A 55,046-nucleotide genomic window follows, 5' to 3' on the forward strand; every position below is an offset into this window, starting at 1 on the left:
GCCCGCCCGCATCAGCGCCTGCGGGACGACTCTCTGCCCGGTGAGCACGATGGAGCCCATCTCGCCCATGGCCAGGCGAATGGCGAAGCCGGGCGCGGGCAAGAAGGCTGGCCTGTGCAACACCCGCCCCAAGCTGGCGGCCAGCTCGCGGTTTTGCACCGGCTGGGGCGCGGTGCAGTTGGCCGGGCCGCTCATCTCCTTTTCCAGGCAGAACAAGAGCGCCTCGACCAAGTCGGCCTGGTGAATCCAGGAGAACCACTGCTTGCCGCTGCCCAGGGGGCCGCCCAGGCCCAGCCGGAACAGGGGCAGCATCTGGCCCAGGGCCCCGCCCCCCGGCCCCAGTACGATGCCGAAGCGGGTGGTCACCACCCGCGCCCCGTGCTGGCGGGCCTGGGCGGCCTCGTCCTCCCAGGCCTTGCACACCTCGGCCAGGAAGTCGCTGCCCGGCGGGGCCTCCTCGCTCAGCTCTTGGTCGCCCCGGGGGCCGTAATAGCCCACCGCCGAGGCGGAGACCAGCACCGCCGGGGCGGCGTCCCCGGGCCGCCGGCCCATGGCCTCCACCAGGTTGCGCGTGCAGAGCACCCGGCTGGAGCGGATCAGGGCCTTGTACTCCATGCTCCAGCGGTTGAAGATGCTGGCCCCGGCCAGGTTCACGAAGGCGTCGTGCTCTGCGGCGGTCTCTTGCCAGGGCCCCTGCGCGGTGGGGTCGCCCAGGCAGGCGGCCACCCCCTTGGGCAGGCGCTCGGCCCCTTTTTCGCTGCGGGTCAGCACGGTCACCACGTGCCCCGCCTCGGCCAGGCGGGCGCACAGGGTGGTGCCCACGAATCCGCTGCCCCCGGTGACGAACACCTTCATGGCATGTTCCTTTCTCCTATAGGCCGGCCCCCGCCTTGTAGCCGCTGCGGATGGCGTTCAGGGCGTCGGCCCCGCCGCCGCAGTCGCCCACGGCCACCACCTTCAGGCCCTTGCCCTCCAGCGCGGCGGCCAGGCCGTCCTGGGGCTTGGCGCCGGTGGCCAGGATCACCGTGTCGGCCTGGAGCTCCTGCTCTTGGCCGTCGATCACCGCGCTCACCGTGCCCTCGCCGATGGCGGTCACCTTCACCTTGGTGTGCACCGTGAGCCCGAAGCGCTTGATCAGCCCGAAGGTGATCCAGCGGGTGGAGCGCCCGATGCCCGCCCCGATCTTGGGCAGCGCCTCCAACACCGTCACCGGGTGGCTGCCCTGGGCCACCAGGCGGCCGGTCACCTCCGGGGTCTCGGCCCCGAACAGCTCGATGAAGTAGGTCTGCTCCGGGGTGAGCGCCCCTTGCCGGGCCACATACAGGGCCGTCTCCAGGCCCACCGCCCCGCCGCCGATCACCACCACCCGGCCCCGGCACAGGGCCTCGCCCCGGATCACCTGCCAGGCGGTGAAGACGTTGTCCCCGTCCGCGCCGGGAATGGGCGGCGTGGCGGGCGCGCTGCCCGTGGCCAGCACCACCGCGTCGGGATTAAGCGCGGCCACCGAGTCCGCCGTGGCCTCGGTCCCCAGCAGCACCTCCACCCCCAGGTCCTCCAGGGTGGCCGCCTGCCAGGCCGGGATGGAGCCGAAGTCGTTTTTCATCAAGGGCTGGTTCCACCAGGCCAGTTGCCCGCCCAGGCGCGTGGCCTTTTCGATGAGCGTCACCCTGTGCCCCCGACCGGCGGCGGTGAGAGCCGCCTGACAGCCCGCCGGGCCGCCGCCGATCACCACCACCTTCTTTGGCGCGGCCACGGGCTCGGGCCCGGGGTCCTTGGCCTCGCGCCCGGCCCGGGGGTTGACCATGCAGCCCACCGGCTTCATCTGGGGGATGGCGTCGAAGCAGCCCTGGTTGCAGGCCACGCAGCGCCGGATCAGCTCCGAGGTGCCCGCCTGGGCCTTGAGGGGCAGCTCGGGGTCGGCCAGCAGGGGGCGGCCCATGCAGATCAGGTCCGCGTCGCCCCGGGCCAGGATGGCCTCGGCCAGCTCCGGGCTGTGGATGCGGTTGCTCGCGGCCACGGGCACCCGGTCCACCGCCCACTTGACGCCCCGCGCCAGGTAACTGAAGCCGCCGGGAGGCAGCTCCTGGGTGATCTGGGGCACCCGGGTCTCGTGCCACCCGCCGGTGACGTTGATCAGGTCCACGCCGGCTTTCTCACAGGCCTGGGCGAACAACGCCGCTTCCTCGTTGGTGTGGCTGCCGGGCACGAAGTCGTTGCCCGCGATGCGGATGCCCACGCAGAAGTCGTCGCCCACCGCGGCCCGCACCTTGGCGATGGTCTCCAGGCCGAAGCGCATGCGGTTGTCCAGGGAGCCGCCGTACTCGTCCTCGCGTTGGTTGATGAAAGGCGAGAGGAACTGGCAGATGAGGTAGCCCGCCGAGCCCAGGATCTCCACCATGTCCAGGCCCGCTTCCTTGGCCCGCCGGGCGGCGGCCGCGAAGTCGTCCTGCACCGAGGCGATCTCCTCCGGGCTCATGGCCCGGCAGTCTTCCTTGGTGTAGCGCGAGGTGTGGGCGCTGGCGCTGATCGCCTCGCCGCCGATGAGCATGGAGTGGGAGTAGGCCCCGGCCATGTAGAGCTGGGCCCCGATCTTGGCCCCGTGCTGGTGGGCCGCCTTCGCCAGGCGCTCAAATCCCGGGATGTCCTCGTCCTTCATGATGCTCACGAAGATGGGGCCGCCCGCCTTCTGGTTGATCACGCAGCCGCCCACGATCATCAGCCCGGCCCCTCCGGCCGCCCGCTCGCGGTAAAAGGCCACCAGTTGGTCGCTCACCGCCCCGCCGGGGGTGCAGTTCAGATGCATGGCCGGAACCACGATGCGGTTCCTTAGCTCAAGCTGGTTCAGGGTGATGGGCTCGAACAAGAGGGGATAGCTGTCCATGTCTGACTCCCGGTGAGATGGGCGTGCGGCGCCTGTATCCAGTCTACCCTAGGTATCGCGGGAGGAGGGGCGGAGGCAAGGGGAAAGACATAGGAGAGAGGACAGGGCTCTGGTATTAAAGGCGATGCCCAGGCTGCTATAAAGTAGCCAACAATGGGTAAAAATTAATTTAACGCCACATTAGCTCGATAATTTCGAAGAGTTTGTTTTCATAAATCTGAGGATAGTGTAACAACATGCCAGCAAAATTTGCCTCCCAATGGCGCTTAACTTCCTTATACTGATCATCACTATTTTGTTGTTGTTTAAAATAATTTGTTGCCCAAGAGTAAAAATCATTTTCTCTTGTCAATCTAGCGCAAAACATTTCAATGCACGCCCTCCCAATTGTTCTAGGTAAGATCCTTTTCCTGTCGACTGGCCCGGGCTCAAGAGGGAAAGCGCTTTTGATTGCATCTGCCTTTCCTGCCTTGATGAAACAATAAATATCAGGCCTAATTACTTTAAAGAACGTAAAAATTACTGGCATAAAAGCCGAGGCCATTACGGATTCTATGTCTAACTGTCCGACTTTTCCATGCTTATAATCAACCGCACGTAGCACCATATTCAAAACCGTCATCATTCGGTTTTGCTGGCGCAAACTAACATTGTGAATTCCACACAATTCACCGACAATCATCCCTATATATTTACCGAAATCATTCTTTGTTGGGTCATGCCAACGCGACAATGCCTCTTCCAGGTGAAACTGCGTCAAAAGATATGATGTATATTCAAAACGATCAGGAGGAGGCAATTCAATTTTGAAATCAAAAAAGCGCAACAAATAACCTTCTTCTTTCATTTTCAGGCCATAAATCCTCGCAACTGCGGACGATAACGCCTCCATATCCATAGCAAGGACGAACATAACATTTGGGGCATCAAAAATGTGCTTGATTCTCTCGAGCAGTTTGATTGCAAAATCAGGACGACATCTGTCCAATTCGTCAACAAAAATGATCAGAGGATATTTATCGCCGTACTGTTTGCGGATTTGCCTTGCAAATTTTTCCAAACTATTTTTAAAATATATTACGGATTCTTTATTCTTTCTATAGTTTACAATAATGTCTTCTGAGACTCCCTTGACTAAATTTTCAAAGTTTTCGTTCTGTAAATTTAGTTTGTCTAATTCTATTCCAGATGATGCTATAGCTCCTCTAGTCACGATTGAAAGGAGGATTGGTATGGCATTTTTTATAAGGCCCTTCCCGTGTGATTTAATATCTTCCAAATATTTTTCGATTAATTTTGTGCCTTTCCCCTGCTTTTTTATTTGTTCCACAAGCCCTTCGATTTCACCAAAAAAGGCAGAAAGCGGGTCTTCAACAAAATCATTTTCCCAAGCATTGAAATAAATTACGGAGCAGCCATCCTTTTGCAGCATTTCCTGCCACATTTTTAGAAAAGTCGTCTTCCCCGTACCCCAAGGGGAGTCAATTGCCAAAACAAAGGGTTGGGTCACGGTTCGCGCCAACTGGCTCAGCGTCGAAGCAAGCGGTTCCCGACCTAAGTGATCCTCTTCAAAGGAAACCAAATTTTTCTCGGCTTTTGTAAGTAGGCTTTTCACGGAAGAGTCTGTGCTAGCCATGTAAGCCCCCCTTCGCTTCTCGACCTGTCAGGTTTCGCTCAGTTCCACCAAATTACACTATTTCTCTAAAAAATTTAAAGCGGCGCGTTCTGGCGAGTCGCGGCCGCCTGCCGGTTATTCTTCCCTTCCTCCCCGGACCCTTCTAAGATGAGTACATGGAAGGCGTGCTGCTCAAAGACATCGTGATCATCTACGCCCTGGCCGCCGGGGTGGTCTACCTGTTCCATAAGGTCAAGCTGCCCCCGGTGGTGGGGTTCCTGCTCACCGGCGTGCTGGCCGGTCCCCACGGCTTCGGGCTCATCTCCTCGGTGCACGAGGTGGAGACCCTGGCCGAGATCGGCATCATCCTCCTGCTGTTCACCATCGGCCTGGAGTTCTCCGCCACCCAGCTAAAACAAATGCGGCGGCCCGCCTTACTCGGCGGCGCGCTCCAGGTGGGGCTCACCGTGGCGGCCAGCGCGGGCGCGGCCCTGGCCCTGGGCGAGACCCCGGGCCAGGCGGTGTTCATCGGCTTCGTGGTGGCCCTGTCCAGCACGGCCATCGTGCTAAAGCTCCTGCAAGACCGCGCCGCCCTGGACGGCCCCAGCGGGCGCACCTCCCTGGGCATCCTCATCTTCCAGGACGTGGCCGTGGTGGGCATGTTGTTGGCCATGCCCTTTTTGGCCACCGTCCCGGCCGGGGCCCAGCCCATGGGCGAAGTGGGCTGGGAGCTTCTGCTCAAGGGCCTGGCGGCCATGGCCATCATCCTGGTGGGGGCCCGCTGGGTCTTCCCGGGGCTCATGGACCGCATGGCCGCCACCCGCAACCGCGAGCTGTTCATCATCGCGGTGGTGGTGGTGCTCTTCGGGGTGGCCTGGCTCACCTCCTGGGCAGGGCTGTCGCTCGCCCTGGGCGCGTTTTTGGCCGGGCTCATCCTGGCCGGCTCGCGCTATTCCCACCAGGCCATCGGCAGCGTCATCCCCATGCGGGACCTGTTCACCAGCCTGTTCTTCGTCTCCATCGGCATGCTCTTGGACCTGGGCTTCCTCTTGGCCCATCCCGGCTGGGTGGCCCTGGGCACCGGGCTGGTTATCCTGGGCAAGGGCGTCCTGGCCGGGGGCGCGGCCCTGGCGCTCCGCCTGCCGCTCCGGGTGGCCTTGGGGGTGGGGCTCACCCTGGCCCAGGTGGGCGAGTTCTCCTTTGTCCTGGCCCGGGGGGGCATCAAGCTGGGACTCTTATCGGCCAACGCCTACCAGCTCATGCTGGACGTGGCGGTCCTCACCATGGCCCTGACCCCGGCCATGGTCTGGCTGGGCCAGCGCCTGGCCCGGCGCACCCCTCTGCTCACCCGCCTACACCACGGCGGCCGGGCCGAGGCTCAGGCCCAGGAGCACGGGGTGCCCGAGATGGTGGGCCACGTCATCGTGGTGGGCTACGGCATCAATGGCCAGAACGTGACCCGCGCGGCCCGCTCGGCGGGCATCCCCTACGTGGTGGTGGAGATGAACTCCTCCACGGTGAACCGCGAGGAGGCCAAGGGCGAACCCATCATCTTCGGCGACGCCATGAACCACGCGGTGCTGGAGCACGCGGGGCTCTCCAAGGCGCGGGTGCTGGTGGTGGCCATCGCCGACCCGGTGGCCGCCCGCCACATCGTGGCCACGGCCAAGGACCTGAACCCGGCCCTGTACGTCATCGCGCGCACCCGCTTCTTGCAGGAGATGGAGGCGCTCTACGAGCTGGGGGCCGACGAGGTGGTGCCCGAGGAATACGAAACCGCGGTGGAGATCTTCGCGCGGGTGCTCAGACGCTTTCTGGTGCCCCAGGACGAGATCGAGCGCCAGGTGGCCGCGCTACGGGCCGAGGGCTACGAGATGCTGCGCACCCTGGCCACCCCCGGCGGGGCCCAGCAGGAGATCTGCCGCATGATCCCGGACGTGAACATCGCCACCTTGCAGGTGAACCCCGGCGCGGTCAGCGTGGGCCGCTCCATCGCCGAGCTGGCCATGAGGCAGCGCCACGGGGTCACCGTCCTGGCGGTGCGCCACGGCGACGAGACCGTGGCCAACCCCCCGGCCGCCACGGTTCTGAACGAGGGCGACTACCTGGTGCTCCTGGCCGATCCCGAAGCCTTGGAAGGGGTGCGGGCGCTGTTTAGATAGGAGTTGGTCGGGCCTAGCCGCCGGCCGAGCTGCCCGAACCCCGCAGGGGCTTGACGCTGTCCCAGTCGCTACGGGAGCGTTGGGCCAGCCACAGGTCGTGATTCTTCTGCAAATTCAGCCAAAAGTCCGGGGTGGTATCCAGGGCGATGGAGAGCAGCATGGCCATCTCCGGGCTGACCCCCGCCCGTTGGTTGACGATCATGGAGATGGTCTTGCGCGATACCCCCACCGCCTCGGCCAGCTCGGTGTTGGAGATGCCCAGCGGTTCCAGATAGCGGCGCTTGAGGATGCCCCCGGGGTGGCTGGGCTGGCGCTTACGTATACGCATGGGCTCGTCTCCTTTAGTGGGGTTGCTGGTAGTCGACATCATAGGCGTTGCCGTTTTCAAACCGGAAAATCACCCGCCAGGGCCCGTTGACGTCCACCGACCAGAATCCCGCCTCCTTGGGGTGCCAGGGGTGCAGGCGCAAACCCGGCGCGTCCATGTCCTCCACCACAACCGCCGCGTCCAACATGTCCAGAATGTCGCCCAGCTTGGCCGCGTGCTTGGGTTGTATGCCCTTTTTGCTGCCTTCGTAGAAAAAAGTTTCCAAACCCTTATGGGCAAAACCTTTAATCAATACGGACCCCCCAGCGCATTTAGTGTAACCACACAGGTTACACATGTCAACCGGCTAAATTTTGCATTGAAAGCCAAGGCTGGCGAGTCGCCCCAGCCTTAAACCATCCCCAGCCTCGCCGCCGTTGCCGCCGCCGTCACCCTATCTTCCACCCCCAGCTTTTCAAAAATATGGGTGACGTGGGTCTTGATGGTGTGGGGGCTGAGGCCCAGGACGCGGGCGATCTCGGGGTTACTAAAGCCCTGGGCCAGCAGGGAGAGCACCTGGCGCTGGCGGGAGGTGAGGCCCTCTGCGGGCAGGGGGGCCAGGCCATCGCCCACCGCGTTTTCCAGGCGGCCCAGATAGCGCTCCAAGCGGGCCTGGTCCTGCTTTTGGCCGGTGATGGCAAATCCCAGCTTGACCACGTAGCGGACCTGGCCGTCCGGCCCGGTGATGGGCCAGGAGTGCACCCGCCGCCATTCGTGGCCGCGCTGGGGCAGGGGGATCAGCTTCTCGCGCACCGCCGGGCGGTTGCTCTCGAAAGTTTGGCTGATGGGGCAGTCCGGGCAAGGGCCCGAGCGGTGGAAAAAGGCTTCGTAACACACCCGGCCCACCAGGTTCTCGGGACCCCAGACGTGGGCCTCGCTGCCGAAGGTGTTGCACCACACCACCCGGTAGTCGCGGTCCAGCACCTGCACCGGATCGTCGATGCTGTCAAATATGGCCTGGGTGAAGCCGTCCATCGCCATATCCGCCTGGGCGGGCATGATCGTCCTCCGCTTGGCCTTCCCCGCCGGGCGCGGGGTTGATTACAATCATGTCACGCCGGGCGCGCATGTCAAGCCCATGCCGGAGCCGCCCGGACGGGTGCACTCAGCGGCCCGGTTCCGCCCCGCGCCCACCCCTGGCCAGCAGACCGAAATGCGGCCAAACACTACAAAATGTTGTGGTGCTTGCGGTTTGAGTTGTGCTATCTAGGGTGAGAAGGCGTGTCCGCCGTCACGGGTTAATTTAGGCTTGGAGTGCACCGGCGGCATGGGCGGCACCCTCGGGAGGAAACGGCATGGCCAAGAAAATCCTGCTCATCGCCCTGGCTCTCATCCTGTTGGGCGCGGCTCCGGCCGCCGCCGCCGAGATGGGCAGCTCCTACTACTTCATCAAAAAGGGCATGTTCGAGATCGGCTTGCAGGGTGGCTATGCCAACTCCACCAAGATGAAGGACACCACTCTGACCTCCCACGGCACCGGGGGCAACATCCTCGCGCCCAAGAGCGACGTGGAGGTAAAGCAGGACACCACCATAGGCGCGATCATCACCTACGGGGTCATCGACCGCATCAACGTGTGGGCCGAGCTGGGCACCACCCTGGACGGCCGCCTGAGCGGCGCGGTGCAGGTGCCGGGCTACGGCACCTACCAGGTGGAGAGCACCCTGGGCGGGGTCTTCTCCTGGGCCTTCGGCGTCAAAGGGCAGATATATCAGCAAAAGAAGAAAAAGGGCTTCGGCGTGGCGGCCAGCCTGCGCTACTACCGCTACGACGACCGTTCGGCCGACTCCTGGACCGTCACCGGCGGCGACGTAAGCACCGCCGGGCTTTCCACCGACACCAAGTACAGCTATTGGCAGGCCGATGCCACCGTGAGCGCCTACTGGCTGTTCAAGAGCTGGGTGCCCTACGTGGGCATGAAGTACTCCTACGCCGAGGGGAGCCTCACCGGCAACTGGCGGCTTTCCCAGGACAACCGGGGCAGCGTGGACACCACCTACGAGCCCGAGATGGAGCTGGGCTTCTTCGCGGGCGTGGACTTCTTCCTGGGCAAGAACTGGCGCCTCAACGTGCAAGGCAACTTCTACAACACCACCGCCCTGTACGTGGGCGGCAGCTACATCTTCTAACCATCCGGCCAATTGATGAGCAAAACGTCACCGGCGGGGCCAGGGCCGTTGCTTGGCCTGGCCGCCCGGCCGTGGCAGGATAAGCCATGCCCGACGTAGTGCTCATAAACCCGTCCTGGGGCGGCGCGGTATCCAAGCGGGGCAACCGCTACAACCGGCGCTGGCCTCCCCTGGATTTGCTGAACCTGGCCGCCATCCTCCGGGCCCAGGGGGCCACGGTGGAGCTGATCGACGCCCGCGCGGTGCCCACCTCGCCCTCGGTGATCAAGGCCCTGGCCGCCCGGGCCGACACCGCTTTCATCACCTCCAGCCCCCTGGACCGCTGGCAATGCCCCAACCTGGAGTTGGCCGCCTTTGATGAGCTGGCCCAGAGCCTGAACCACCCCGGCCTGGTGGTGCTGGGGGTGCACGGCACCGTGAGCCCCAAGGAAGTGCTGGAGGCCACCGGGGCCTGGGCCCTGGTGCGCGGCGAGCCCGAGACCGCCGCCGCCGCCCTGGCCGCGGGCCAATCGCGCGCCGGCACCCCGGGCGCGGCCTGGCTGGCGGGTGGCGAGCTCAGGCTCGGCCCCGAGCCCCAGCCGGTGGACCTGGCCGCCTTGTCGATGCCCGCCTTTGACCTGGCCCCGCCCGCGCTCTATGAGTACGAGGTGCTGGGCCCGGACTTCGCGCTCATCGAGAGCAGCCGGGGCTGCCCCTTTTCCTGCCGCTTTTGTCTAAAGGAAATGTACGGGCCGGGCATGCGCTACAAGGCCCTGGAGCGGGTGTTGGCCGAGGTGGAGGCGGTGGCCCGCCTGGGGGCCAAAAACTTCTACTTCATGGACCTGGAGCTCACGGCCAACCGCTCCCGCGCCCTGGAGCTGTGCGCCGCGCTGGCCGAGCTCAACCACGGCATGGCCTGGTGCTGCCAGACCCGGGTGGACACGGTGGACCCCGAGGTGCTCTCGGCCCTGGCCAAGGCGGGCTGCCGCCTGGTGCACTACGGCGTCGAGTCGGGCTCCCTGCCGGTCCTCCAGCGCCTGGGCAAGAAGATCACGCCGGATCAGGTGCGCACCGCCGTGGCCCGGACCGTGGAGGCGGGCATGCAGGCGGCCTGCTTTTTCATGCTGGGCTTCCCCGGCGAGACCGACGCCGACCGCGCCGCCACCCTGGCCCTGGCCAAGAGCCTGCCCGCGGGCATGGCCTCTTTCCACCTGGCCACCCCCTACCCGGCCACCGGCCTGGCCGCCGACTGCCCCGGCCTGCCCCCTTGGTCCGAGTTCGACAGCGAGCACTTCTCCCGCGAGGAGCTGGAGGCCTGGCGCAGGAAGGCCTACCTGGGCTTCTACCTCAACCCCAAGCGCATCACCCAGCTGCTCAGCCACGGCGGCCCGCAGCTCATCAAGCGGGGCGCCAAGCTCTTCACCAACTTCTTGAAGTAAACGGCGGCCGCGCCGACCAGCCCCCCGGCTAAACCAGCAACCTATCAATTAAATTAATGATTGTTGGGTTTCGCTTCGCTCTACCCAACATGGAAGATAAGGCGTTTTTTTGCCGAGGTCACCCAGGGCCGGCATAAGGCCTGAGGCAAATTAGGGGGGTTCGTTGGCGGGACGGTCTCGCGGACTTGGGCAAGCGGAGGTAGGTTCGACAAAATGTTGGCAGGCCGGCGAGAGGCAGGCCGGGGCGGCGCGGGGAGATGCCGGCCCAGAGGCGACCCCGACGAGGTAGGTATTGTTGGGTTTCGCTTCGCTCTATCCAACCTAGGTTGAGCTAATTCCCTGAAATAGCCGACCAGCCCCAGCGGCACAGCCAGGGAGCCGCCAGCAAGGCGCCGGACGAGCGAGACCCGCAGGCGTATATGCCAATACGCCGAGGAGGCGAGCGACGCCCGCGACGCAGCATAGCCGACCCCAAGCTGGGGCCGCCAAATGGTTTCTGCGGGAGCAACGGTGGTTAGTTGGAGTGCCCTGGTCGCCCGACCTGCTCTGCCAGCAGCGGCACGCTGCCTGGCGAAGCCGCCGCGCTACTACGGGACTCTGATTAGAACGTAGGTCTTGAGCTCACCCGCCTGCTTGAGCATGTCGCCCCTGACCAGCGCCTTCATCTTGCTGGGGAAGGGGCCGATGAGCAGGCGGTGCCACTTGCCGCTGTTGGGCGAGCGCCAGGCCCAGACCCGGGCCGGGTGCCCCTTGGAGGCCCACTGGTCGCGGGCGGTGAGGGCCAGCTTGGCCTTGCGGTTGGAGGCGAGCTGCAAGTACCAGCCCCGGGGCGGGCGGCCCATGTCCGCGCCCGCTGGGACGGGCGGCGCGTCCGAGACCTTGGGGGCCGGGGTGGCCGCTGAGGCCTTGGCCGCCGGGGCGGCCGGGGGAGTGGCCGAAACCTTGGGCGCGGACTTTGCCTTGGGAGCCGGCTTCGGCTCGGGCTTGAGCTCGGGTTTGGGAGCAGGCGCGGCCTCGGCCTGAGCCATGGGGGCTGGTTTGGGCTCCGGTTGGGGCGTGGGCTCCATCTTGGGTTCGGGCTTGGGTTCCGGCTTTGCTTCCGGCTGAGGGGCCGGCGCGGGCTTCAGCTTGGGCGCTGGTGTGGGCACCGGTTTGGGTGCGGGCTTCGGCTCCGGCTTGGGGGCCGGTTGGGGCTTGGCCTTGGGCCGCGTCGGGGGCGCGGGCGGGGCCGGGGGCGCGGGGGCCGGAAACGCGCCGTTCTTGGCCAGGCGGTCCACCTGGCCGGATTTGAGGGCCAACAGGCTCACCAGCATCCGGTCCTTCACCGCCGAGGAGCCGGGGTCCAGACGGGCGGCGTGGTGGAAGCTCACCACCGCCGCGCTATGGTCGCCCCGCGCCTGCTGCACCTGGCCCAGGGTGTCCCACACCGCCGGGTTGTCGGGCGCGAGCCGGGCGGCCCGCTTGGCCAGGGCCAGGGCCTGGTCCAGGTCGCCCTTTTGGTGCACCAGGGCCCAGGCCAGGTTGTTCATGAACACCGGATCGTCGGGCGCGGCGGACAGGGCCCGGCGGTAGAGCACCACCGCCTGGTCGTTCTGGCCCATGGAAGCCAACAGGGTGGCCTTGTCATTGAGCACCGCCGGGTCGTCCGGGGTCCACTCCAGGGCGCGGTCATAGTCCTTCAGCGCCCCGGCCTTGTCGCCCAGGCCCAGGCGGCACAGGGCCATCAGGTGCCAGGAGGCCGAGGCCGCCGGGTGCAGCTCCAGGTCCAGCTTGAGCTGCTCGATGGCCTGTTTGTACTTGCCTTGCCCGTAGAGCTTCTTGGCCTGGCGGCGGAAAGCGTCGCTGGTCAGCATGGCCAGGGCGCTGCCCTTGTTCAGGGCAAAGGGGCGGCTGACCTGGCCCAAACGGAGGCCGCCCACCGCCGAGCTCATGGCCGGGGGAAGCTGGGCCCGGGGCAGGCAGTCGGCCTGGGTGGTGGCGTAGCCTTTGTTGTTGCGCACCATGTTCAGGGCCACGGTCTGGAAGGGCTGCCCCTGCTTGAGTAGCTCCCGGGCCTCTTTCATCAGGGTGTGGTTGTCGGTCCAGAACACCCACAGGCACACCCGCTCCGCCGGTCCCGGCGGGGTGGCGGGCAACAGGCCGGTGGCCGTGGCCTTGGGCGGCGGGGGGCTGTCCGCGGCCTTGTCGGCCGGGGCCGAGGCGCAGGCCGGGGCCAGGAACAGGGCCAGGGCCAAGGCCCAAGCGGCTATGCGGGTGAATGCGCGCATGAATCGGATTATAGGGGCTGGGGCCCGCCCGTGGCAACGGCGGGGAAAGCTCAGGCGGCCAGGCGCGACTGCTCCAGGCTGTCGGAGAGCACCCGGTGCACCTCGGCCATCAGGGTCTTGGAGTTCTTTTTCACCGCCGGGTCGTCCACCACGGGCAACACCCGCACGCTGATGTGGCCGGGCCGGATGTCCAGGCTCTTGGCGGCCAGGACCTTGGCCGCGCCCTCGATGGCGATGGGCAAAACGTCGGCCCCGGCCTGGGAGGCCAGCACAAAGGCGCCGCGCTTGAACTCGCCCAGGCGGCCATCGGCCGAGCGGGTGCCCTCGGCAAAAAACAGCACCGCGCTGCCCCCCTTGATGCGCTCCACCGCCTGGCGCATGAGCACCCCGGCCTGGCCGCCGGTGCCACGCTCCACGAAGATGTAGCCCGCCTTTTTCATGGCATAGCCCCACAGGGGCACCTTGCCCAGCTCGGCCTTGACCACGAACTTGAAGTCCACGGGCAGGCGGGCCAAGAGAGCCAGGATGTCGAACATGCTGGTGTGGTTGCACACCAAAACCAGGGGCTCGGTGCGGTTGGCCGGGGGCAGGTTCTCCGCGCCGATGAGATCGGCCTTCACCCGGCAGCCCCACAGCAGCACCCGCGCCCAGATCTGGGCGGAGTAGAAGTGGGTGGCCCGGCCGGTGGAATCGAACAGGAACAGGATGATGGCCCAGGTGCTAAACACCGCGGTCATGGTCAGAACGTATACATAGGCCCACAGGAGCCAGAGGCGGTGGGCCGCCCCGGACAAGGGATTACTCACAACTGGCAGCTCCACTCCACCAAAGAGGCCCCCCAGGTGAGGCCCGCGCCGAAAGTTACCATCAAGAGCTTGTCGCAAGGGGCCAGGCAGCCGGCCCGGGCGGCCTCGGCCAGAGCCATCGGGATCGAGGCCGAGGAGGTGTTGCCGTACTTCTCGATGGTGGTGAAGACCTTTTCCTGGGCCATGCCCAAGCGCTGGGCCAAGGCGTTGATGATGCGGATGTTGGCCTGGTGGGGCACCATCAGGGCCAGCTCGCTCACCTCCACGCCGGCCTTTTCCAGGGTCCAGCGGGTGATCTCCTCCAGGCACTCCACCGCCTTCTTGAACAGCTTCTGGCCGTCCATGACCAGGTAGTAGGGCTTGAGGTCGCCCACTCCGGGCACCACCTCCAGGCCCTGGCGCGCCTCGGGCAGGTCCACCGAGTAGAGCAGGTTGCCGAAGGAGCCGTCGGAGCGCAGGTGGATGGAGCGGATGCCGGTGTCCTTTTCGGTGCGGCTGAGCACCACCGCCCCGGCCCCGTCGCCCAGGAGCACGCAGGTGCCCCGGTCGTTCCAGTTGGTCACCGAGGAAAGCACCTCGGCCCCTATCACCAGGGCGTTCTCCGCCTCGCCGCAGCGGATGGCGTTGTTGGCCACGCTGAGGGCGTAGATGAAGCCCGAGCAGCCGGCGGACACGTCCATGCTGGCCGCCCGCTTGGCCCCGATTTTTTCCTGGATGAAGCAGGCGCAGGAGGGGAACTGGCGGTCCGGGGTCACCGTGCCCACCACCACCAGGTCCAAATCGCCCGGGTCCACCCCTGCGGCCTCCAGGGCCTGGCGGGCGGCGCGGGCGCCCATCTCGCTGGTTCTCACTCCGTTGGTGGCGATGCGCCGTTCCTTGATGCCGGTGCGGCGGGTGATCCAGTCGTCGCTGGTGTCCACCACCTTTTCCAGGTCTTGGTTGGTCAACACGGCCTCGGGAGTGTAAGACCCGGTGCCTCTGACTTCGGCGTTGTACATGTTGGGGCCTCGGGCCTTTCCCTGGCGGGAGAAAGCCGGTTAATCGACGCTGGGCCGCCCGGCCCCGCGCCCGGCGAAGGAGCGGAATGTGGGGCCGGAGCAGAGCAGAGGTTCACCGGGGCAGGCGGCGGCGCGAGAAATTAAACAATACCCATAACCCCTAGGGGTTCCTTGGCGGCCAATAGTACCATCCCGGCCGGGAAAAGCCCAGCCCGCTTTTGCCAAAAACCCCGGCGCGATGCGGGTGAATACAATTCATCCCCATGGGGTCGGGGCCTCGGCTTGCTGGGGGTTGACTGGGGCGGGCGCCCCCGTGCAAACTGGACAACCAAGGGGTTCTGCACGGCCAAGGGCCGGACCAATCTATTGCTCTGGGGGTGAGCAAGGAACCAATACCGTGAAGGCAGCAGTGTGCATGGCCGCTTTGGCGGCCTTGCTGTTCGTTGCGGCCCCTTTGCCCCAGGCGGCCACCACCACCCTTCTTTTGCAGGTCTCCAACGCCACCGGCCACGGCCTCAAGATCCAGGCGGGCGGCTCTTGGTTCAACTCCACTCAGATCATTCCCAACGGCGGCCAGCACCCCTTTAACATCCAGTTGAGCGCCCGCTTCATGACCGAGCGGCGCTACCCGGTCTCCGCCGAGATCTACAACAGCGAAACCAACCAACTGATGGGCGCCGGGGAAATCCTGCTCGGCCGCCTGCCCCGAGGGCCTCAATTGCCAGGCAGACGCCCGGCCGGGGCACCTGCCGGTTGTTCATAACCGTGGGGCAATAGCTTATTGCCCTAGTGCAAGGGGGTAATGCACATGAAGAGGATTTCGTGCCTGGTTGTCCTGGCGGTTCTCCTCTTGGCAGCGGCCCCGGCGGCCCCGGCGGCCGAAACCACCATGCTCATGAAGTTCACCAACCAGACCAAGGCGCCGGTGAAGGTGACCATGTTGGGAGAGGGCTACTCGGCCAGCCAGACCGCAGCCCCGGGCAAGAGCGTCACCTTCAGCACAACCGACAAGGCCTGGCTGGATCGCCACCACGCCTACGCCTATACCTTCATGGCCCGCAGCGAAGAGCCGGGCAACATCAACTGCCGGTGGCAGGTCGCCCTGGGCAATATCTGGACCACGGACCCGATGGTGGTCAGCTGCGACGCCAACATCAACTTCGGGGACTGCAAGGTGACCAAGCACAAGCGCTCCATGGCCAAATGCATCGTCGGGATAAGCACCTCGGACTAAAAAAACGAGCCGCCGATACGCGGGGCGCGGCGTCCTCAAGACCGGGACGCGCGCCCCTCTTTTGTGCCATAATCAGGCCGTACACCCCCGCGGTCCGCGGAAAGAGCAATTGCGGTGCGCTACCTGCCCCTGCTGTGCCTGGCCTTGGCTCTGGCCGCCCCTATCCCCTCGGCGGCCGAGGATCAGTTCGGCTCCTTCAACCTCTCGCTGCAAAACGACTCCACGGCCACGGTGGCCTACCGGGTCAACCGGGGAGATCCCGTGGAGTTGGCCCCAGGCCACGGCGGCACCTGGTCCCAGGGCTTCGACGCCGACGCCCTGGCCGCCAGCCCCACCTACGCCTTCCAGGTGTCGCTGGCCCCCGTGGGCGGCGGCCCCTCCTGCTCCGCCCGGGTCATGGTGCAGGTAAACGCCTGGGGCGACGACTATCTGTTCTCCTGCGCCCCCCGCCGCGAGATCCTGGGCCCCTGCCTGATCACCTGCGACTACGACAACGTGGGGCCGGACACCAGCGCCAGCATCACCTACCGCCCCGGCCAATAGGTCTTTCCCGCCCTTGCCGGGGCCGGGCATTTGGGGCTATCCTCGGAACTGTCGCATACCCGAGGAGGCCCCTTGCTTTTTCCCGTTTCCGGCGTCGAGACCCCCCTGTGGCTGCCCCCCCTAGTGGCCTTTGTCATCAGCCTGTTCACCTCCATGGGCGGGGTGAGCGGGGCCTTTCTGCTGCTGCCCTTTCAGATGAGCTTTCTGGGCTTCACCTCCCCGGCGGTGAGCCCCACCAACCTGGTGTTCAACATCGTGGCCATCCCCGCCGGGGTGTGGCGCTATCTGCGCGAGGGGCGCATGGTCTGGCCGCTGACCTGGGTGGTCATCGCGGGCACCCTGCCCGGCGTGGTGGCGGGCGGCTTCGTGCGCCTGGAGTGGCTGCCCGATCCCGGCCCCTTCAAGGCCTTCGTGGGCTGCGTGCTCTTGTACATCGGGGCGCGCATGTTCTGGGACTTGATGGCCCAGCGCCGCAAGGCCCGCGCCGCCCAGCGCCAGCGCACCCCCATGCTGGAGGGCCAGCCCGCCTCCTTCATCGTGGAGGACTGCCGCCTGACCCCGCGGCGGCTCAGCTTCCGCTTCGCGGGGCAAGAGTACGCCTGCTCCACCGTGGGCATCTTCGGCCTGTCCCTGGCCGTGGGCATGGTGGGCGGGGTCTACGGCATCGGGGGTGGGGCCATCGTGGCACCGTTTTTCGTGGCGGTGTTCGGCCTGCCGGTGCACGCCGTGGCCGGGGCGGCCCTGATGGGCACCTTTGTCACCAGCGTTGTGGGGGTGGCCTTTTACCAGGCCGTGGCCCCCTGGTACGCCGGGCAGATGGCCGTGGCCCCGGACTGGCTCCTGGGAGCGCTCTTCGGCCTGGGCGGGGTGGCGGGCATGTACTGCGGGGCGCGGCTCCAGCGCTTCGTCAAGCCAATGTGGCTCAAGCTCATGCTGGGGGTCATTCTCTTGATCGTGGCGGGCAAGTACGTGGGGGGCTATCTGCTGAACTAGGCCCCGCTCCGCATCAATGGAAATCAGCGGGGCCGGACCGGACGATTTTTTACCCGAAGAGCACCTTGACCAGCCAGTCGACCCCCAAGGCCAGCAGCTTTTCCTCGTCCTCCAAGGCCTCGGCCACCCGCTCGCCATCAAAGCCGAACTTATCACCAAACCCCGGCGAGGCCGCCAGGGGCCGGAAGGCCTCCAGGTTGTACAGGGCGCTGATAAAGGCGTGGGTCTGCTGGTCGTTGAGGCTCACCTTGCCCTTGCGGGCCGGGTGCATGAACAGCCCCAGGGCCTGGTTGTTGGCCGCCTGATAAGGGGCCAGGCCCTGGTCCTCTATCCAGGTTTCTATGGTCAGCTCGTCGGGCTGGTCCCAGCCCAGGCAGCCGGGGGTTTCGCCGCGCAGAAAGACTTCCCTGGGCGGGCGGCCGCCTTTGCCGGGCTGCACGGCCCGGGCCAGGGGGTAGATGCGGCAGCAGGTGGGGCGGTGGGCGTAGACCGCGCAGCCCTGCTCGCTGACAAAGGGGCACACGCCCTCGGGAGTCAGGCGGATGCGCAGGGCGGGCCAGCCGGAAACCGGGTCGGCCTCCAGCTCCACGTGCTCTGCCAGCACCTCGGCCGCCGGGCGGCCCAGGGCGGTGCGCAGGCGCAGAAAGTCGTAGGGCAACAGGGGCAGGCGCTTATCGCGGCAGCAGGAGTTGAAGCAGGCCAGGCCGGGGCGGCAGGCAAAGCAAAAGGGCTCGTCAACCGACAGGCGTCGGCCGCCCAGGTCGCCGCCCGCCTCGATCATTACTTGCCCTCGCCCTCTTCCAGCCACTCCATGATCATCACCGCCGCCGACACCGTGGTCACCCACTTGCCGTCCTTGGGGCCCACCGCGGTCTGGGTCAGCTCGGAGGTCTTGACGATCTGGCCGGACATGCGGAACACCTGCTTCTTCTCGTCCCAGCTCTGGTCCACGTCGAAGTCGATGCCCAGGGTGGTGGCCAACATCTCGGCGGCCAGGTCCTCGGCGTAGTCGCCCGAGACCTTGGCGCTCTGGCCGAAGCCCTTGTGCTCGCTGAGGTAGCCGTGCAGCTTGCGGTCGCTGGGCAGGGCCAGGCCGATGGAGGAGGAGATGAGCCGGTGGGGCTCGTTGGTCTCGTTGCGGGCCATGACGCAGAACAGGATCTGGCCGGGCACCAGCATGTTCTGCCCCTTTTGTCGGCTGATGAGCTTGCATTCCGGCGGGAAGATGGAGGACACGTGCACCAGGTTCTGGTTGGCGATGCCCGCCGCCCGAAGAGCCAACTCGAAGCTGGCCAACTGCTCCTTGTGCGTACCCTTACCCCGGGTCAGGTAAATGTATTTGGGCACCAGCACGGCGACCTCCTCTGTGAAAGGGCTTATTGCTTTGTATAATTAAGCTACTCTTATGGCCGTGGGGGGGTGTTTCGTCAATACCCCGGGGGCATTTTTGTAGGCGCGGCCCATCTGGCGCCAGGGGCGCCTCCTGCTATACTGCAAGAATCCTACTTGCCGGGAGAGTCCCTTGGAGCCCAAACGTTGTAAAGTGCTCACCTTCGGCGGGGTGAAGCAGCCCCGGATCGAAGACTGCCGGGCGGCGATCATCCCCGCCCCCCTGGAGGTCACGGTGACCTATGGCGAGGGCGCGGCCCAGGGCCCCCTGGCCATCATCAGCGCCTCGGCCAACATGGAGCTCTACGACGAGGTGCTGGACGCGGTGCCCATGGACCACGGCATCTACACCCACTCCCGGGTGGAGACCTCGGGCGCTCTGGACATCTCTTTGGCCCGCATCAAGGAAGCGGTGACCGACGAGCTGGACAACGGCCGTTTGCCCGTGGTGCTGGGCGGCGAACACACCGTCACCGTGGGCGCGCTGCGGGCCCTGGTGGACCACTACGGCCCCACCTTCACCGTGCTGGTGCTGGACGCCCACCTGGACATGCGCGACCAGTACGAGGGCGCCAAGCTGAGCCACGCCACGGTGAGCCGCCGGGCCCTGGACATGGGCCTGGACGTGCGCTGGGTGGGGGCCCGCTCCTGCTCCGAAGGCGAGGCCGTTTTCATCAAGGAACATGGCTTGAAGCCCATGTGGGCCCATCAGGTGCACGCCGATCCCCTGTGGGTGGACCGCGCCCTGGAGGGCCTCAGCGGCCCGGTTTACATCAGCCTGGACGTGGACGGCCTGGACGCCTCGCTCATGCCCGCCACCGGCACCCCCGAGCCCGGCGGACTGGACTTCGTGCAGGTGAGCAACTGGCTGGAGGCGGTGTGCGCCCGCCACGAGGTGCTGGGCCTGGACATGGTGGAGCTGGCCCCCCTGGCCGGCATGACCGCCCCGGACTTCACCGCCGCCCGCCTGCTCTACCGTGCCCTGGGCCTTATCTTCCGAGGAAAGAAATGAGCCGCAAGCTAGCCGGCCCGGCCATCGCGCCGCGCCCCCTGGACAAGGGCCTGTCCACCGTGCAGTTGGTGGACAACTACTTTTTGGCCTACAACGCCGCCCGCCTGCGCGAGGCCTGCCAGCTCTGGGCCAAGCGCATGGCCGCGCCCGACGTGACCGTCGGCCTCACCCTCACCGGGGCCCTGACCCCCGCCGGGCTGGGGCCCTCCTGCCTGGTGCCCCTGGTGCGGCGCGGCCTGGTGGACTTCATCATCAGCACCGGGGCCAACCTCTACCACGACGCCCACTTCGCCCTGGGCCTCTCGCTGCACCGCTCCAGCCCCTTTGCCGACGACACCGCGCTCCGCGAAAAGGGCCTGGTGCGCATCTACGACATCGTGATGGATTACACGGTCTTGCTCAAGACCGACAGCTTCTTCCGCGAGATGATGCAGGCGCCGGAGTTCCAGCGGCCCCTGGGCACCGCGGAGTTCCACTATTTGGCCGGCAAGTACCTGGCCGAGCGCCAGCGCATCCTGGGCGGGGGCGACTCCAGCCTGCTGGCCGCCTGCCATGAGATGGAGGTGCCGGTCTACGCCGCCAGCCCGGGCGATTCCAGCATCGGCATGAACGCGGCCGCCCTGGCCCTCAAGGGCTCGGGCTTCGCCTGGGACGTCAACCGCGACGTGAACGAGACCGCCGGTTTGGTGCTTCGGGCCAAGCGGGGCGGGGGCAAGACCGGGGTGGCCATCCTGGGCGGCGGCGCGCCCAAGAACTTCATGCTCCAGACCGAGCCCCACATCCAGGAGGTGTTGGGCATCGACGAGAAGGGGCACGACTACTTCTTGCAGATCACCGACGCCCGGCCCGACACCGGCGGCCTGAGCGGGGCCACGCCTTCGGAGGCGGTGAGCTGGGGCAAGGTGGACCCCGAGGGCCTGCCCGGCACCGTGGTCTGCTACACCGACACCACCATCGCCCTGCCGGTGATCACCAGCTACCTCTTCGAGGCGGTGGGTTCCCGCGAGCCCAAGCGCCTCTACGCCCACCGCGACGAGGCCCTGGAGCTGCTGCGCCAGGAGGCGGGCTAGGACACCGCGATCCGGTCCAGCACCCAGCCGCGCTGCCAGCGGGCGGCGCGGTGGAAGCAGGCCCAGGGGGTGTTCGGGAAATCGGGCGCCCCGGCGTAGGCCAGGAACCACTCGTTCTCCCAGCCCGGCGCGCCCAGGCTCTCCGGGTCCAGCACCTCGCCCAGGGCCTGGTTAATCCACTCGTCGGGATCATAGGCCCAGTCGCGGCCCAGGCCCGCGAACATGTCGCCGAAGACTTCTTCCCATTTGCGGTAGCGGGCCTTGCGCGAGGCCTCCTTGTAGTTGAAGCACTGCTCCAGGCGGGGGCGGATATGCCCGAAGACCCCGTTAGGGGTTTCGCCGGGGTGCTGCTCCTGGTACAGCAGGCCGAAGATCGTCTCCGCCGCCTGCATGTACAGCGCGGGGTTGTCGTGCTCCACGGTGCGCTCGCCGCCCTCGCGGCGGTCGGCAGTGGCCTTCCAGCGCCGGTAGGGCAAATCGGGCAAGAAGCCAACCTGGCCGTGCCCCACCTTCCAGACCGCGTGGGCCGCGATCTGGTCCTTTAGCTCCTTTTTCCACTCGCCCTTTTTCATCACCCACACCTCGTGCACGTCGTTCTCCTGGCCCAGGCGGCCGGAGAAGTCGCTGTGGCTCCAGGTGTCGGCATAGGTGTGCAGGGCCACCCCCATGCGGCACAGGCGCAGGGTGCGGTTGCCGCTCGGGGCCAGGGCCGCGGCCATCAGCTCCCGGGCCAGGGGCGAGTCCGGGGTGGTGATGAAATCGTCCTTGGGCGAGTCCACCGGGCGCGGCGGCAGGAAGTGGAAGGGGATGTAGACCTTGCGCTGGTTGTCCCAGGAGGTGGTCTTGAGCACCACGCCGGTCCAGTCGTTGGCCGTGAACAGGGGGTTGAACACGTAGCCCCCCACCAGAATGGGCCGCCCGTCAGTGGCGTCGTCCACGTAGTTGCTGGCGTAGGCCAGGGTTACGGCGTCCTCCAGGGAAAACCCGGCGGTCCGGGCCAACACCGCGACGCAGTAGTAGTGAAAGTCCCTCTGCATGGCTAACGCTCCTAGGGGGTCCGGCCGGTCTCGCGGCCGGTTTTGAAGCTACGGTGACCGGTCCAGGTATCGAACTCCGGCCCGTCGGGCTTGTTGCCCTTCTCATCCAACAGCTCCTCGGGCTTGTAGATCACCACCCAGGTCATGTCCCCCCAGGCCTGGAAATCGCAACCCTCTAGGCAGTGATGTTGGCGCCGCCGCCAGGTGCCGGAGTTCAGGTAGGCCCGCTCCACCCTGGGTTCCTGGCCGGCCGGCCCGGCGCAAGCGGCCGCCCCTCCCTTGCGGGTCTTCTTTTTTCGAGGGGGCACGATGGCCAGGGGAGTCTGCAAGGGGTTGTGAGTGTGGCCCATGACCACGTACCGGAAGCGTCCCTGCCCCCCGGGGTCGTAGCGCTCCAGCAGGTCGGCCGCCCCCTCGGCGTGGCGGTCGCGGGGGTTGTACTTGAGCCTAAGGCGGGAAACCCAGCATAGCAGACGGCCCAGGGCCAAACAGCGGGCCCACTTGAGCAGGCGGAAGGAAATTTGCAACTTGTCCGCCTCGTCAAAGATATTGGCCGTGCGGTCGTGGAGCTTCATCCAGTCCTTGACGAATTGCAGGTTTTCGAATTCCTCCAGGGCCTGGTCAATGCCCTTTTCGATGGCCTCTTCCAGGTTGGGAAAGAGCTCCACCTGGTTGGTCAGCCACTCGGTGGTGGCAGTGATGGGGCGCACGTCGCCCAGCTCCCGGAAGTTCTTTTCCAGTCTTTCTTGGTCATCCGAGGGGCAGCCTCCGCATTCCCGCACCTGTTCCTTCACCACGAAAGGCAGGCGGCTGATGAGCATGGTGGTGATGGGGTCGCCGATGGGCACGGCGTCGTGGGGGGCCTGGTCCAGGCAGCCCACCTTCTCGTAATTGTGCTTATCAAATTGGTGACCGTGCAGGGCCAAGACCCCGTGGGCCTCGTCCTCCAGCATCACCTCGAATCGCTCGCTGGATTCTTCCATGCCCAAGGCCAGACGGGCTACGGCGCGGGTGATGGGAAACAGGTTCACCAGGCGATCGTGATTGCCCGCGAGGTAGACTAGCTCCACCTTTATGCCATTGGCCGAATCGGCTCCGCGCTCCCGCCGGATCTTTTCCTCCACCTGCAAAAGCACATCCCTCAGAGCCTTGAGCTGGGCATGGCTATTATCGATCACCCTCATCAGGACCTTGAACACCTGCTTTTCCAGCACCGCCGGGGGCGGCGGCGGCACGTCCCAGGGGGTCGGCACACTGTGGCCGTTCTCCTTCTCAGTGAACCAGTATTTGGTGCGCAGCACATCGAAGACATCTCCCAGAAGCACCACCTTGATTTCAGTAACTTCGTGGCGGCGGCCAGCCATCCAGGCCAAGTCCTCGGCAAAGGTTTTAAAGGCTTCCGGGGACACGTTGGCCCCGCCCACCGTGCCGTCCACCAGGTGCAGGTCGGAAATAAACACCAGCATTTTTATCTTTTCCCCCCGATTGCGGACCTGCGTTCCCCCCCAAAAAGCGCGCACGCCCGGCCGCGACGCAAGTCATCGCAACCGGGCGGACCCTGACCGGTTAGGCCGAAATGGGCTCAATCGCCGCTATTCACCTGGACTATAGGTTGATTGCCGCCGGACGGTCAACATTAATCTTGCCGCTCCCCGGAGCCTATGTTATGGATGAAATCCGCTGCACGACATTTCGTATAGACCCTGGTGCCCCAGGGGTCGGAGCCGGTCCATGTATCTCATCAACGAGGTCTCCCGCAAGGTGGACCTTAGCCAGAAACGCATCCGCGAGTACGAGAAGGAAGGCTTCATCCGCCCCCAGCGGGAGGCCAACACCAACAACCGCCTTTACAGCGACTTCGAGGTCACCCAGATCCAGCGGATCAACTACCTGATCCACGAGCGGGGCTTCACCCTGGCCTGCCTGCGCAACCTCATGGTGCTGGCCCCCTGCTGGAACATCTTCGAGTGTCCGGACAAGAGCTCCTGCGCCGCCTACGAGGATCCCCGCCTGGCCTGCTGGCGGGTGCGCCAGAGCCGCCAGACCCTGTGCCCCGGCCCCTGCGAGCACTGCGCGGTGTACCTGAACCGCGACTTCCAGGCCCAGCGGGTGCTGGAGCCCTCGGGCAACCCGCCGGTGCCCAAGGAGGAGTGATGCAGGCCCTGCTCACCGGCGCGGTGCTGGCCGGAGGGCCGGGCAGCCGGCTGGGCGGGAACAAGCCCACGCGCGAGCTGGCCGGGCGCCGCCTCATCGACATCGCGCTGCAAAGGGCGCGGGAGGTCTGCCCCCAGGTGGTGGTGGTCACCGCCGACGCGGCCGACTTCGCGGAGCTGGACTGCCCGGTCATCGCCGACCGCTGGCCGGGCCAGGGGCCCCTGGCCGCGTTGGCCACCCTGTTTCTCGACACCCCGGCCACCTCGGCCCTGATGCTGCCGGTGGACGCCCCCCTGGTGCGCCCCGCCCTGCTCCGGCGCGTGCTCGAGCTCAGCCCCGGCCAGAGCGCCGTGGCCCCCCAGGGGCCGGGCGGGGTGGAGGCGCTCATGTCCTGGTACTCCCGCGACTGCCTGGAGCCCGCCCTGGCCATGCTCAAGGAAGGCGAGCGCCGCCTGCGCCTGCTTTTGGGCCGGGTGGAGGGCCGGGTCATGACCCGGACGGAGGTGGCCGAGGTGGACCCGGACGACCTGAGCTTCATCAACGTGAACTTCCCCGAGGACCTGGAGCGGGCCCGGCGGGTGGCCGCCCGGCGTGGGCTGTTTGACACACCCTGAGGTATTGGTTGTGGGTCTTTACGCCCACCCGGTTGTTATCAGGGATCATTCTCTGGCCGCGGAGGCCGGGGAACCCATTTGGCATGACCACTAAAAACAGTTAGTTAGCCTGAATTTTTTCCTTTTTCCCCAAAAAATACGAGCCTGGCACGCCCTTTGCGTATTTCCTGCCCCAGAGTTATGTCCGCACTTGGAGCCAACCACATGAACCGACACCAGCGCACATTGATGCGCCCTGTATCCTGCACCGGGATCGGACTGCACAGCGGAAAGACCGTCAACCTCTGCCTGCGCCCGGCCGAGCCGGACACGGGCATCATGTTCAAGCGCACCGACCTGCCCGCCTCCCCCCTGATTCCCGCCGACGTGAACAACGTGGTGGGCACCGACCTGTCCACCACCGTGGGCGTGGACGACGTGCGCGTCTCCACCGTGGAGCACCTGCTCTCGGCCGTTTCCGGCCTGGGGGTGGACAATATACTGGTCGAGGTGGACGCCCCCGAGATCCCCATCATGGACGGCTCGGCCGCGCCCTTCGTGTTCCTCATGCGCGGCGCGGGCTTCGTGTCCCAGGGCCGCCCCCGGCAGTATTACAAGGTCAAGCGCGAGGTCGAGGTCAAGGTAAACGGCAAGAGCGTCAAGGTGAGCCCCAGCGACAAGCTGAAGGTCTCCTTTGCCATCGAGTTCGATCATCCGCTCATCAAATGCCAGGACATGGCCTTTGTCATGGACGAAAAATCCTATGACAAGGACATCTCCCGGGCGCGCACCTTCGGATTCCTCCGGGACATGCGCTATCTGCACGAGAACGGCCTAGCCCTGGGCGGCAGCCTGGACAACGCCGTGGTCCTGGACGACTACCGGGTGCTCAACGACGACGGCCTGCGCTTCACCGACGAGTTCGTGCGCCACAAGGTGCTGGACTTCCTGGGCGATCTGGCCATGGTCGGGCGGCCGATCGTGGGCAGCTTCACGGCCCACAAGTCGGGCCACGAGCTGAACAACCAGCTCTTCCGCAAGTTCCTGGCCGACCCCACCGCCTGGCAGCTGGTCACCCCGGAGCCGGCCCGCATCAAGGAGCCGGTCTTGGAGCCCATGCCCCTGTTCGAGGGAGCGGCCCAGGCCACGGCCTAAAGACCCAACTCAGCAATACTCAGCGCCCCGGTGTCAAAGCCGGGGCGCTTTTTTGTGGGCCAAGTTTGTGAGACGCCTTCCTGGGCCGTGGCCGAGGCTTGCGCTCTAATTGCCCCCAGCGAACCACCGCTGGGAGGCGCCATGTTCACGGGCCAGGGCAAGGTTGAGATAGGCTACAAATGAGTTACCTTCGGGGGGAGCCAAGCCTGTAACGCGTGTAGGCAAATGAACGGCCGGGAGTTTTTTCTGAGCTCCGGGCCGGGGCAGGACTCCACCACGGACATGCCCGAACCGCCCCTGCACCCCAACTGCGGCTGCAAGTTGCAGCCCATAGTCGACGTGGCCCGCGCGGCCAGCCGGCCCGAGGACTGGGGACAGGAGGACGAGACTACGGGCGACAGCGAGGTCTCGCTGCGGGAGGAGGAGCGAGCGGAAGGCGGCCAAGGGGAAAACCCCGAACTGTTCAAAGACCATTATGTGGGCCTGACCTGGCGCAGGGGACGAATTTCAAACGGCCCGGTGCATGGCAATTTCTGCGGAGAATACTGGACCTACGGACAGGACACGCGCGATGCAAACTATGTGGAAAATGATGAAATAAAACCCACCGACGACATGGATACGGCTTGTTCCGTGCACGACACCGAGTATGTAGACGGCAATAAGGATCAGGCGAACCGCAACCTGGTGGCGGCCCTGCGGGCCTTGCCGGAAGACCCCCGCAAGTGGGAAAAGAGGCCGCCGAGCCGCAAACTCGAGGAGGCCAGGAAATACCGCAAGTGGGCCCTATGGTATTTTGAAAACGAAGTTGCCAGGGTCGAGCAGGAAGCCCGGGATAGATACGAGTGGGGCTATGACGCCGAGGGGGGCGGTCATGATTATTAAGAGAGTTATTTTACCTGTTATCTTTTTATCTGTTCTTACCGGGGTGCTTCTCGCAGGCTGTTTCTCATCCAACAAACCTATCCCCTCGGTGCCCAAGTCACCGTGGATAAGGGACGCGGTGTTTGCCCCGGACGGGAAAACCATTTTCCTCACTTTTAAAAGCAACAACATTTCGGGTCTGTTCGCTATGGATTTAAGCGGCAAGGTAACGACTTGGTTAGTCGAAGGCCGGCCGGGAGCCAGAATTTACGAGCCCACCGTATCTCCGGATGGCCGCTATGTGGCCTTGGTCATGTCTGGCCGTGACCATTTTGGTGATCTTTATCTGATTGATGCAAAAGGAGGCGCTCTCCGGCGGTTGACCTCTGGGTCGAACCATGACCGCAGTCCGCGCTTTTCCCGCGACGGCAAGCGCATCTATTTTCTACGCCACGACTCCGGGGGTGAATTCCCTGCCTATGACGCACCAGGAGGATGGGACAGCGACGTCTTTTCACTAACCCTGGCCACGGGTGAAACCAGCCGGATCACTCATCAGAACTTCCATCATTTGAGGCAACTATTCGTTTTTCCTCACGACCGGTTTTTTCTAATCAACACCCCGGATTTTTGGAAAACCGGTTACGTACTATGGAGGATCAGCCTGCGCGACCCGAATCAGCGCCAGCCGGTGGAGCCGAACATGAGCGCCTTTACCCGCTCACCCAACACACGGTTTCATGATGGCGATGTTTTATCTGCCTATTGGGGAGTAGTCCTGTCCCGGAACGGACATTATCTGGTTTTCGCCTGGCATGTGCCCAAGGAGGGTGAAGCAGCTCTTTGGGCCTACTCCAGGCTCTATTTCTGCTCTTTAGGCGACATGAAAGGCCATAGGGTCCCGGGCCTGCAAACCGGCTCGATCCCTCTGGACATCTCGCCGGACAACCAGTGGGTGCTTTTTTCCGGCCCCTCGGGCCACCAGCCCATGGCCGGCGGGGTGCTGCCCCAAACCAACCTGTACATGATCCGGCGCGACGGCAGCGGGCTGAAAAACTTCAGCCTGGACTTCTCCGCCGTGCTGGGCCGGGAGCCGGTCAACTCCAAGCTGCCGTAGGGAGAAAAATAATCCCACCGCCAGCCCACAAATAAGCGCCCCGGCTTTGACGCCGGGGCGCTTTTTTGGGGCTTCGGTTGCGGGCCGCCTGTCCGCGCCCTTAGGGCTTTTGGCTCTCCAGGGCGTAGAGGGCGTAGGTCTGGCTGGTGGTCAGCTTGGGCCTTTGCCCAGCAAAGGTGTAATAGGGCGGCTTCTCGTCGTAGGAAACCTCGTTGATCATCTTGAAGTTGTCCACCCCGGCCTCGTAGAGCAGGCCCACCGACACCACGCAGCTATTCTCCTTGCTCTTCCAGAGCTCCTTCTCGAACTTGTAGTGCAGGCGGGTGCCGCACTTGCCGCAGAAGTGCCAGGTGGCCCAGGTCGCGGGCTTGTAGGCCTTCACCAGCTCCGCGCCCTTGACGATCTTCACGTCGTTGCAGCTCGCCCCGAAGCCGGGGCCGCTGTGGATGAACTGGCAGGTGGCGCAGTGGCAGGCGGTGAAGCCGGGGGCTACGTCATAGGCTTCCAGCACCACTCCCTTGCAGCGGCAGGTGGCGGTGACCTTGGGTATTTTCTGCTCGGCCATGCTTACACCCCCTTGTTCCCGGCAGGCCCGGTGGCCATCTTCAGGCTCTGGATCATCTGGCCCGAGGAAAACTTCTTGGTCTCGTGGAAGCTGTAGTAGTCCGGCTTCATGTCAAAAAAGACCTCGTTTTCCATGAGCATGTCCTTGGGGATGAGGGGATAGAGCAGGCCCACCGACACGTTGTAGCGGTCGCTCGCGGTGCTGGGCACCTTGTCGCCCAGGGCGTAGAAGAGCCGGGAGCCGCAATTGGAGCAGAAGTGCCAGGCGGTCCAGCCCTTGGGCATGGTCCCCTTCTTGTTGCCCTGCCCGTGCTCCACCGGGAACTCGGTGACGTACTGCCTGCCGTCGATGACCTGGATATCCGCGCAGTCCGCCCCGTACCAGGGGCCGTTGTGCAGCAGCTGGCAGGTGTCGCAGTGGCAGACCGTGAAGCGGGTGTCCAGCTTGACCAGCTTGAGCACCACCTTTTTGCAATGACACGACGCGATGACCTCGGGCTTGATGTCCTCGCTCATGCGTTTTTCCTTGGCGGGCAGCCCGCTGGCCATGGCCGGGGACGGCTGGTTCAAAACGGCGCTGCCCAAGCCCAGCACCGCTCCGCCGATGGCCACGTTCTTGATGAATTTTCTTCGGTCAATTCCCGCCATTTCATTCTCCCTGTTCATGCTGATTGTGGGGCAGCCGCCGGGCTCAGCTACATCTCGGGCCTAGCGATCATCGGAAAGTCCTACATCCAACATTCTATTATTTCGCAACTTGCCTGGTCAACGCGGCCTTTACCCGGCCGATGCCCCTAACTAATCGGTATTGGTGGGCCACGCCCGCGCGGGGGCCGCCCGCCCCGGTTCCCGGGCATACCCCCGCTTGCCTCGGCCCGGCACCTCGCGTAACATAGCTTTGACTTTGCATTAATCCCCGCAGCCCACACGAGGGGCCATGGTCGCCGACACCACCGCCCAGGCCGAGCGCGCCAAGGAGCTCAAGCGCCGCAAGCGCGAGCGCATCATCATCGTGGTCACCCTTTTCCTGGTGGCCATAATCACCTACGTGGAGACCCAGGTGGTGGACATGGCCCAGGGACAGCCCCTGGGCTCCTCGGTGCTGGTCTTCGCCCTGATCAACTTGAACGCCCTGCTGCTTCTGCTGGTCATCTTCCTGGTGTTCAGGAACCTGGTGAAGATGACCATGGAGCGGCGCAAGGGCATCTGGGGGGCGCGCCTGCGCACCAAATTGGTGGCCACCTTCGTGCTCTTGTCCCTGGCCCCCACGGTGCTCTTGTTGTTCGCGGCCATCCAGTTCGTGGGCGCGTCCATGGAGTATTGGTTCAGCGCCCAGGTGGAAAAGAGCCTCTTCGACGCCATGGAGGTGTCGGACGCCTACAACCAGCAGCTGGCCTCGGAGTCCAGCCACTTCGCCGGGGTGCTGGCCGCGGAGCTGCAACGCCGGGGCTACCGGCTGAACAAGCCCGACGAGAAGCTCACCAAGCTTTTGGAGCACCGCCGCGAGCTATTCGACCTGGCCGGGGCCAAGGTGCTCTCCGATGAGCTCAAGGTCTTGGCCGAGGCCACCCAGAGCGGCACCCATCCCTCCCATCTCCACGGCCTGCCCATGGAGATGGTGAGCCGCTCCATCTCCACCGGCCTGCCGCTGACCCATCTCCAGCCCGCGCCCACCGGCGATTTCGCGGCGGCCATCCAGCCGGTGTTGCAGGCGCGCAAGGGCATGAAGGGCAAGGTGATCGGCGCGGTGGTGGCCTATCAGCTCCTGCCGCCGGGCTCCCTGGCCCGCAGCTCCCAGGTGCGCAAGGGCCTGGAGGGCTACCGTCAGCTCAAGGCCTTCAAGGAGCCCATCCGCACCAACCTGTTCATCACCCTGAGCATCGTCACCATCCTCATCGTGTTCGTGGCCACCTGGCTGGGCTTCCGCCTGGCCAAGACCATCACCGAACCCTTGCGCGAGGTGGCCGACGGCACCCAGCGGGTGGCGGGCGGGGACTACGCCGTGCACATCTCGGCCGAGGCCCCGGACGAGATCGGCACCCTGATCAACGCCTTCAACCGCATGACCGCCGACCTGCGCACCTCCAAGGCCCGCCTGGACGAGGCCCAGGCCGAGATGCGCCGCACCAACCTGGAGCTGGACCGGCGCCGCCGCTACATGGAGATCGTACTCAAAAGCGTGGCCGCCGGGGTCATCACCGTGGACGCCGAGGGCAAGGTGACCACCATCAACCCCTCGGCCGAGCGCCTGTTGGGCATGCAGGCCGGCGCGGCGGTGGGCCGCCCCTGGACCGAGCTGGTCAACCAGGACAACCGCCAAGTGATCCAGGGGCTCATCGCGGGGCTGCCCCCCGGCGGGGCGGGCACCGTGGATCATCAGGTGCGCCTGACCATAAACGGGGAGCCCATGTCGCTCATGGTGCACATCGGCCTGCTCAGGGACGAGACCGGGCGCAACCTGGGCATGGTGGTGGTGTTCGAGGACCTGAGCGAGCTGGAAAAGGCCCAGCGCATGGCCGCCTGGCGCGAGGTGGCCCGGCGCATCGCCCACGAGGTTAAAAACCCGCTCACCCCCATCAAGCTCAGCGCCCAGCGCCTCATGCGGCGCTACGGCGGCGACGTGGCCGAGGGCGACACGGTGTTCGACGAGTGCACCCGCACCATCGTGCAGCAGGTGGAGGAGCTGCGCCGCCTGGTCAACGAGTTCTCCAACTTCGCCCGCCTGCCCAGCGCCAGCCCCGCGCCCGCCGATCTCACGGCCATCGCGGCCGACGCGGTGAGCCTGTTCAAGCAGGCCCACCCCGAGGTCTCCATCGAGCTGGAGCTGGAGGGCAAGATCCCCATCTTCGAGCTGGACCGCGAGCAGATGTCCCGGGTCTTGATCAACCTCTTGGACAACGCGGTGGCCGCGGTGGAGAAAAGCGAGCCGCCCCGCCAGGTGGTGGTGCGCCTGAGCTATGATGAGATATTGAACATGGTGCGCCTGGAGGTGGAGGACAGCGGGCCGGGGGTTTCGCCGGAAGACAAGATCCGCCTCTTCGAGCCCTACTTCTCCACCAAGAAGGGCGGCACCGGCCTGGGGCTCACCATCGTCAGCACCATCGTCACCGACCACAACGGCTACGTGCGGGTGCAGGACAACCAGCCCAACGGGGCCCGCCTAATCGTGGAGCTGCCCGCGCGCGGGGCCAAGAGTTAGGAAAGATCGTTTGCAAGGGCAAGTTTGCATAGTCGATGACGAGGCCTCCATCCGCTCCAGCCTGGGCGGCATCTTGGCCGACGAGGGCTACGAGGTGCTAGAGGCGGCCGACGGCGAGGCGGCCCTGGCCCTTTTGGAGACCGAGTCGCCGGATTTGATGCTGTTGGACGTGTGGCTGCCGGGCATGGACGGCCTTGCCGTGTTGGAGCGGGTCAAGAAGCGCTATTTGAGCCTGCCGGTGATCATGATCTCGGGCCACGGCACGGTGGAGACCGCAGTCAAGGCCACCCGCCTGGGGGCCTTCGACTTCATCGAGAAGCCGCTGGACATGGACAAGATCCTGCTCAGCGCGCGCAACGCCATCACCATGAGCCGCCTGGCCGAGGAGAACCTGCTGCTCCGCTCCAAGGCCGAGCCGCCTTCTCTCACCGGCTCCAGCGAGGCCATCGGCCGCATCCGCTCGGCCATCGAGCGGGTGGCCCCCTCGGACTCCTGGGTGCTCATAACCGGGGACAACGGCACCGGCAAGGAGCTGGTGGCCCACGCCATCCACCGCCTGAGCCCCCGCGAGTGCTATCCCTTCGTGGACGTGAACTGCGCGGCCATCCCCGAGGAGCTCATCGAGAGCGAGCTGTTCGGCCACGAGAAGGGCGCCTTCACCGGGGCCACCGGCAAAAAGCGGGGCAAGTTCGACCTGGCCCACCAAGGCACCATCTTTTTGGACGAGATCGCGGACATGAGCCTGAAGACCCAGGCCAAGATTCTGCGTATCTTGCAGGAGCAGCGCTTCGAGCGGGTGGGCGGCACCAAGACCATCGCGGTGGACGTGCGGGTGTTGGCCGCCACCAACAAGGAATTAAAGGCCGAGATCGCGGCGGGCCGCTTCCGCGAGGACCTTTTCTACCGCCTCAACGTGATCCCCATCCACGTGCCGCCGCTCAAGGAGCGCAGCGAGGACATCCCCGAGCTGGTGGCCGACTTCCTGGGCCATCTGGCCATGAAGCACAACCAGCCGGTCAAGCGCTTCACCCCCGAGGCCTTGGAAGTACTCAAGGCCCAGCCCTGGCCGGGCAACGTGCGCGAGCTCAAGAACCTGGTGGAGCGGCTGTGGATTCTCTGCCCCCACGAGGAGGTCGGCCTGGAGGACCTGCCCGTGGAGATGAGCGGAGCCCCCGCGCCGGGCCCGGAGCAGGCCCAGCTCTTCGCGGGCGACTTCAAGTCCGCGCGCGCCGCCTTTGAGAAAGCCTACCTGGAGGCCAAGCTGAGCGATAACCAGGGCAACGTTTCGCGCACCGCCGAGGAGGTGGGGCTGGAGCGCAGCCATCTGCACAAGAAGCTCAAGACGCTGGGGATAAAGGCGGCCAACGGCGACTGACTTTCAGCGGGTGCCTATTGCTGCCTGCGGCGCTTGTTTCGCGATTTGACTCCCTCGACGTATTGTTTATACGCCTCGGTCGACAAATCGCTGCAACCGCGCGCCTCGCCAACGCACTAGGCCCCCGCAAGGCTGGTCCCTTTTTTTACGATCCCTGCTGATGCGAACGGATTCCTGAAGGACGCCGCCCGTTAAACAAAACGCCCGCTTCCCAACTGGGAAGCGGGCGTCGAATTTTTTGCGGGCCCGATCAGGCGGTCTTGGGCTTGGCCTTCCTGCGGCGGCGCAGATAGCCCACCGTGCCCAACAGGGCGCTGCCCATCAGGAGCATGCTGCCCGGCTCCGGCGCGGCGGCCCCGCCGCCCTGGGCGACGAAAAGCACGTCCTGGTGCTTGTGGCTGGTGCCGTACTGGAAGTCGTTCTTGAAGGTGTAGGAGCTGAAGTCCACCTTGGAAGCCTCGCCCAGCATGGTGTAGTACAGGTCGGTCACGTAGTTGCGCTGCCAGCGGCTGCCCGACACCCCGGTGAGGGCGAAGTCGTCGAACAGGGTCCACAGGGCCGCCTGCACCGCGGTGGCGGTCTCCTTGGCGTAGGCGCCGTCCACCGTGGTCAGGGAGGGCGAGTAGTTCTCCATGATCCAGGCGGCCTGGTAGAGAGACTCGTACTTGTCGTAATCGAAGTTGGTCAGGGACTGCACGTTGTACTCGCCGCCCACTCCTGAGGTGAGCAGGTCGGCGCAGTAGGCGGCCAGGGACTCCTTCTCGTCCCAGGAGACCTTGAACTCGCTGGCGGTGGCGCTGGTGCGGTGCCAGCCCACGTAGCCCTCCACCTTCAGGCCCGGGATTTGGGTGCCCTCGTAGCCGATGCTGTCGGCCAGGGCCACGCCGGGCAGCATCGCCAGGGCCAACAGCAATACGAAGATTATCTTTTTCATGGCTGCGTCCTCGCTTACGGGTGCTTGTGGCCACGCCGGGCCGCGGGCCCGTCCAATGGGCTCCGCTTTTCCTTTAGCCAATTTCCTCGGGGGCAGAACGAGAAGAATGGAAGCTACATAAAGGCTACACCAATTCGGCCGGTGAGCAAAGCCTTCCGATCAGGCCGCCTTCCGGTTGGGCACCAGGAGCATGAGCCCCACCGCCGCCAGGGCCAGAGCCACGTCGATGCCGAAACTAACGCCGTAGCCGCCGGTGTAATCGCGCAGCAGCCCGGCCACCCAGTGCACGCAGATGGAGCCCAGGCCGTTGAACACGGTCCAGGCGCCGATGACCGTGGCCATGATCTGGCGCGGGAAGTAGTCGCCCGAGCAGGCCCCGTAGATGGGGAAGTTGGCCCCGAAGAAAAAGGCCAGCACCCCCACCAGCACGCACAGGGCCTGCCAGTCGCCGCCCCAGAGCAGGATGCCCAGGATGGAGGCGGCGATACAGCTGTTGGAGATGAGGATGGTGTTGCGCCGCCCCAGCTTGTCCGACAAGGGCAGCACCACGATCACCCCCAGCACCTGGGACAGGCCGTGGATGGTGGCCAGCTGCGAGGCCGAGGCCAGGGGCACCCCCAGGGAGTGCTGGGCGTAGTCCACCATGAAGGTGGTCACGCCGTAGATGGCGTAGACCACGCAAAAATACGACAGGCCGATGACCCAGAACAGGCGCTGCTTGAACACCTGGGCCAGCAGGCCGGGCTCCCAGGCCGAGGCCCCGCCGGCGGCGGGTTTTTCGTAGGGCTGCGCCTCGCCCCAGGGCCGCAGGCCGATCTCCTCGGGGCTGCTCCTGACCAAGAGCAGGTTGACCACCACCATGCTCAGCGCGGCCCCGCCCAATATCCACCAGGCCCAGCGCCAGTTGAGCGCGGCCACGATGAGCGGGAACAGGGCCCCCATGCAGGCCAGGCCCAGGCCGTAGCCGGTGGAGAAGATGCCCAGGAACAGGCCCCGCCGCCGGGGAGCCACCCAGCGCTGCACCAGGGCCATGAGCGGGGCCCAGAAGCCGGTGGCCCCCAGCCCGGCCAAGGCGAAGGCCCCCGACGCGCCGGCCAGCCCGCCGGCCCAGCCCATGCCCATGAGCCCGACGCCCAGGATCAGGGCGCAGACCGTGACCACCACCCGGCTGCCGAAGCGGTCGTTGAGGTAGCCCGCCACCGGGGTGAAGATCAGGTACACCAGCAGGTAGGCGTTGTAGATGGTGCCCCCGGCCGCCCGGGAGAGGCCCAGCGGCTCCAGCATGGAGGGCAGCACCACCCCGTAGCCCAGGCGGGCCGAGAAGTTTATGAACAGGTTGGCGAAGCTGACGGCCAGGATGATCCAGGCCCAATGGATGACAGCGCGCGGCACGGCTCAGCTGGCCCTCCGCTGGGGGTGAAATTGGTCGGGGCGCCCGGATTTGAACCGGGGACCCCCTGCGCCCAAGGCAGGTGCGCTGCCCGACTGCGCCACGCCCCGACCTGAATTCTCTATAGTTAGTCCCGCAAAAACCCGCCCAGCCCCTTGGCCAGCTCGCGTAGGGCCTGGCCCCGGTGGCTGATGGCGTTCTTCTGGCCGGGCCCCAGCTGGGCCACGGTCAGTCCTTGCTCCGGCAGCTCGAACAGCGGGTCGTAGCCAAAGCCGCTGTCGCCCGCCGGGGCCAGGGCGATGCGCCCCTCCAGGCGGCCGCGGGCGATCAGCTCGGCCCCGTCCGGCCGGCGGCAGAGCATTACGCACACGAAGGCCGCGCCGCGCTCGTCCACCGGCACGCCTTCCATGGCGGCCAGGAGCTTGGCGTTGTTGGCCGCGTCGTCCGCGTGCCCGCCGGCGTAGCGGGCGCTGTGCACCCCCGGCGCGCCCTCCAGGGCGGCCACCACCAGGCCCGAGTCGTCGGCCAGGGCGGGCCGCCCCAGGGCCTGGCTAACCGCCACGGCTTTGAGCCGCGCATTGTCCTCGAAGGTGTCGCCGGTTTCGGGAACGTCTTCGGTAAAGCCCAGCTCGGCGGCGGTGACCACCTCGATGCCCATGGGCGCGCACATGGCCTTGATCTCGGCCAGCTTGCCCTTGTTGCCCGAGGCCAAGACCAGTTGCAAGGCTAGGCCTCCAGGGCGGCGCGCTGAGCCGCGAAAATCTCTTGCCCCGCCGTTTCGCCCGCTTTTACCAGGGCGTCCAGCTCGGCCGGGGAAAACACCCCGTGCTCGCCGGTGCCCTGCACCTCCACCAGGCCCTCGGGCGTGAGCACCAGGTTGAGGTCCAGCTCGGCGGTGGAGTCCTCGGCGTAGCACAGGTCCAACAGCAGCGAGCCCTCCACCCGGCCCAGGCTGATGGCTCCCACCTGCCTGGCGGGCGCGACGCCCAAACCCCGCAGCGCGGCGGCCAGGGCCACCCAGCCCCCGCAGATGGAGGCGCAGCGGGTGCCGCCGTCGGCCACCAGCACGTCGCAGTCCACGGTGATGGTGTAGCCGTCCAGGCTCTCCAGCTCCACGGCGGCCCGGAGGCTGCGCCCGATGAGGCGGCTGATCTCCTGGGCCCGGCCCCCGGTGCGGTGGTCGCGGCCGGTGCGGGTGTTGGTGGACCGGGGCAGCATGGCGTACTCGGCGGTCACCCAGCCCCGCCCGCTGCCCTCCAGCCAACGCTTGACGCCCTTTTCCACCGAGGCGGTGCAGTGCACCTTGGTGTTGCCCAGCTCGGCCAGGCAGCTTCCTTCGGCATAGGGGTTCACCCCGGGCTTAAGGCTCAGGGGACGCATCTGCATGGGCTGGCGGCCGTCGGGTCGCACGATTTCTCCTTTTTGGCGGGAAGCTGAGTGGGCTAAATCTAGCCTAGCCCCCATGGGGTGTCAACCTGGCGGCGCGGCTGGACAAACGCCGTCTTGCCCGGGGCGCGCCAGGCGGTTGACGCCCGGCGAGGCTTGGCTTATTGTTGGTGGCCACGGGAGCGTGGTGGAATTGGTATACACGCTGGCCTTAGGAGCCAGTGCCGCAAGGCATGGGGGTTCGAGTCCCCCCGCTCCCACCAGAGGAACGCACTATTTCAGGCTTCGAGCGCTTAGCCCACCTTTAATACAGATATATTCCAGTCTATGTAAGCAACGGCCTTAATTCCCAGACATTTGACCCCATGAATGCAACTCTAACCCGAATACCCTTTTTTCCCTGTGGTATTCAAAAAGCTTAGGCCTTTGGCTCATTGATTGCGACCACTCCACAATCATTCGCTTATGTTTCTCTTTGGTTCGGCAACCAAAATACACATCTGTCAGCGCCCCGCTTGGGAATATATGGCTTTTACCGCCTCCCTGGATCTGGATAATTCTCCACTCTTTTTCATATTTCCAACCAGAGTGTTTCGAATAGAAAATTGCCTTAATCAATTCCCGATCAGGAGTGTCCGGCCCGGTAAATGTAGGACAAACATCAAGGTACTCTACTTTGTTTGCTCTACCGAAAAATTCATTATTACAATCAAAGCAAAGACAAACTCCTTCATGGCTACTGCCGTAATGCGACCACATCAATAAATTATCAGGAACTTCAGTCAAACAAAGGATACCATGTTGGTTAAATCTCGTTTTTAGACTGTCATAAATATGCTCAGGGTTAACATTCTCATATTGCCTCTCTTTAATCCTAGTTTTAGCAAGACCTCTCCGTTGCTTCCTGTTAAATCCAGGATGCATTCTCTTAACGTGACCAGGCATAAAATCTCTCCAACGTTCTTTGTTTTTTGTAAACCTAACTATCTCTACGTTACATTCAAACGGATCGTTAAAGTCCTTAGGTGATGAAAAGTATAGTTTCCTTTCCGTAAATATCGGTCTTATACGTTGGTCGATCGTTTGGTCTGATAGCGGACAATATTTAAATAAATAATTCGGAAAATTCGACATGATCCCGCCCCCAATCATTTGCAGATTTAATATAGCTTAACTGGTTCTTACCATTATTCACAATTTTACCTAGACCAAAGGAAGTCCGGCAAGGAGAGGGGCGACTCCTTGCCGGACTTCTTTTTTTACGGACCCGCAACCCCCCACCCCTGGGAGAGTGCCGGGCCGCCCCGAAACGAGGCGGCCCGGCTTAGAAGGCCTTTTCCGTCCCGCCGGGTCCGTTCAACAGGAGGGGAAAGGCCCGCAAGGGGCTTATTCTCTGGCCCGCAAGGCCATGCCGCCTCTCGGGCACAGGGCCAACATCAGGGCGACCGCCAAGATGTTGCGAAGCGGCGTTCTCATCTGGTTCCTTCCATGGCTATGGATCAGCTTCGGGATAACAACGGGGCGTGTTTCCTCCCTCGTTGTGATCCCAAGCTAATACAGCCTCGAGAAGGGCGGTTAGGAGCTTTGGCGCGAATGGCCTAAGGATTTGGCGCAAAAATTTTCAGGCGGGATCCCGGCGGGTCTAGTTTTCGAGCTTTCGGCTGGCCAGCCAGTCGTCCAGGGAGACTATCCCCTCTTTGAGGGCATAGCGCACCAGGTCGACCAGGTTGTCGATGTCCAGTTTTTCCATAAGGTTGCGGCGGTGGGTCTCCACGGTCTTGACCCCCAGGTGCAGCGTCTCGGCGATCTGGGCGGTGCTTTTGCCCTCGGCCAGGAGCTGGAGCACCTCGCGCTCGCGGGGGCTGAGCACGCTGGCCGGCAGATGGGCCCGCTCCAGGTCCAGGCGCCCCACGAAGCCGTCCACCACCACCTCGGCCACCTCGGGGCTGATGTATCCCCGGCCCTGGGCCACCAGGCTGATGGCGTTGATCAGCTCCCCGGCCGAGCAGTCCTTGAGCAGATAGCCCCGCGCCCCGGCCTCGAGCATACCGGCCACGAAACGGGGGTCGCGGTGCATGGACAGGGCCAGCACCCGGGCCTCGGAACCCTGGCTCAGGAGCTTGCGAGTGGCCTCGATGCCGTTGAGCCCGGGCATGGACACGTCCATGAGCACCACCCCGGGTTGCAGCCGCTGGCAGAGCTGCACCGCCTGGTGGCCGTGCTCGGCCTCGCCCACCACCTCCAGGCCGGGCTCCTCGTCCAGCAGGCTCTTGATGCCTTCCCGCATGATCTTGTGGTCGTCCACCAGGAGTATGCGCACGGTCATGGCTTGGTCTCCGCGCCGGGGGTCAGGGGCAGGGTGAGCACCAGGCGGGCCCCGGGCCGCCCGCTTTCCAGGGAAAGGCGGCCGCCCATGTGCTCGGCCCGCTGTTGAATGGAAAACAGGCCCAGCCCCCCGCTGCGGGGCCGCAGGGCCTGCTCCGGGTCCAGGCCCCGGCCGTCGTCCTCCACGCTCAGGCGCACCGCGCCGTCCTCCTGGGCCAGCTCCAGGCGCACCCGGAGGGCCCCGGCGTGCTTGGCCACGTTGTGCAGCAGCTCGCCCGCCGCGCGGTAGAGGAAGGCCCGGGTCTCCTGGTCCAGGACCGGGGGATCGCCCTGGCGGACATATTCGGCCTTGAGGCCGTGCAGGCGGGTGGTCTCCTCGGCCAGCCCGGACAAGGCGGCCTCCAGGCCGATCTCATCCAGCACGCGGGGGCTCAAGCGGCTGGTCAGGCTGCGGGTGTCGGCGATGGCCTGCTCCAAGAGGCCCAGGAGCACGCTCAGGGGCTTTAGCACCGCCTCGCCGCCCTTGTCCATCAGGCGGGTCAGCTTGAGCTTGCACACCGCCAGATACTGGCCCACCCCGTCGTGCAGGTCCTGGGCCAGGCGGCGGCGCTCCCGCTCCTCGGTGCGCGAGAGCTGCACGGCCAACTCGCGCAGCTGCTCGGAGCGCCGCACGATCTCTTCCTGGGCCCGCTTCTGCTCGGTGACGTCGCGGGCGATGCCCCGGAAACCGGTGGCCTTGCCCCGCGCGCCCTTGACCAGGGATATGGAAACCTCGATGATCCGGCGGGAACCGTCCTTGCGCCATAGCTCCCAGTCCAGGGCCGCGGCGGCCTCCCCGGTCTGGTACACCCGGCGGAAGGTCTGGCTCACCTCGGCGGACGCCTGGGGGCTCATGTAGGCCCGGTTGTTCAGGCCGGTCAGCTCCTCGGGGGTGTAGCCGGTTATGCGGCAGAGGGCCTGGTTGAAGAAGGTGAGGTTGCCCCTCAGGTCCACCTCGTAGTAGCCCTCCTCCATGTCTTGCAGGATGGTGCGGTGCTTCTCCTCGCTGCGCACCAGGGCGCTCTCCACCCCACGCAGATGCAGGGCCACCGACAGGGCGGCGCACAGGGACATGCCCATGCTGCAAAGCCAGAACACCTTGAAGGGCAGCAGGCCGGGCAGGCCCAGGGAGGTCAGGGCGTCCACGATGCCCCCGGCCACCATCATGGCCACGCCCACGGTGAGGGGGCGCAAAAAAACCGGCCGCTTGGGGCCGGGCCACCAGCGGAAGTACATGGAGTAGAAGTAGAGCACCCCCAGGGTCATGCCGTAGTAGTAGATCAGCGGCTTGACCAGCCAGGAGCTGGGGCGCAGCACCCCGGGGTGGCCCGAGGCCTCCAGGGGCAGGGATAGCACCGCCGGGGTGCGCCACAGGAGCAGCAGCAGGCTCAGGCTTATGGCGGCGGCCAGGGTGACGGTGAAGAAAGGCCCCGGCCGCCTCCCGCCCAGATGGGCCGCCACCCAGGACCAGGTGAAGGGCATCCACACCACCGAGGCCAGCATGAGGCCGTAGCCCAGCAGGATGGTGTTGGACGAGAGCTGGAGGGCGTAGACCAGGTATCCCAGGAAAAAGCCGGCCAGGGCCAGGTAGAACAGGCCCAGACTGCTGAGGATCTTGAGGCGGGGGTTGAACCAATGCAACAGGAGGCAGGCCATCAACAACAGGGTGTTGACAGCCAGACCCATGGCCGGACCCAGGCTATAGCCGGGCACCAAGACTGGCAGCATTTTTCCCCCTTGCAGGCCAGCGCCGGAACGCCCGGAACAGTGGACCCCGTAAGCGCGATGGGCGAGCCGGCCACCCGGTCCGGCACGGCCCCCGCCGCCCCGGCCCGGATTCCACCATCCATCACCATAAGATGACCGTGGGTCCCGTGTAAATTAGTAATGACCTATGTTGGGGAATTTATTGAAGTGCCGCCGCCGCCGCCATGGCCCCCCGCAGCTCCTTGACCCGCGCCAGGCCCCGCTCCACCGCCCTGCGCTCCTCCGGGCTCCAGGCCCGTAGGCGGGCCTTTTGCTCGGGGCAGAGATACCAGGTGCAGACCCAGGGGCGGCTGAGGCGGGGCAGGCGGCAGCCCTTGGGGCCCAGGTGGGCGCAGGGGCCGCCGGGCTCGGCCCTGAGCTGGGCCACGGGCAGGGCCTGGCCGCTCAGGTGCATGAAAAGCAGGTCCGGGAAATCGGCCCACACCCGGGCCCGCACACAGCAGGGCTCCAGGCAGCGGGGGCAGGTTGCTCCGCAGAGCCGCTCCATGGCCGGCTCCAGGGAGTCCAGGGCCCGGGCCAGCTCTTCGGCCAGGGCGCGGGCCGGGCCCATGCCCTGCCCGGCGCACAGGCGCAGGAGGGCGGCGTTGGCCTCGGCCCAAAGCTCCGGCGCGGCCCAGGGCGGACCCGCGTATGGCGGTTGGTTATTCATGCGCGGCACTCGGCCCGCATTATAGCAGGGCCGCTTGACGCGCCGCGCCGGCGTGCTAGGCTGCCCGCCAGACAAGGCAACTCTTCTTCGGGCCATTGGGCAAAGGAAGCGGGCATGAAAAAGAAGGGCTCAGGCAGCGCGGACTCGCCGGGGAGCAAGCCGACCCTGGCGGAATGCGCCGCGGATTCGCCCTGCACCGGGTATTGCGTGCTGGACGGGCAAGATGTGTGCGAAGGTTGCGGCCGCACCATCGAGGAGATCGTGACTTGGAGTTCCTTGGACGCGGCCAGCCGCCGCGAGGTGTTAGAGCGCCTGGCGCGGGAAAAGGAAACGGGCTCTCGGTCTAGTGAATGACCAGGGGCTTGTCCGGCGCGCCGGGGGGAGGCGCGATGAGCTTCTCGCCGGGGTTGGCCGCCTCCCAATGGGCAGCCAGGCCCAGGGCCCGCTCGCGGTTGTCCCCGCCCAGCTTGGAGCCCTCGAAGGCCAGCCAGCTGATGGTGGCCCGGGTGGGCAGCTCGGATTTCTCCACCACCTCCAGGACCTCCCCGGGCGGGAACTCCAGGAGCATCTCCATGGCGGCCATGCAGGTGGCGGCCATCACCTCCCAGTCGCCCTGACGGGCTTCCAGGGCCTTGACGGCATGAAACAGGTTTTCCCAAGCGGTGGTGATTTCCACGGTCGGCTTTCCGGGTGGGCGCTTAGCGCTGGGCGGCGGCCTGGGCCTGGGTGGCGCTCACGATCTCCGAGAGCGGCTGACGCGCTTGCCAGACCAGAGGCAGGCTGAACAGGACCATGGCCGCCAGGCTAAGGACCAATATGGTGTTGATGGAGCGGGCGTTGATCACGATGTCTTCTCCCGGCGCGGCCCTCCCCTCCGGGGCGGTGTCACGCGCAGCTGTGCCTTTTTTTACAAAGTTACCCCCCCACCGAAAGCTCGTCAAGGAGAGGAGGAGGCGGGCCTCCGGCGGGGGGGAATTGAATTAAGCCTGCGGCCGGGCCTCCTGGTCCGGGGCTGGCGGGGCGATGACCCTCTGCCCCAGGTTGAGCGCCTCCCAGTGCAGGGCCAGGGTGGCGGCGCTCTCGCGGTAGGGCCCGCCCAGCCGGGCGCCCTCGAAGGCCAGCCAGCTCACCACCGCCCGGGTGGGCAGATCCGATTGCTCCACCAGGGCCACCACCTGCCCCGGCGGGAACTCCAAAAGCATCTCCATGGCCGCCCGGCAGGCGATGGTCGCCTCCCGCCAGTCGCCCCGGCCCTGCTCCAGAGCCTTGGCCGCATGGTAGAGGTTTTCCCAGGCCCGCGTGGCCTCCCAGCGGTTTTCCCGCCCCTGCGCCTGGTTCATGGCCGCACCAGCCCCTGGGCCAGGTCCCCCATTGGCCAGGGGGTCGCCCCGGCCGACATTTCCCAGAGCAGGCCCAGGCTGGCCAGGAGCATGACCAGCAGGCAGGACCACAAAACTCCGTCAATCCACCTTCCGTCCAACAAAACGACCCTCCGCTTTATTTGCCGGAGGGCCGCGAATAAAAAAGCCCCCCGGACCGTTAAAGGTTCGGGGGGCTGCACCCAGCTTGCTTGGCCGCCCAGAAACGGAGCCCGCGCGGGGCCCCGCCAAGGCGGGCGCCGCGGCCGGTCCGGGCCGGCGCATCGGGTTCCTGGCAGGTTCGGCAGGTCTTCTGGCTTCCGGTTCTTCCTAGTCCCCGCGCCTTCCCGCCGCGCTGTGCGCGGCAGTGGCATCAAGGCGGGTTTCGTCCCCGGTTACAGCGGCGGGACCGCGACGGATTCGCACCGTCTTCCCTATTAAATCAAATGATGCCGATCCTGGTATGTGGGGACATTGTAGAACGGGATGGACAGGGGGTCAAGAATTGTCGGACCTAATCCGGCAGCTGGCGGCGGGCCAAAATGGCGGCGGCCAGGATGAGCAGGCAGAGCAGCGCCGCGCCCAGGGCCAGGCGGGGCCGCCCGGCCGCCCAGAGCCCCGCCGCGCCCATGACCCCCTGCACCACGATTCCCGCCCGCACCGTCCAGCGGGCCACCGCCTTGCGGCGGCGCATGGCCGGGTCCATCTCTTCCTCCCAGCGCCGGCGGGAGGCGGACAGGGCGCGGTTGATCTCTTCCAGGGACTGGGGCTGATCTTGGTCCATGGCGGAGCTACCTCCTGCTTACCATTTAGCCGCACTCCCCCCGCGGCGGTCAAGGCGGGCCCCGGTCTATGCCGTGGACACCCCGCCCGCCGCTATGCTAAGCAGATAAGTAGACACCTTATAGGCCATTGAGCCCGGGACCGGCCCGCGCCACAGCCACGCCGCAAGCTTCCCGGCGGGCGGCGGGCCCGGGGGAGGGGGGATTATCATGGGCCAGGAAAGCCGTATCCAGGTTAAGCCGGTGTATGGGGTCACCTACGAGCCCGGCTTGGTGGGCTTCTCGCGGGTGGCGGGCGACTTTGTTTCCGACGGCATCAGCATCTTCACCGGCGACGAGGCCATAAGCGGCGTGGCGGTTACCCACGCCTTTTTGGTGGAGAACGAGGACTACTGCATCGAGGCCACCGGCGAGGGGGTGGTGCGCAACTATCTGGAGGAATACTTCGACGGCAAGCACCTGGTCTACTTCCGGCGGCCCAAGGGCCTGACCCCGGACAAGGCCTCCCTGCTCCTGGACGCGGCCCGGGCCAAGCTGGGCCAGGGCTACTCCTACGCCGGCATCTTCGGCATGCTCATGGACAAGGTCTGCAAAGTGGGCGACTTCATCCCCGGCCTCAACCACTGCCGCAACCCCTTCAACAGCCGCTCCAGCTGGTTCTGCTCGGAGCTGGTCAGCTTCGCCCTGCACTGCATGCCGGAGTATCGCGGCTCGGAGCTGCTCAAGACCTATCACCCCTCGCGGGTGAGCCCCCAGCGGCTGTTCGAGAGCGACCTCTTGGAGCCCTGGTCCCTGCGGACGCCCGAAGAGGTGCAAAAGCGCTACCAAGAGTTTATTATCGAACCCACGCCAACCTAAGCCCGAGGCCAAGACCGCCTTATGCCATCGCCAGCCCCGCCCCAGAGTGAGCAAGCCGAGTTCCAGCGCCTTTACATGGACACGCTGCGTTCGCGGCTGAACATCGGCTTTTTGGCCGGGGTGGTGCTGGTGCCCGCCTTCGCGGTGGTGGACTGGTTGCAGGTGCCGGCCTACTTCGAGCAGTTCCTCACCCTGCGTTTCATAGCCGCCGCCCTGCTGGGGGTCATGTACCTGCTCAACCGGGTCTACACCGCCCAGGCCTGGCAGGAGGGCCTCACCGTGGCCGCCGCCCTGGCCGTGGCGGCCATGCTGGAGGTGATGCTGATCAGGATGGGCATGGAGGGGGCGCGCTACTACGCGGGCCTGGGCCTGGTGCTCATCGCCGCCCTGGTGCTCGTCCCGGTGCGCCCGGCGGTGGCGGGCATCATCGGGGCCGGGATTCTGGCGGTGTACCTGATCCCCCAGGTGCTGCACGACCCGCCCCTGGCCCCGCCGTTGATCCTCTTGCACAACAGCGGCACCCTGCTGGCCGCGACCATGCTTTTGCTTCTGGCCAACGGCCTGCACCGCCGGGCCCTGGTGCAGCAGATATGGTCGCGCCTGGAGGTGCAGCGGCGCGAGCAGGAGCTGGCCGCGCTCAACGCCACCCTGGAGGAGGTGGTGGCCCAGCGCACCGCCGACCTGGCCAGCTCCGAGGCGCGCTACCGTTCCCTGGTGGAGAGCAACCCCCAGTTCATCTACAGCCTGGACCGGGACGGGGCCTTCACCTTCGTGGGGCCCAAGGTAAAAGAGCTCATGGGGGTGGAGCCCCACGAGGCCCAGGCGCGTTACTTCATCGACATCGTGCACCCCGAGGACCACTACCACTGCATCAAGGCCTTCAAGGCCCTGCGCGACGAGGGCAAGATGGTCACCGACGTGGAGTTCCGGGCCATCCGCCCCGACGGCGCGGAGCGCATCTTCGTCGCCTACAACAGCCCGCTCATCGACGCCCAGGGCCGGGTGACCGGGGTGATCGGCACCGCGGTAGACGTAACCCGCCAGCGGCGCACCGCCGCCGAACGCGAGCAGTACCGCCGCGAGCTTAACCAGACCCTGGAGCAGCTGGAGACCGCGGCCATGGAGGTGGTGATGGGCCTGGCCGGGGCGGTGGAGGCCAAGGACCCCTACACCCGGGGCCACGCCGACCGGGTGCGCCAGATCTCCCTGGCCATGGCCCGCGCCGCCGGGCTGGGCCCCGAGGAGCTCACCCGCCTGGAGTTCGCGGCCGAGCTGCACGACGTGGGCAAGATCGGGGTCAAGGGCGAGATCCTCAACAAGCGCACCCCGCTGACCACCGAGGAGTGCGAGCACATCAAGCGGCACCCGGTGATCGCCGAGATGATTCTCAAGGACGTGGGGCTGCTGGCCCCGGTGCGCCCCCTCATCCGGGCCCACCACGAGCGCTGGGACGGCAAGGGCTATCCCGACGGCCTGGCCGGGGAGGAGATTCCCTTCCTGGCCCGGGTCATGGCCGTGGCCGACAGCGTGGACGCCATGCGCACCCAGCGCCCTTACCGCCCGCCGCTCAGCCTGGCCGACACCCTGGAGGAGCTCAAGCGGGGCTCGGGCGGCCAGTTCGATCCGCGCTGCGTGCAGCTGTTCGAGCAGGTGCTGGAACAAGGCGGCCTGAGCGACCTCTAGCGGCCGGCTCCGCCGGGCGAGGGCAAATCCCAAAAAAGCAAGCGGACGGGTTCTATTCGGCGGGCGTTAGCGGCAGGCTGAGGCTGAAGGCCGCGCCCGAGGGATGGTTTTCGCCCACCTCCAGGCGGCCGTGATGGGCCTCGGCGATCTTCATGACCACGGGCAGGCCCAGGCCGGTGCCGCCCTTCTTGGTGGTGAAGAAGGGGGTCAGGATGGCCTCGCGCTGCTCGGAGGGCACCCCCGGCCCCTGGTCGCTGACCGTGAGCACCACCTCGCCGTCGCGGCGCTGGGCGCTCAGGCGCACCTCCCCGCCCTGGGGCGAGGCCTGGGCCGCGTTGCCCACCAGGTTTATCAGGGCCTGCTGCAAGCGCTCGGGGTCGGCCGAAACCGCGGGCAGGCCGGCGGGCAGGTCGCTGACCAGGCGGGCCTGGTTCTCCTCGGCCAGGGGCGCGGCCACTTCCAATATGCGCTCCACCAAAGGCCCCAGCTCCACCTGCTGTTGGTGCAGCTCCAGGGGGCGCGAGAAGTCCAGCATCTCCTTGACCATGGACTCCAGGCGGGCGGTCTGCTCCACCACCACCTCCAGCTTGTGGGCCTCGCTGCTGGCCGGGTCCAGCTTGCGCTTCACCTGGGCCGAGAAGCCGCCGATGGCCATGAGCGGGGTCTTCATGTCATGGGCCACGCTGGCCACGGCCTTGCCCACGGCGGCCAGGTTCTCCGCCCGCAGGGCCTGGCCCTGGAAGCCCTGCTCCCGGCGGCGCAACCAGCCCACCAACAAGGCCACCACCGCGAACAGGAGCATCTGGGTGCAGGCGGCGGTGATCTGGGGCGTTTCGAACTTGTGCAGCAGCAGGATGAAGGGCAGATAGAGCCCGCTGGCCGTGGCCGAGGCGACCAGCCCCAACCAGGGGCCCCACCAGAAGCTGGTGAGGATGATGGGCAGGAAGTAGAGGTCCTGCAAATAGACGTGGGCCACCGCCTGCTCGGGGGTCAGGCGCAGGTGGAGGTAGGTGATGACCGCCAACATGGCCACCACCACGGGCAGGCGGTATCGGGTGTAGCGGGACTGGAAATCCATGGCCTCATTATGCCCTGCTTGGGCCCAACAGACCAGATATAGCTTGTGCCCCGGCCTGAATCAGGGCCCGGAGGGAGGCCAGGGCTCCTGGCCGCGCAAATAGGCCCGCCGCGCCCAGTGGAACAGGCCCAGGCCGAACAGGGCCAGGATTATCCAGAAGACGATCATCAGGGGGCTGACCAGCCAGCCCAGGCCGTCGGGCGACAAGGCGGAGGCCGGGCCCGCGGCGGACTGGGAGGCGGCCGCACTCAGGGGTTGCTGCAACAGGGGCGTCAGGTGCATGGCGCGTCCTTGGGGCAGGCGCGTTAGGGCACCGGGGGCTGTGGCTCAGGCCTCCAGCTCGCGCTTCATGGCCGCGAACTGTTCTTGGTCGATCTCGCCCTTGGCGTAGCGCTCGCGCAGGATGGCCAGAGAGCGGTCTTGGGAGGGGCCGGAAGGGGCCGCGTGGCCGTCCTTTTTGCTGGCCGCGAAGAGCCACTTGACCAGGGCCACCCCGGCCACGATGAGCAGTATCCAGAAGATGATCATGAAGGGGCCTCCCAGCCAGCCCATGCCGTACATCATGTGGCCGCCCCAGCCTCCTCCATAGCCGCCGCCCGGGCCGTACTGGGCGGCGGGGGTCAGCAGGGAATCCATGGCAGTGCTCAAAAAATTCATGCTTTCTCTCCAGCCGGGCCGTAGGCCACCACGTTGGCCATGCCCGCCTCCATGTGATAGAGGTTGTGGCAATGGTGGAACCACTGGCCGGGATTGTCGGCCACGAACTCGATGTCCAGCCGCCGCATAGGCTCCACCACGGCGGTGTCCTTGATCAACCAGCGCCCGGGGTCCAGCCCGGGATTCACGATCCGGAAAAAGTGCCCGTGCAGATGCATGGGGTGGGGCATCATGGAGCGGTTGAAGTAGCTCAGGCGCACCTTGTCGCCGGGCTCCACCAACAGGCGCTCGCTGTCCGGGTGGGCCCGTCCGTTGATGCTCCACCAGGACGAATGCATGCCCCCGCTCAAGATTTGGCGGTACCAGCGCCGGGGCTCGCCCGGGGGGTGGGCCACCGGACGGGCGGCGGCCAGGTCCCAATAGGTGGCCAGGCTCATCTCCCGCCGCCAGGCGGGGGGCTGGGGCTTGGGCTCGGAGCCTTCGTAAATCACCGGCACGGCCAGGCCGCTCTCGCCCAGGCCGGTGTCATGGGCCTGCAAAAGCCAGGCGCCGGGGTTGCGGGCGATGAACTCCACGTCGGCCCGTTCGCCCATGGACAAGCGGATCACGTCAAAGGCCTTGGGGGTCACCGGCTGGCCGTCCAGGGCGATCACGGTGAGCTGGTGCCCGGCCAAAGACAGATCATAGGCCGTGGCCGAGGAGGCGTTGATCAGCCTCAGGCGCACCTTGTCGCCGCGCCGCAACTTGATGGGCTCGCTGGCCGGGTAGGCCTTGCCGTTGACCGCGTAGGCGCCGTACCAGGGCTCGGCGGGGGGGCCGCCCCGGTTGCGGCGACCCATCATGCCCCGGCCCATCATGCCGCCGCTGGGCGGGCGGCGGCGCGGGGAGGCGGGCCCTCCCCCGTCCACCGTGGCCCAGTCGGCCAACAAGAGCACTTCCTCGCGGTCCCAGCCGCCCACCGGGCGGGCCGGGTCGATGATCAAGGCGCCGTAGAGCCCCTGGTCCAGCTGATAGCCGGAGTGGGAGTGATAAAAGAAGGTGCCAGCCGGACGGGCGGTGAATTGGTAGGTGTATCGCCCGCCCGGCGGCACGGCGGCCTGGGTCAGGCCGGGCACCCCGTCCATGGGGTTGGGCACGGGGAGGCCGTGCCAATGGATGGTCGTGGGGTGAGGTAGGCTATTTTTTAAAGTTACCCGAAGGCGTTGCCCCTCCCGCACCCTAAGGACGGGTCCCGGTGACTGGCCGTTGAAACTGAAGGCCTTGAACTCCGCTCCTTGGCCCAGGTTCACCATGCTCTCCTGGGCGCTCAGGGTCGTCTCTCGGGCGCCGTCCGCCCGCGCGCTCATTGGCCAGAGCCCGGCCGACGCCCCGGCCAGGGCGGTCAGCGAGGTCTGCAAGAAGCGGCGGCGGCTCAGTTCCATGAAGCGATCCTGGTCTGGAGGAACGGGTTCTTGCCCCCAATTTCTGCAGCAGCCGTGCCAGGCTACGGCCCGTGGGGAAGATACCGTTATTTGGATGTGATAACAGGATGATGCCCGGGGAGAGCGGGCAGGGCTCCGGGCGGGGGGCTGGGTAATTTTTACCCGCCGTGCTTTGGAGGCGGGTAATCCTTTTTCGCTATCCCAGTTCGAACCTGGTCAGATCGGCCTCGGCCTGGGCCACCGCCTCCTCGGCGGCCTCCAGGCGCTCGAACTGCCAGGGCCGCACCGAATGGGCGGGCATGGCCGCCTGGGCCTGGGCCAGATCCTCGCGGGCCCGGGCCAGGCGCGCTTCCAACTCTTGCCGTTTGTCCTCGCTCATGCCTCTCCCCGTTTGCTAGTTCTATTGTGAAACCAAATGCGGGGGTCAGACAAGCCCGTCAGGCCAGATAAGTCTTCACCGCTTGCAGAAAAACCGCCACGCCCACGGCCAGGGCGTCCTCGTCCAGGTCGAAGCTGGAGGCGTGCAGGGGCGCGCCCTTGCCGCCCGGCCCGCAGCCCAGGCGGATCATGGCCCCGGGCACCGCGGCGGTGAAAAAGGCGAAGTCCTCCGAGCCGGTGACCGGCGAGGCCTGGTACACGTTATCGGCCCCCACCACCGTCTCGGCCATGGCCTGCATGAAGGCGGCCACCTCGGGGTCGTTGTAACAGGCCGGGAACACCTCGTTGATCGTGAGCTCGCTGGTCACCCCGAAGGCGGCGGCGTTGCCTTCCACCATCTCGCGCAAACGGCGCTGCAACAGGTCCTGGCTGGGCCGGTTCATGGCCCGGATGCAGCCGTCCAGCTCGGCGTGGTCGGGGATCACGTTGCTGGCCGCGCCCGCGCTCAGGCGGCCCACGGTGATCACCCCCGCCTCCAGGGGGTTGAGGTTGCGCCCCACGATGGACTGCAAGCCGGCCACCAGATTGGCCGCGGCCACGATGGGGTCGATGCCTTCCTGGGGCCGCGCGCCGTGGGCTCCCCGCCCGCTGATGCGCAGCTTGAAGATGTCGTTGGAGGCGTGGCTCTGGCCGAAGGTGACGCCCACCTGGCCCGCCGGGCGGCTGGGGGTCACATGGGCCGCGATCACCCGGTCCACCTTGGGGTTGTCCAGCACCCCGCGCTCCACCATCATGCGCGCCCCTTGGCCGGTCTCCTCGGCGGGCTGGAACAACAGCTTGAGGCTGCCGCGCATGGTTTGGTTGAGGCCCGAGGCCAAGACCTCGCGGGCCACCCCCAGTAATATGGCGGTGTGGCCGTCGTGGCCGCAGGCGTGCATCAGGCCGGGACACTGGGACTTGTACTCCGCCTCGCCCTGCTCGCTTACCGGCAGGGCGTCGATGTCCGCCCGGATGGCCAGGCAGGGGCCCTCGCTGGCCCCCCGGATAAGCCCCACCGCGCCGGTCATGCCCTCCAGGCCAGAGGCCTCGGCTCCCATCTCGCTCAGCAGCTCGATGATGCGGGCGGTGGTGCGCTCTTCCTGGAGCGAGAGCTCGGGGTGCATGTGCAGCTCGCGCCGCATGGCGCTGAGCCACGAGCGGCTTTCGGCGGACAGCTCCATGGATGCCTCTCAGTTCACCGGGAAGGGCGGCTCGCGCCCCTCCAAGACGGCGGCCAGGTTCTCCACCGTGGTCATGCCCGTGGCCAGCAGGGCCTCGCGGGAGTAGCCGGCCAGGTGGGGGGTGATGATCACCGAGGGCAGCTCCCGTAGCGGGGTGTCCACGCTGGGCTCGTCCCGGAGCACGTCCAGGGCCGCGCCCGCCGGGCGGCCGTCCTTGAGCGCCCGGTACAGGGCCTGTTCGTCCACCACCCCGCCCCGCCCCAGGTTGAGCAGAAAGGCGGTGGGCTTCATCAAGGCCAGCTCGCGCTCGCCGATGAGGTTGGTGGTCTCGGGGGTGATGGGGGTCAAGAGCACCACGAAGTCGGCCCGCGCCAAGAGATCCTCCAGGCTGGTCAGCTCCACCCCCAGGGGCCCGGCGATCTCCGGGCGCTGGGTGCGGGTGGCGGCCAGGAGCTTCATGCCCAGGCCTCCGGCCAGCTTGGCCAGGGTGCGGCCGATCTTGCCCAGGCCCACGATGCCCATGGTCTTGTCGCTCACCTGGCCGCCCACCATGATGGGCCACTCACCGGCGGCGGTGGCCCCGGCGGCGCGGGGGAGCTCGCGGGCCAGGGAGAAGCACAGGCCCAGGGCCGCCTCGGCCACGGCCAGGGCGTTGCCGCCCGGCGCGTTGCACACCCGGATGCCCCGCTGGGTGGCCGCCTCCCGGTCGATGTGGTGGAAGCCCGCCCCGTGCATGCACACCACCTTGAGGCGGGGGGCGAGGTCGTAGATGTCAGGGCCGATGGGGTCCAAGCCGGCCACGATGCCCACCACGTCGGCCAGGCGCGCGGCCGAGCAGTCGCGGCCGGTGCGTAGGCCCATGGGGTGCAGGTCCACTTCGTAGCCCCGGGCGCGCAGCCACTCCACCGGCTCGGGGGAGTAATGGCCGAAGGTGGCGGAAAAGGAAACTATCTTCATGGGTGCGTCCTCTCAGTGGTGTTGCTCCCGGCCTCGCGTGCCGGGTCTGGCAAGATTATGCTGCCCGAAACGCGATCAGTCCACCGTGAGGATGATTTTGCCGGTGTTGAGGTTGGCCTCCATGCGCTGGTGGGCCTCCGCCGCCTGGCCCCAGGGCATCACCGAGTCGATCACCGGCTTCAGCTCGCCCGCCTCGAAGTGGGGCAGCCAGCGCCGGCTGAAGTCTGCGATGAGCTTGGCGCGGTAGTCCAGGCTGCGGGCCCTGAGGGTGGAGCCCATTATCTTGAGGCGCTTGCCCAGGATGAGGCGCAGGTTCACCTTGTCCGCCTCGCCGCCCCCGATGAGGGCCAGCATGACCATGCGGCCCTCCCGAGCCAGGGCCTCCAGGTTGCGGCCGAAGTACGGCGCGCCGATGAAGTCCAGCAGGCCCACCGGCCCCGCGCCGCCGGTGGCCTCCTTGGCCACGGCCACGAAGTCCTGTTCCTTGTAGTTGATGCCCACCTCGGCCCCCAGGGAGCGGCAGGTGGCCAGCTTGGCCTCGCTGCTGGCGGTGACCATCACCCGCGCCCCGGCCGCGCGGGCCAGCTGGGTGGCGGCGGTGCCCACCCCCGAGGCCCCGGCGTGGATCAACACCCACTCCTCGGCCTCCAGGCCCATGAGCCAGAACAGGGCCTGGTGGGCGGTGAGGAACACCTCGGCCATGCCGGCGGCCTGGGTGTAGTCCAGGCCCTCGGGGATGGGCATGGCCAGGCGCTCGTCCATGGCGCAGTATTCGGCGTAGGCCCCGCCGGAGACGATGCTGAACACGCTCTCACCCACGGTGCACAGGGAGCAGCCCGACCCCAGGGCGACCACCTCCCCGGCCAGCTCCAGGCCCATGATCTCACTCTCGCCCTTGGGCGGGGGGTAGAGCCCCTTGCGTTGCAGGGTGTCGGCCCGGTTCACCCCCACGGCCTTCACCTTGACCAGCACCTCGCGCTCGCGCAGCTCGGGCTGGGGGGCCTCGCCCAGGTGCATCTGTTCCGGCCCGCCGAACTCCTTTAACAAGATGGCTCGCATGCTCTTCCTCCCCGGCCCGTTGGCCGTCGCGGTGAGTAGTCTAGGTTGCAGTCCCTATTCTACTCCTCCGCCACGGGCACAAACTCATAAGCCACCCGCCCGCCGGGCAGGCTGAGCGCCCGGGTGGTCACTTCGCAGCCGGGCTCCACCCCCGGCCCGAAGGAGCTGAGCCTCCCGAAGAGCTTGTAGTCGCCATAGTCGGCCACGGCGATGGCATAGGGCAGGTCTTCCTCGAAGCCCTGGGGCGCGAAGCGCAGCACGCTGTAGGTGGCCAGGGTGCCGGTGCCGCTCACCTCGAACCACTCCATGGGCCCGGCTTCGGCGCAGTCCGGGCAGCCGGCCCGGGGCGGGAAGAAATGCTTGCCGCAGCCGGGGCACTTGGTGCCGCAGACCTTGCCCTCTTCCAGGCGGTCGATGAAGTCGTTGACCTTGGTGGTGGAGGTGAAGCCCTTCCAGCCGAAACGCTCGAAGCGCACGTCCTTCTCCTTTTTAACCTTGCCCATGCCTCACCTCCCCATGACCAGCACGTTGGCGTAGAGGCCCACGCCGCCCACGTTGTGCACCAGGCCGATGCCGGGGTCCTTCACCTGCATGTCCCCCGCCTCGCCCCGGAGCTGCAACACGATGGTGCGCATCTGGCTGCCCCCGGTGGCTCCGATGGGATGGCCCTTGCTCAAGAGGCCGCCGTCCACGTTCACCGGGATGGAGCCGTCCAGGTAGGTCTGCTTGGAGCGGATCAGCTCCGGGCCGCCGCCGGGCTCGGCGAAGCCCAGGTTCTCGTAGGCCATCATCTCGGCGATGGTGAAGCAATCGTGCACCTCGGCCACGTCGATGTCCCCCGGGCCCACCCCGGCCATCTTGTAGGCCGAGGCCGCCGCCTGGCGGGCCACGTCGAAGCCGCTGAACTCATCGCGCAGGGCCAGGTTCACCGGGGCCGAGGCCGAGCCCAGGCCCATCAGCCACACCGGCTTTTCGATGCCCAGCTCGCGCACCTTGGCCTCGCTGGCCAGGATCAGGGCGCTGGAGCCGTCGGCGTTGGCGCAGCAGTCCATCACCTTCAGCGGGTCGGCCACCGGGTCGGCGGCCAGGCACTGCTCCAGGTCCACCGCCTTGCGGTACACCGCCTTCTGGTTGATCTGGCCGTAGGTGGCGGCCTTGACGCGGATGAGGGCCAGGTCTTCTTCGGTGGTGCCGTAGCGGGCCATGTGCCCCCGCGCGAACATGGCGTAGTAGGCGGGCATCATGGTGCCGAAGGGGCTCTCCCACTGGATGTCCGCGCCCCGGCCCATGCGCTCCTGGGTCTCGGAGCTGGAGATTTCGCTCATCTTCTGGAAGCCCAGCACCATCATGGTCTCGTGCAGGCCGCCGGAGATCATGCCGTAGGCCATGCGCACCCCGGTGGTGCTGGAGCAGCACAGGCTCTCCACGTAGGCGGTGGGCTGGGGGTTCAGGCCGCAGTACTCGGCGATGACCCCGGCCGGGGAGCGCTGGCGGTCGTACTCCGGGGCCGAACAGACCAGCGATCCCTGCACCTCGCCGCGCTCCAGGCCCGCGTCGTCCATGGCCTCGCGGAAGGCCTCGTAGGCCAGTTCCTTGATGGAGCCGGGATAGCCGCGCACAAAGGCCGACTGCCCCACCCCGATGATGGCTACTCTACCCATGCTGTCTCTCCTTGAGGGGCAATGCGGCGGGGCGCTCAGCCCTGTTTTTTGAGAAGCTCTTTCTTGATGCGGCCGATGGCGCTTTTCTCGAAGCCCTCCACGAACACGATGAAGGCGGGGATCTTGAACTCGGCCAGCTTGCCGGAGCACCAGGCGCGGGCCTCCTCCTCGCTGAGCGACGCGCCGTCAACCAGCTTGATGAAGGCCTTGACCTCTTCCTCGCCGGTGCCCAAATCGCTGGGCACCCCGATCACCGCCGACTCCTCGATGAGCTCGTGCGCGTTCAAGACCGCCTCGATCTGGGTTGGGCTGATCAGCTCGCCCCGGCGGCGGATCACTTCCTTTTGGCGGCCCACGAAGTGGATGTAGCCCTCGTCGTCGCGCCAGCCCACGTCGCCGGTGTGAATCCAGCCGTCCCGCTTGGTCTCGGCGGTCTTTTCCGGGTCGCGGTAATACTCCAGCATCACCGCCGGGTTCTTGATGATGATCTCGCCCTGCCCGC

The 55,046-nt window shown here is 66.2% G+C and carries 58 protein-coding genes, 2 tRNA genes and 1 riboswitch (2 of these 61 cut by a window edge); of the genes, 20 read left to right on the forward strand and 40 right to left on the reverse strand.

All coding sequences use genetic code 11. From position 1 onward, the window contains the following. The 3 genes from KQH53_19010 to KQH53_19020 all read right to left on the reverse strand — a co-directional run. Positions 1-855, reverse strand: partial view of a TIGR01777 family oxidoreductase gene (locus KQH53_19010; GenBank protein MCB2228773.1) — the 5' portion only. It extends 57 nt beyond the left edge of the window; 855 of the gene's 912 nt are visible here — the first part of the coding sequence; its start codon is at positions 853-855; the stop codon falls past the left edge of the window. Between the two features lie 16 nt (positions 856-871). Further along, entirely contained in the window at positions 872-2,881 is a 2,010-nt protein-coding gene (locus KQH53_19015) for an FAD-dependent oxidoreductase (protein MCB2228774.1), read from the reverse strand. Between the two features lie 169 nt (positions 2,882-3,050). Then, positions 3,051-4,517, reverse strand: a complete 1,467-nt coding sequence (locus tag KQH53_19020) for a KAP family NTPase (protein ID MCB2228775.1) — start codon at positions 4,515-4,517, stop codon at positions 3,051-3,053. 155 nt (positions 4,518-4,672) lie between these two features. On the opposite strand from KQH53_19020, the gene KQH53_19025 reads away from it, so the two are divergent. Then, positions 4,673-6,658: a cation:proton antiporter gene (locus KQH53_19025; protein MCB2228776.1), complete on the forward strand. Its 1,986-nt coding sequence runs from the start codon at positions 4,673-4,675 to the stop codon at positions 6,656-6,658. Positions 6,659-6,671: 13 nt separating this feature from the next. On the opposite strand, the gene KQH53_19030 is transcribed toward KQH53_19025, so the two are convergent. The 3 genes from KQH53_19030 to KQH53_19040 all read right to left on the reverse strand — a co-directional run bounded on the left by KQH53_19030 (position 6,672) and on the right by KQH53_19040 (position 8,024). Beyond that, the gene (locus KQH53_19030) at positions 6,672-6,986 is read right to left on the reverse strand and encodes a HigA family addiction module antidote protein (protein ID MCB2228777.1); all 315 of its coding nucleotides are present in this window, start codon (positions 6,984-6,986) and stop codon (positions 6,672-6,674) included. Between the two features lie 13 nt (positions 6,987-6,999). Continuing rightward, on the reverse strand, positions 7,000-7,251 hold the full coding sequence (locus KQH53_19035) for a type II toxin-antitoxin system RelE/ParE family toxin (protein MCB2228778.1): 252 nt from the start codon (positions 7,249-7,251) through the stop codon (positions 7,000-7,002). A gap of 125 nt (positions 7,252-7,376) precedes the next feature. Beyond that, positions 7,377-8,024, reverse strand: coding sequence for a LuxR C-terminal-related transcriptional regulator (locus KQH53_19040; GenBank protein MCB2228779.1), 648 nt, complete (start codon positions 8,022-8,024; stop codon positions 7,377-7,379). 296 nt (positions 8,025-8,320) lie between these two features. Between KQH53_19040 and KQH53_19045 the strand changes: the two genes are divergently transcribed. Both KQH53_19045 and KQH53_19050 read left to right on the forward strand, forming a co-directional pair. Next, on the forward strand, positions 8,321-9,154 hold the full coding sequence (locus KQH53_19045) for a hypothetical protein (GenBank protein ID MCB2228780.1): 834 nt from the start codon (positions 8,321-8,323) through the stop codon (positions 9,152-9,154). Positions 9,155-9,240: 86 nt separating this feature from the next. Further along, on the forward strand, positions 9,241-10,572 hold the full coding sequence (locus KQH53_19050; protein MCB2228781.1) for a radical SAM protein: 1,332 nt from the start codon (positions 9,241-9,243) through the stop codon (positions 10,570-10,572). A 587-nt stretch (positions 10,573-11,159) separates the two neighbouring features. Here KQH53_19050 and KQH53_19055 read toward each other — a convergent pair. Genes KQH53_19055 through KQH53_19065 form a run of 3 tightly spaced genes read right to left on the reverse strand, consistent with a single transcriptional unit; the run spans position 11,160 to position 14,643 of the window. Next, on the reverse strand, positions 11,160-12,839 hold the full coding sequence (locus KQH53_19055) for a tetratricopeptide repeat protein (GenBank protein ID MCB2228782.1): 1,680 nt from the start codon (positions 12,837-12,839) through the stop codon (positions 11,160-11,162). 50 nt (positions 12,840-12,889) lie between these two features. After that, positions 12,890-13,645 (reverse strand): 1-acyl-sn-glycerol-3-phosphate acyltransferase, encoded by a 756-nt coding sequence (locus KQH53_19060; GenBank protein ID MCB2228783.1) that lies wholly within the window; start codon positions 13,643-13,645, stop codon positions 12,890-12,892. Next, positions 13,642-14,643 (reverse strand): ketoacyl-ACP synthase III, encoded by a 1,002-nt coding sequence (locus KQH53_19065; GenBank protein ID MCB2228784.1) that lies wholly within the window; start codon positions 14,641-14,643, stop codon positions 13,642-13,644. The genes KQH53_19060 and KQH53_19065 overlap by 4 nt, the downstream gene beginning before the upstream one ends. A gap of 397 nt (positions 14,644-15,040) precedes the next feature. On the opposite strand from KQH53_19065, the gene KQH53_19070 reads away from it, so the two are divergent. The 4 genes from KQH53_19070 to KQH53_19085 all read left to right on the forward strand — a co-directional run bounded on the left by KQH53_19070 (position 15,041) and on the right by KQH53_19085 (position 17,413). Beyond that, complete coding sequence (locus tag KQH53_19070) at positions 15,041-15,406, forward strand: hypothetical protein (protein ID MCB2228785.1); 366 nt, start codon at positions 15,041-15,043, stop codon at positions 15,404-15,406. 45 nt (positions 15,407-15,451) lie between these two features. Further along, positions 15,452-15,877 carry a hypothetical protein gene (locus tag KQH53_19075; GenBank protein ID MCB2228786.1) on the forward strand — a complete coding sequence of 142 codons (426 nt, stop codon included), beginning with the start codon at positions 15,452-15,454 and terminating at the stop codon, positions 15,875-15,877. Between the two features lie 114 nt (positions 15,878-15,991). Continuing rightward, positions 15,992-16,420, forward strand: a complete 429-nt coding sequence (locus KQH53_19080) for a hypothetical protein (GenBank protein MCB2228787.1) — start codon at positions 15,992-15,994, stop codon at positions 16,418-16,420. A gap of 72 nt (positions 16,421-16,492) precedes the next feature. Continuing rightward, entirely contained in the window at positions 16,493-17,413 is a 921-nt protein-coding gene (locus KQH53_19085; GenBank protein MCB2228788.1) for a sulfite exporter TauE/SafE family protein, read from the forward strand. A 49-nt stretch (positions 17,414-17,462) separates the two neighbouring features. On the opposite strand, the gene KQH53_19090 is transcribed toward KQH53_19085, so the two are convergent. Together KQH53_19090 and KQH53_19095 are read right to left on the reverse strand one after the other, a co-directional pair. Beyond that, entirely contained in the window at positions 17,463-18,194 is a 732-nt protein-coding gene (locus tag KQH53_19090) for a YkgJ family cysteine cluster protein (protein MCB2228789.1), read from the reverse strand. Continuing rightward, positions 18,194-18,766, reverse strand: a complete 573-nt coding sequence (locus KQH53_19095; protein MCB2228790.1) for an arginine decarboxylase, pyruvoyl-dependent — start codon at positions 18,764-18,766, stop codon at positions 18,194-18,196. The genes KQH53_19090 and KQH53_19095 overlap by 1 nt, the downstream gene beginning before the upstream one ends. Positions 18,767-18,935: 169 nt before the next feature. On the opposite strand from KQH53_19095, the gene speB reads away from it, so the two are divergent. Beyond that, a complete protein-coding gene (gene speB, locus KQH53_19100) occupies positions 18,936-19,814 on the forward strand; it encodes an agmatinase (protein MCB2228791.1) in 879 nt (292 codons plus the stop codon). Beyond that, positions 19,811-20,884, forward strand: a complete 1,074-nt coding sequence (gene speY / locus KQH53_19105) for a deoxyhypusine synthase (protein ID MCB2228792.1) — start codon at positions 19,811-19,813, stop codon at positions 20,882-20,884. The genes speB and speY overlap by 4 nt, the downstream gene beginning before the upstream one ends. Here the strand turns inward: speY and KQH53_19110 are convergent. Both KQH53_19110 and KQH53_19115 read right to left on the reverse strand, forming a co-directional pair. Next, entirely contained in the window at positions 20,881-21,921 is a 1,041-nt protein-coding gene (locus KQH53_19110; GenBank protein MCB2228793.1) for a hypothetical protein, read from the reverse strand. The two genes, speY and KQH53_19110, sit on opposite strands and share 4 nt — an antisense overlap. Before the next feature lie 11 nt (positions 21,922-21,932). Further along, on the reverse strand, positions 21,933-23,387 hold the full coding sequence (locus KQH53_19115) for a hypothetical protein (protein MCB2228794.1): 1,455 nt from the start codon (positions 23,385-23,387) through the stop codon (positions 21,933-21,935). A 265-nt stretch (positions 23,388-23,652) separates the two neighbouring features. Between KQH53_19115 and KQH53_19120 the strand changes: the two genes are divergently transcribed. The 5 genes from KQH53_19120 (at position 23,653) to KQH53_19140 (ending at position 27,804) form a co-directional block, all read left to right on the forward strand. Continuing rightward, a complete protein-coding gene (locus KQH53_19120) occupies positions 23,653-24,075 on the forward strand; it encodes a helix-turn-helix domain-containing protein (protein ID MCB2228795.1) in 423 nt (140 codons plus the stop codon). Next, positions 24,075-24,689: a molybdenum cofactor guanylyltransferase gene (locus KQH53_19125; GenBank protein MCB2228796.1), complete on the forward strand. Its 615-nt coding sequence runs from the start codon at positions 24,075-24,077 to the stop codon at positions 24,687-24,689. Before KQH53_19120 ends, KQH53_19125 begins: the two co-directional genes overlap by 1 nt. Positions 24,690-24,893: 204 nt before the next feature. Beyond that, on the forward strand, positions 24,894-25,823 hold the full coding sequence (gene lpxC / locus KQH53_19130; protein ID MCB2228797.1) for a UDP-3-O-acyl-N-acetylglucosamine deacetylase: 930 nt from the start codon (positions 24,894-24,896) through the stop codon (positions 25,821-25,823). A 225-nt stretch (positions 25,824-26,048) separates the two neighbouring features. Next, entirely contained in the window at positions 26,049-26,708 is a 660-nt protein-coding gene (locus KQH53_19135) for a hypothetical protein (protein ID MCB2228798.1), read from the forward strand. After that, a complete protein-coding gene (locus tag KQH53_19140) occupies positions 26,698-27,804 on the forward strand; it encodes a hypothetical protein (GenBank protein ID MCB2228799.1) in 1,107 nt (368 codons plus the stop codon). The genes KQH53_19135 and KQH53_19140 overlap by 11 nt, the downstream gene beginning before the upstream one ends. 100 nt (positions 27,805-27,904) lie before the next feature. Here the strand turns inward: KQH53_19140 and KQH53_19145 are convergent, their stop codons facing one another. Both KQH53_19145 and KQH53_19150 read right to left on the reverse strand, forming a co-directional pair. Then, entirely contained in the window at positions 27,905-28,369 is a 465-nt protein-coding gene (locus tag KQH53_19145; protein ID MCB2228800.1) for a GFA family protein, read from the reverse strand. 2 nt (positions 28,370-28,371) lie between these two features. Continuing rightward, a complete protein-coding gene (locus tag KQH53_19150) occupies positions 28,372-29,016 on the reverse strand; it encodes a twin-arginine translocation signal domain-containing protein (GenBank protein MCB2228801.1) in 645 nt (214 codons plus the stop codon). A 289-nt stretch (positions 29,017-29,305) separates the two neighbouring features. Between KQH53_19150 and KQH53_19155 the strand changes: the two genes are divergently transcribed. Together KQH53_19155 and KQH53_19160 are read left to right on the forward strand one after the other, a co-directional pair. Next, positions 29,306-31,567, forward strand: a complete 2,262-nt coding sequence (locus KQH53_19155; GenBank protein MCB2228802.1) for a PAS domain S-box protein — start codon at positions 29,306-29,308, stop codon at positions 31,565-31,567. 10 nt (positions 31,568-31,577) lie between these two features. Further along, positions 31,578-32,942, forward strand: coding sequence for a sigma-54 dependent transcriptional regulator (locus KQH53_19160; GenBank protein ID MCB2228803.1), 1,365 nt, complete (start codon positions 31,578-31,580; stop codon positions 32,940-32,942). A gap of 250 nt (positions 32,943-33,192) precedes the next feature. Here KQH53_19160 and KQH53_19165 read toward each other — a convergent pair whose 3' ends face one another. The 5 genes from KQH53_19165 to rph all read right to left on the reverse strand — a co-directional run bounded on the left by KQH53_19165 (position 33,193) and on the right by rph (position 36,730). Further along, positions 33,193-33,876, reverse strand: a complete 684-nt coding sequence (locus tag KQH53_19165) for a PEP-CTERM sorting domain-containing protein (GenBank protein ID MCB2228804.1) — start codon at positions 33,874-33,876, stop codon at positions 33,193-33,195. Between the two features lie 159 nt (positions 33,877-34,035). Next, positions 34,036-35,268: an MFS transporter gene (locus tag KQH53_19170; protein MCB2228805.1), complete on the reverse strand. Its 1,233-nt coding sequence runs from the start codon at positions 35,266-35,268 to the stop codon at positions 34,036-34,038. A 31-nt stretch (positions 35,269-35,299) separates the two neighbouring features. Beyond that, a tRNA-Pro gene (locus tag KQH53_19175) sits at positions 35,300-35,376 on the reverse strand. Between the two features lie 17 nt (positions 35,377-35,393). Then, positions 35,394-35,990 carry an XTP/dITP diphosphatase gene (locus tag KQH53_19180; GenBank protein MCB2228806.1) on the reverse strand — a complete coding sequence of 199 codons (597 nt, stop codon included), beginning with the start codon at positions 35,988-35,990 and terminating at the stop codon, positions 35,394-35,396. Positions 35,991-35,992: 2 nt separating this feature from the next. Then, positions 35,993-36,730, reverse strand: coding sequence for a ribonuclease PH (rph, locus tag KQH53_19185; GenBank protein ID MCB2228807.1), 738 nt, complete (start codon positions 36,728-36,730; stop codon positions 35,993-35,995). Between the two features lie 100 nt (positions 36,731-36,830). Between rph and KQH53_19190 the strand changes: the two genes are divergently transcribed. After that, positions 36,831-36,915: transfer RNA gene (locus KQH53_19190), tRNA-Leu, on the forward strand. A 79-nt stretch (positions 36,916-36,994) separates the two neighbouring features. On the opposite strand, the gene KQH53_19195 is transcribed toward KQH53_19190, so the two are convergent. The 4 genes from KQH53_19195 to KQH53_19210 all read right to left on the reverse strand — a co-directional run bounded on the left by KQH53_19195 (position 36,995) and on the right by KQH53_19210 (position 41,432). Next, positions 36,995-37,597, reverse strand: a complete 603-nt coding sequence (locus KQH53_19195) for a DUF2971 domain-containing protein (GenBank protein MCB2228808.1) — start codon at positions 37,595-37,597, stop codon at positions 36,995-36,997. Positions 37,598-38,294: 697 nt separating this feature from the next. Then, complete coding sequence (locus KQH53_19200) at positions 38,295-38,978, reverse strand: response regulator transcription factor (GenBank protein MCB2228809.1); 684 nt, start codon at positions 38,976-38,978, stop codon at positions 38,295-38,297. After that, positions 38,975-40,744 (reverse strand): PAS domain S-box protein, encoded by a 1,770-nt coding sequence (locus KQH53_19205; GenBank protein ID MCB2228810.1) that lies wholly within the window; start codon positions 40,742-40,744, stop codon positions 38,975-38,977. The genes KQH53_19200 and KQH53_19205 overlap by 4 nt, the downstream gene beginning before the upstream one ends. 178 nt (positions 40,745-40,922) lie before the next feature. Continuing rightward, a complete protein-coding gene (locus KQH53_19210) occupies positions 40,923-41,432 on the reverse strand; it encodes a hypothetical protein (GenBank protein ID MCB2228811.1) in 510 nt (169 codons plus the stop codon). 114 nt (positions 41,433-41,546) lie between these two features. On the opposite strand from KQH53_19210, the gene KQH53_19215 reads away from it, so the two are divergent. Further along, a complete protein-coding gene (locus KQH53_19215; GenBank protein ID MCB2228812.1) occupies positions 41,547-41,786 on the forward strand; it encodes a DUF1289 domain-containing protein in 240 nt (79 codons plus the stop codon). Here the strand turns inward: KQH53_19215 and KQH53_19220 are convergent. The 5 genes from KQH53_19220 to KQH53_19240 all read right to left on the reverse strand — a co-directional run bounded on the left by KQH53_19220 (position 41,776) and on the right by KQH53_19240 (position 43,574). Continuing rightward, a complete protein-coding gene (locus tag KQH53_19220; protein ID MCB2228813.1) occupies positions 41,776-42,108 on the reverse strand; it encodes a hypothetical protein in 333 nt (110 codons plus the stop codon). The two genes, KQH53_19215 and KQH53_19220, sit on opposite strands and share 11 nt — an antisense overlap. A 22-nt stretch (positions 42,109-42,130) precedes the next feature. Then, positions 42,131-42,277, reverse strand: a complete 147-nt coding sequence (locus tag KQH53_19225) for a hypothetical protein (protein ID MCB2228814.1) — start codon at positions 42,275-42,277, stop codon at positions 42,131-42,133. Positions 42,278-42,412: 135 nt separating this feature from the next. Then, a complete protein-coding gene (locus KQH53_19230; protein MCB2228815.1) occupies positions 42,413-42,772 on the reverse strand; it encodes a hypothetical protein in 360 nt (119 codons plus the stop codon). Further along, positions 42,769-42,915, reverse strand: coding sequence for a hypothetical protein (locus KQH53_19235; GenBank protein MCB2228816.1), 147 nt, complete (start codon positions 42,913-42,915; stop codon positions 42,769-42,771). Before KQH53_19235 ends, KQH53_19230 begins: the two co-directional genes overlap by 4 nt. A 160-nt stretch (positions 42,916-43,075) precedes the next feature. Then, positions 43,076-43,262: riboswitch (cobalamin riboswitch) on the reverse strand. 42 nt (positions 43,263-43,304) lie between these two features. After that, entirely contained in the window at positions 43,305-43,574 is a 270-nt protein-coding gene (locus tag KQH53_19240; protein MCB2228817.1) for a hypothetical protein, read from the reverse strand. A gap of 208 nt (positions 43,575-43,782) precedes the next feature. Here KQH53_19240 and KQH53_19245 point away from each other — a divergent pair, with 208 nt between their 5' ends. Together KQH53_19245 and KQH53_19250 are read left to right on the forward strand one after the other, a co-directional pair. Beyond that, positions 43,783-44,430 carry a hypothetical protein gene (locus KQH53_19245; GenBank protein MCB2228818.1) on the forward strand — a complete coding sequence of 216 codons (648 nt, stop codon included), beginning with the start codon at positions 43,783-43,785 and terminating at the stop codon, positions 44,428-44,430. A 21-nt stretch (positions 44,431-44,451) separates the two neighbouring features. Continuing rightward, positions 44,452-46,113 (forward strand): PAS domain S-box protein, encoded by a 1,662-nt coding sequence (locus tag KQH53_19250; GenBank protein MCB2228819.1) that lies wholly within the window; start codon positions 44,452-44,454, stop codon positions 46,111-46,113. A gap of 52 nt (positions 46,114-46,165) precedes the next feature. Here KQH53_19250 and KQH53_19255 read toward each other — a convergent pair whose 3' ends face one another. The 11 genes from KQH53_19255 to KQH53_19305 all read right to left on the reverse strand — a co-directional run. After that, entirely contained in the window at positions 46,166-47,191 is a 1,026-nt protein-coding gene (locus tag KQH53_19255) for a hypothetical protein (GenBank protein ID MCB2228820.1), read from the reverse strand. Positions 47,192-47,251: 60 nt separating this feature from the next. Further along, on the reverse strand, positions 47,252-47,473 hold the full coding sequence (locus KQH53_19260; GenBank protein MCB2228821.1) for a hypothetical protein: 222 nt from the start codon (positions 47,471-47,473) through the stop codon (positions 47,252-47,254). A 45-nt stretch (positions 47,474-47,518) separates the two neighbouring features. Then, a complete protein-coding gene (locus KQH53_19265) occupies positions 47,519-47,848 on the reverse strand; it encodes an SHOCT domain-containing protein (GenBank protein ID MCB2228822.1) in 330 nt (109 codons plus the stop codon). Further along, positions 47,845-49,269: a multicopper oxidase family protein gene (locus KQH53_19270; GenBank protein MCB2228823.1), complete on the reverse strand. Its 1,425-nt coding sequence runs from the start codon at positions 49,267-49,269 to the stop codon at positions 47,845-47,847. Before KQH53_19270 ends, KQH53_19265 begins: the two co-directional genes overlap by 4 nt. A 196-nt stretch (positions 49,270-49,465) precedes the next feature. Continuing rightward, on the reverse strand, positions 49,466-49,648 hold the full coding sequence (locus KQH53_19275; protein MCB2228824.1) for a hypothetical protein: 183 nt from the start codon (positions 49,646-49,648) through the stop codon (positions 49,466-49,468). A 58-nt stretch (positions 49,649-49,706) separates the two neighbouring features. Further along, positions 49,707-50,867, reverse strand: coding sequence for an amidohydrolase (locus KQH53_19280; GenBank protein ID MCB2228825.1), 1,161 nt, complete (start codon positions 50,865-50,867; stop codon positions 49,707-49,709). A 9-nt stretch (positions 50,868-50,876) separates the two neighbouring features. Further along, complete coding sequence (locus tag KQH53_19285) at positions 50,877-51,824, reverse strand: phosphoglycerate dehydrogenase (protein MCB2228826.1); 948 nt, start codon at positions 51,822-51,824, stop codon at positions 50,877-50,879. A gap of 75 nt (positions 51,825-51,899) precedes the next feature. Continuing rightward, positions 51,900-52,883 (reverse strand): NAD(P)H-quinone oxidoreductase, encoded by a 984-nt coding sequence (locus KQH53_19290; GenBank protein ID MCB2228827.1) that lies wholly within the window; start codon positions 52,881-52,883, stop codon positions 51,900-51,902. A gap of 59 nt (positions 52,884-52,942) precedes the next feature. After that, positions 52,943-53,386, reverse strand: coding sequence for an OB-fold domain-containing protein (locus KQH53_19295; protein ID MCB2228828.1), 444 nt, complete (start codon positions 53,384-53,386; stop codon positions 52,943-52,945). Between the two features lie 3 nt (positions 53,387-53,389). Then, on the reverse strand, positions 53,390-54,544 hold the full coding sequence (locus tag KQH53_19300) for a hypothetical protein (GenBank protein MCB2228829.1): 1,155 nt from the start codon (positions 54,542-54,544) through the stop codon (positions 53,390-53,392). Positions 54,545-54,579: 35 nt separating this feature from the next. Further along, positions 54,580-55,046 carry the 3' end of an AMP-binding protein gene (locus tag KQH53_19305; protein ID MCB2228830.1) on the reverse strand. Its footprint extends 1,066 nt past the window's final position, so 467 of the gene's 1,533 nt are visible here — the last part of the coding sequence; its start codon lies beyond the right edge, outside the window; its stop codon occupies positions 54,580-54,582.

It is taken from the genome of Desulfarculaceae bacterium, from assembly GCA_020444545.1.
In the GTDB taxonomy this organism is placed as follows: domain Bacteria; phylum Desulfobacterota; class Desulfarculia; order Desulfarculales; family Desulfarculaceae; genus Desulfoferula.

Excerpts from the sequence above, each read along its gene's own strand:
- KQH53_19015 (MCB2228774.1), bottom strand. The coding sequence starts at position 2,881 with ATGGACAGCTATCCCCTCTTGTTCGAGCCCATCACCCTGAACCAGCTT.
- KQH53_19020 (MCB2228775.1), bottom strand. The coding sequence starts at position 4,517 with ATGGCTAGCACAGACTCTTCCGTGAAAAGCCTACTTACAAAAGCCGAG.
- KQH53_19025 (MCB2228776.1), top strand. The coding sequence starts at position 4,673 with ATGGAAGGCGTGCTGCTCAAAGACATCGTGATCATCTACGCCCTGGCC.
- KQH53_19030 (MCB2228777.1), bottom strand. The coding sequence starts at position 6,986 with ATGCGTATACGTAAGCGCCAGCCCAGCCACCCCGGGGGCATCCTCAAG.
- KQH53_19040 (MCB2228779.1), bottom strand. The coding sequence starts at position 8,024 with ATGCCCGCCCAGGCGGATATGGCGATGGACGGCTTCACCCAGGCCATA.
- KQH53_19045 (MCB2228780.1), top strand. The coding sequence starts at position 8,321 with ATGGCCAAGAAAATCCTGCTCATCGCCCTGGCTCTCATCCTGTTGGGC.
- KQH53_19050 (MCB2228781.1), top strand. The coding sequence starts at position 9,241 with ATGCCCGACGTAGTGCTCATAAACCCGTCCTGGGGCGGCGCGGTATCC.
- KQH53_19055 (MCB2228782.1), bottom strand. The coding sequence starts at position 12,839 with ATGCGCGCATTCACCCGCATAGCCGCTTGGGCCTTGGCCCTGGCCCTG.
- KQH53_19065 (MCB2228784.1), bottom strand. The coding sequence starts at position 14,643 with ATGTACAACGCCGAAGTCAGAGGCACCGGGTCTTACACTCCCGAGGCC.
- KQH53_19075 (MCB2228786.1), top strand. The coding sequence starts at position 15,452 with ATGAAGAGGATTTCGTGCCTGGTTGTCCTGGCGGTTCTCCTCTTGGCA.
- KQH53_19090 (MCB2228789.1), bottom strand. The coding sequence starts at position 18,194 with ATGATCGAGGCGGGCGGCGACCTGGGCGGCCGACGCCTGTCGGTTGAC.
- speY (MCB2228792.1), top strand. The coding sequence starts at position 19,811 with ATGAGCCGCAAGCTAGCCGGCCCGGCCATCGCGCCGCGCCCCCTGGAC.
- KQH53_19110 (MCB2228793.1), bottom strand. The coding sequence starts at position 21,921 with ATGCAGAGGGACTTTCACTACTACTGCGTCGCGGTGTTGGCCCGGACC.
- KQH53_19115 (MCB2228794.1), bottom strand. The coding sequence starts at position 23,387 with ATGCTGGTGTTTATTTCCGACCTGCACCTGGTGGACGGCACGGTGGGC.
- KQH53_19120 (MCB2228795.1), top strand. The coding sequence starts at position 23,653 with ATGTATCTCATCAACGAGGTCTCCCGCAAGGTGGACCTTAGCCAGAAA.
- KQH53_19125 (MCB2228796.1), top strand. The coding sequence starts at position 24,075 with ATGCAGGCCCTGCTCACCGGCGCGGTGCTGGCCGGAGGGCCGGGCAGC.
- lpxC (MCB2228797.1), top strand. The coding sequence starts at position 24,894 with ATGAACCGACACCAGCGCACATTGATGCGCCCTGTATCCTGCACCGGG.
- KQH53_19135 (MCB2228798.1), top strand. The coding sequence starts at position 26,049 with ATGAACGGCCGGGAGTTTTTTCTGAGCTCCGGGCCGGGGCAGGACTCC.
- KQH53_19140 (MCB2228799.1), top strand. The coding sequence starts at position 26,698 with ATGATTATTAAGAGAGTTATTTTACCTGTTATCTTTTTATCTGTTCTT.
- KQH53_19145 (MCB2228800.1), bottom strand. The coding sequence starts at position 28,369 with ATGGCCGAGCAGAAAATACCCAAGGTCACCGCCACCTGCCGCTGCAAG.
- KQH53_19150 (MCB2228801.1), bottom strand. The coding sequence starts at position 29,016 with ATGGCGGGAATTGACCGAAGAAAATTCATCAAGAACGTGGCCATCGGC.
- KQH53_19155 (MCB2228802.1), top strand. The coding sequence starts at position 29,306 with ATGGTCGCCGACACCACCGCCCAGGCCGAGCGCGCCAAGGAGCTCAAG.
- KQH53_19165 (MCB2228804.1), bottom strand. The coding sequence starts at position 33,876 with ATGAAAAAGATAATCTTCGTATTGCTGTTGGCCCTGGCGATGCTGCCC.
- rph (MCB2228807.1), bottom strand. The coding sequence starts at position 36,730 with ATGGGGGCTAGGCTAGATTTAGCCCACTCAGCTTCCCGCCAAAAAGGA.
- KQH53_19195 (MCB2228808.1), bottom strand. The coding sequence starts at position 37,597 with ATGCCTGGTCACGTTAAGAGAATGCATCCTGGATTTAACAGGAAGCAA.
- KQH53_19200 (MCB2228809.1), bottom strand. The coding sequence starts at position 38,978 with ATGACCGTGCGCATACTCCTGGTGGACGACCACAAGATCATGCGGGAA.
- KQH53_19205 (MCB2228810.1), bottom strand. The coding sequence starts at position 40,744 with ATGCTGCCAGTCTTGGTGCCCGGCTATAGCCTGGGTCCGGCCATGGGT.
- KQH53_19210 (MCB2228811.1), bottom strand. The coding sequence starts at position 41,432 with ATGAATAACCAACCGCCATACGCGGGTCCGCCCTGGGCCGCGCCGGAG.
- KQH53_19215 (MCB2228812.1), top strand. The coding sequence starts at position 41,547 with ATGAAAAAGAAGGGCTCAGGCAGCGCGGACTCGCCGGGGAGCAAGCCG.
- KQH53_19230 (MCB2228815.1), bottom strand. The coding sequence starts at position 42,772 with ATGAACCAGGCGCAGGGGCGGGAAAACCGCTGGGAGGCCACGCGGGCC.
- KQH53_19240 (MCB2228817.1), bottom strand. The coding sequence starts at position 43,574 with ATGGACCAAGATCAGCCCCAGTCCCTGGAAGAGATCAACCGCGCCCTG.
- KQH53_19245 (MCB2228818.1), top strand. The coding sequence starts at position 43,783 with ATGGGCCAGGAAAGCCGTATCCAGGTTAAGCCGGTGTATGGGGTCACC.
- KQH53_19250 (MCB2228819.1), top strand. The coding sequence starts at position 44,452 with ATGCCATCGCCAGCCCCGCCCCAGAGTGAGCAAGCCGAGTTCCAGCGC.
- KQH53_19255 (MCB2228820.1), bottom strand. The coding sequence starts at position 47,191 with ATGGATTTCCAGTCCCGCTACACCCGATACCGCCTGCCCGTGGTGGTG.
- KQH53_19260 (MCB2228821.1), bottom strand. The coding sequence starts at position 47,473 with ATGCACCTGACGCCCCTGTTGCAGCAACCCCTGAGTGCGGCCGCCTCC.
- KQH53_19265 (MCB2228822.1), bottom strand. The coding sequence starts at position 47,848 with ATGAATTTTTTGAGCACTGCCATGGATTCCCTGCTGACCCCCGCCGCC.
- KQH53_19270 (MCB2228823.1), bottom strand. The coding sequence starts at position 49,269 with ATGGAACTGAGCCGCCGCCGCTTCTTGCAGACCTCGCTGACCGCCCTG.
- KQH53_19275 (MCB2228824.1), bottom strand. The coding sequence starts at position 49,648 with ATGAGCGAGGACAAACGGCAAGAGTTGGAAGCGCGCCTGGCCCGGGCC.
- KQH53_19280 (MCB2228825.1), bottom strand. The coding sequence starts at position 50,867 with ATGGAGCTGTCCGCCGAAAGCCGCTCGTGGCTCAGCGCCATGCGGCGC.
- KQH53_19285 (MCB2228826.1), bottom strand. The coding sequence starts at position 51,824 with ATGAAGATAGTTTCCTTTTCCGCCACCTTCGGCCATTACTCCCCCGAG.
- KQH53_19290 (MCB2228827.1), bottom strand. The coding sequence starts at position 52,883 with ATGCGAGCCATCTTGTTAAAGGAGTTCGGCGGGCCGGAACAGATGCAC.
- KQH53_19295 (MCB2228828.1), bottom strand. The coding sequence starts at position 53,386 with ATGGGCAAGGTTAAAAAGGAGAAGGACGTGCGCTTCGAGCGTTTCGGC.
- KQH53_19300 (MCB2228829.1), bottom strand. The coding sequence starts at position 54,544 with ATGGGTAGAGTAGCCATCATCGGGGTGGGGCAGTCGGCCTTTGTGCGC.